This is a genomic window from Chromobacterium sp. Beijing, from assembly GCF_021496765.1.
Taxonomy (GTDB): Bacteria; Pseudomonadota; Gammaproteobacteria; order Burkholderiales; family Chromobacteriaceae; genus Chromobacterium.
Genome location: NZ_CP053750.1, coordinates 5,306,346 through 5,362,174, shown reverse-complemented (window position 1 = coordinate 5,362,174; position 55,829 = coordinate 5,306,346). Strand labels below are relative to the sequence as shown.

Annotated in this window: 54 protein-coding genes and 3 rRNA genes (1 of these 57 only partly in view); 7 read left to right on the top strand and 50 right to left on the bottom strand. The window is 64.1% G+C overall.

Annotated elements, in window-relative coordinates:
- The first annotated feature begins 197 nt into the window (after positions 1-197).
- Positions 198-629, top strand: coding sequence for an excinuclease ATPase subunit (locus tag HQN78_RS25165; RefSeq protein WP_235087116.1), 432 nt, complete (start codon positions 198-200; stop codon positions 627-629).
- 15 nt (positions 630-644) lie between these two features.
- Here HQN78_RS25165 and HQN78_RS25160 read toward each other — a convergent pair whose 3' ends face one another.
- The 29 genes from HQN78_RS25160 to hemE form a co-directional block, all read right to left on the bottom strand.
- Positions 645-1,868 carry a beta-ketoacyl synthase N-terminal-like domain-containing protein gene (locus HQN78_RS25160; RefSeq protein WP_235087114.1) on the bottom strand — a complete coding sequence of 408 codons (1,224 nt, stop codon included), beginning with the start codon at positions 1,866-1,868 and terminating at the stop codon, positions 645-647.
- A gap of 2 nt (positions 1,869-1,870) precedes the next feature.
- Positions 1,871-2,338, bottom strand: a complete 468-nt coding sequence (locus HQN78_RS25155; RefSeq protein ID WP_166451958.1) for a hypothetical protein — start codon at positions 2,336-2,338, stop codon at positions 1,871-1,873.
- Positions 2,339-2,357: 19 nt separating this feature from the next.
- Positions 2,358-3,581 carry a beta-ketoacyl-ACP synthase gene (locus tag HQN78_RS25150; protein WP_370646580.1) on the bottom strand — a complete coding sequence of 408 codons (1,224 nt, stop codon included), beginning with the start codon at positions 3,579-3,581 and terminating at the stop codon, positions 2,358-2,360.
- Complete coding sequence (locus HQN78_RS25145; RefSeq protein ID WP_235087110.1) at positions 3,581-4,306, bottom strand: 3-ketoacyl-ACP reductase FabG2; 726 nt, start codon at positions 4,304-4,306, stop codon at positions 3,581-3,583. Before HQN78_RS25145 ends, HQN78_RS25150 begins: the two co-directional genes overlap by 1 nt.
- Positions 4,303-4,761: a hypothetical protein gene (locus tag HQN78_RS25140; RefSeq protein ID WP_227104646.1), complete on the bottom strand. Its 459-nt coding sequence runs from the start codon at positions 4,759-4,761 to the stop codon at positions 4,303-4,305. The genes HQN78_RS25145 and HQN78_RS25140 overlap by 4 nt, the downstream gene beginning before the upstream one ends.
- The gene (locus HQN78_RS25135; RefSeq protein WP_235087108.1) at positions 4,758-5,939 is read right to left on the bottom strand and encodes a beta-ketoacyl-[acyl-carrier-protein] synthase family protein; all 1,182 of its coding nucleotides are present in this window, start codon (positions 5,937-5,939) and stop codon (positions 4,758-4,760) included. The genes HQN78_RS25140 and HQN78_RS25135 overlap by 4 nt, the downstream gene beginning before the upstream one ends.
- Complete coding sequence (locus tag HQN78_RS25130) at positions 5,936-6,487, bottom strand: DUF3261 domain-containing protein (protein ID WP_227104651.1); 552 nt, start codon at positions 6,485-6,487, stop codon at positions 5,936-5,938. Before HQN78_RS25130 ends, HQN78_RS25135 begins: the two co-directional genes overlap by 4 nt.
- Positions 6,481-8,826, bottom strand: coding sequence for an MMPL family transporter (locus tag HQN78_RS25125; protein WP_227104653.1), 2,346 nt, complete (start codon positions 8,824-8,826; stop codon positions 6,481-6,483). Before HQN78_RS25125 ends, HQN78_RS25130 begins: the two co-directional genes overlap by 7 nt.
- Complete coding sequence (locus tag HQN78_RS25120; protein WP_227104655.1) at positions 8,826-9,455, bottom strand: outer membrane lipoprotein carrier protein LolA; 630 nt, start codon at positions 9,453-9,455, stop codon at positions 8,826-8,828. The genes HQN78_RS25125 and HQN78_RS25120 overlap by 1 nt, the downstream gene beginning before the upstream one ends.
- A gap of 2 nt (positions 9,456-9,457) precedes the next feature.
- The gene (locus HQN78_RS25115) at positions 9,458-9,904 is read right to left on the bottom strand and encodes a thioesterase family protein (protein WP_235087106.1); all 447 of its coding nucleotides are present in this window, start codon (positions 9,902-9,904) and stop codon (positions 9,458-9,460) included.
- Complete coding sequence (gene hutH, locus HQN78_RS25110) at positions 9,904-11,442, bottom strand: histidine ammonia-lyase (RefSeq protein WP_227108604.1); 1,539 nt, start codon at positions 11,440-11,442, stop codon at positions 9,904-9,906. The genes HQN78_RS25115 and hutH overlap by 1 nt, the downstream gene beginning before the upstream one ends.
- A 49-nt stretch (positions 11,443-11,491) precedes the next feature.
- Entirely contained in the window at positions 11,492-12,400 is a 909-nt protein-coding gene (locus tag HQN78_RS25105) for an acyltransferase (protein WP_235087104.1), read from the bottom strand.
- A complete protein-coding gene (locus HQN78_RS25100; protein WP_235087101.1) occupies positions 12,397-13,146 on the bottom strand; it encodes a glycosyltransferase family 2 protein in 750 nt (249 codons plus the stop codon). The genes HQN78_RS25105 and HQN78_RS25100 overlap by 4 nt, the downstream gene beginning before the upstream one ends.
- A complete protein-coding gene (locus tag HQN78_RS25095; protein ID WP_235087099.1) occupies positions 13,143-13,502 on the bottom strand; it encodes a 3-hydroxyacyl-ACP dehydratase FabZ family protein in 360 nt (119 codons plus the stop codon). The genes HQN78_RS25100 and HQN78_RS25095 overlap by 4 nt, the downstream gene beginning before the upstream one ends.
- Before the next feature lie 19 nt (positions 13,503-13,521).
- The gene (locus HQN78_RS25090; protein ID WP_235087097.1) at positions 13,522-13,836 is read right to left on the bottom strand and encodes a hypothetical protein; all 315 of its coding nucleotides are present in this window, start codon (positions 13,834-13,836) and stop codon (positions 13,522-13,524) included.
- The gene (locus HQN78_RS25085; RefSeq protein ID WP_235087094.1) at positions 13,833-14,858 is read right to left on the bottom strand and encodes a class I adenylate-forming enzyme family protein; all 1,026 of its coding nucleotides are present in this window, start codon (positions 14,856-14,858) and stop codon (positions 13,833-13,835) included. The genes HQN78_RS25090 and HQN78_RS25085 overlap by 4 nt, the downstream gene beginning before the upstream one ends.
- Entirely contained in the window at positions 14,855-15,421 is a 567-nt protein-coding gene (locus HQN78_RS25080; protein WP_235087093.1) for a hypothetical protein, read from the bottom strand. Before HQN78_RS25080 ends, HQN78_RS25085 begins: the two co-directional genes overlap by 4 nt.
- Position 15,422: 1 nt before the next feature.
- A complete protein-coding gene (locus HQN78_RS25075; protein ID WP_166451946.1) occupies positions 15,423-15,668 on the bottom strand; it encodes an acyl carrier protein in 246 nt (81 codons plus the stop codon).
- A gap of 2 nt (positions 15,669-15,670) precedes the next feature.
- Positions 15,671-15,931, bottom strand: a complete 261-nt coding sequence (locus HQN78_RS25070; protein ID WP_166451945.1) for a phosphopantetheine-binding protein — start codon at positions 15,929-15,931, stop codon at positions 15,671-15,673.
- A complete protein-coding gene (locus HQN78_RS25065; protein WP_235087090.1) occupies positions 15,928-16,710 on the bottom strand; it encodes a 1-acyl-sn-glycerol-3-phosphate acyltransferase in 783 nt (260 codons plus the stop codon). Before HQN78_RS25065 ends, HQN78_RS25070 begins: the two co-directional genes overlap by 4 nt.
- Complete coding sequence (locus HQN78_RS25060) at positions 16,697-17,425, bottom strand: beta-ketoacyl synthase chain length factor (RefSeq protein WP_235087088.1); 729 nt, start codon at positions 17,423-17,425, stop codon at positions 16,697-16,699. Before HQN78_RS25060 ends, HQN78_RS25065 begins: the two co-directional genes overlap by 14 nt.
- A 141-nt stretch (positions 17,426-17,566) precedes the next feature.
- Positions 17,567-18,265 carry a class I SAM-dependent methyltransferase gene (locus HQN78_RS25055; RefSeq protein WP_235087086.1) on the bottom strand — a complete coding sequence of 233 codons (699 nt, stop codon included), beginning with the start codon at positions 18,263-18,265 and terminating at the stop codon, positions 17,567-17,569.
- 148 nt (positions 18,266-18,413) lie between these two features.
- Positions 18,414-19,418, bottom strand: a complete 1,005-nt coding sequence (locus HQN78_RS25050; protein WP_227104668.1) for an NAD(P)H-dependent glycerol-3-phosphate dehydrogenase — start codon at positions 19,416-19,418, stop codon at positions 18,414-18,416.
- Between the two features lie 9 nt (positions 19,419-19,427).
- Positions 19,428-19,871 (bottom strand): SH3 domain-containing protein, encoded by a 444-nt coding sequence (locus HQN78_RS25045; RefSeq protein ID WP_107800321.1) that lies wholly within the window; start codon positions 19,869-19,871, stop codon positions 19,428-19,430.
- 13 nt (positions 19,872-19,884) lie between these two features.
- Positions 19,885-20,337 (bottom strand): protein-export chaperone SecB, encoded by a 453-nt coding sequence (gene secB / locus HQN78_RS25040; protein ID WP_107800322.1) that lies wholly within the window; start codon positions 20,335-20,337, stop codon positions 19,885-19,887.
- Positions 20,338-20,469: 132 nt separating this feature from the next.
- A complete protein-coding gene (gene grxC, locus HQN78_RS25035; protein ID WP_107800323.1) occupies positions 20,470-20,727 on the bottom strand; it encodes a glutaredoxin 3 in 258 nt (85 codons plus the stop codon).
- A gap of 98 nt (positions 20,728-20,825) precedes the next feature.
- On the bottom strand, positions 20,826-22,217 hold the full coding sequence (gene dacB, locus HQN78_RS25030) for a D-alanyl-D-alanine carboxypeptidase/D-alanyl-D-alanine-endopeptidase (protein WP_235087084.1): 1,392 nt from the start codon (positions 22,215-22,217) through the stop codon (positions 20,826-20,828).
- A gap of 7 nt (positions 22,218-22,224) precedes the next feature.
- Positions 22,225-24,399 carry a primosomal protein N' gene (locus HQN78_RS25025; RefSeq protein WP_235087082.1) on the bottom strand — a complete coding sequence of 725 codons (2,175 nt, stop codon included), beginning with the start codon at positions 24,397-24,399 and terminating at the stop codon, positions 22,225-22,227.
- 567 nt (positions 24,400-24,966) lie between these two features.
- Positions 24,967-26,034, bottom strand: coding sequence for a uroporphyrinogen decarboxylase (gene hemE / locus HQN78_RS25020; RefSeq protein WP_235087079.1), 1,068 nt, complete (start codon positions 26,032-26,034; stop codon positions 24,967-24,969).
- 108 nt (positions 26,035-26,142) lie between these two features.
- On the opposite strand from hemE, the gene HQN78_RS25015 reads away from it, so the two are divergent.
- The gene (locus HQN78_RS25015) at positions 26,143-26,823 is read left to right on the top strand and encodes an adenine nucleotide alpha hydrolase (RefSeq protein ID WP_235087077.1); all 681 of its coding nucleotides are present in this window, start codon (positions 26,143-26,145) and stop codon (positions 26,821-26,823) included.
- On the opposite strand, the gene HQN78_RS25010 is transcribed toward HQN78_RS25015, so the two are convergent.
- The 4 genes from HQN78_RS25010 to HQN78_RS24995 all read right to left on the bottom strand — a co-directional run bounded on the left by HQN78_RS25010 (position 26,811) and on the right by HQN78_RS24995 (position 29,785).
- Positions 26,811-27,656: an ABC transporter substrate-binding protein gene (locus HQN78_RS25010; RefSeq protein WP_235087075.1), complete on the bottom strand. Its 846-nt coding sequence runs from the start codon at positions 27,654-27,656 to the stop codon at positions 26,811-26,813. The genes HQN78_RS25015 and HQN78_RS25010 overlap by 13 nt on opposite strands.
- Positions 27,657-27,741: 85 nt before the next feature.
- The gene (locus tag HQN78_RS25005; protein ID WP_227104672.1) at positions 27,742-28,257 is read right to left on the bottom strand and encodes a chromate transporter; all 516 of its coding nucleotides are present in this window, start codon (positions 28,255-28,257) and stop codon (positions 27,742-27,744) included.
- The gene (locus HQN78_RS25000) at positions 28,254-28,811 is read right to left on the bottom strand and encodes a chromate transporter (RefSeq protein ID WP_235087073.1); all 558 of its coding nucleotides are present in this window, start codon (positions 28,809-28,811) and stop codon (positions 28,254-28,256) included. The genes HQN78_RS25005 and HQN78_RS25000 overlap by 4 nt, the downstream gene beginning before the upstream one ends.
- Positions 28,812-28,906: 95 nt before the next feature.
- Entirely contained in the window at positions 28,907-29,785 is an 879-nt protein-coding gene (locus tag HQN78_RS24995) for a LysR family transcriptional regulator (protein ID WP_235087070.1), read from the bottom strand.
- A 106-nt stretch (positions 29,786-29,891) separates the two neighbouring features.
- Between HQN78_RS24995 and HQN78_RS24990 the strand changes: the two genes are divergently transcribed.
- Positions 29,892-30,491 (top strand): short chain dehydrogenase, encoded by a 600-nt coding sequence (locus HQN78_RS24990; protein ID WP_235087068.1) that lies wholly within the window; start codon positions 29,892-29,894, stop codon positions 30,489-30,491.
- Between the two features lie 64 nt (positions 30,492-30,555).
- On the opposite strand, the gene HQN78_RS24985 is transcribed toward HQN78_RS24990, so the two are convergent.
- From HQN78_RS24985 to HQN78_RS24975, 3 genes are all read right to left on the bottom strand, one after another.
- On the bottom strand, positions 30,556-31,272 hold the full coding sequence (locus tag HQN78_RS24985) for an ABC transporter substrate-binding protein (protein ID WP_235087065.1): 717 nt from the start codon (positions 31,270-31,272) through the stop codon (positions 30,556-30,558).
- A 117-nt stretch (positions 31,273-31,389) separates the two neighbouring features.
- A complete protein-coding gene (gene parE, locus HQN78_RS24980; RefSeq protein WP_107800332.1) occupies positions 31,390-33,354 on the bottom strand; it encodes a DNA topoisomerase IV subunit B in 1,965 nt (654 codons plus the stop codon).
- A gap of 131 nt (positions 33,355-33,485) precedes the next feature.
- Positions 33,486-34,013 carry an RNA pyrophosphohydrolase gene (locus HQN78_RS24975; RefSeq protein WP_019103838.1) on the bottom strand — a complete coding sequence of 176 codons (528 nt, stop codon included), beginning with the start codon at positions 34,011-34,013 and terminating at the stop codon, positions 33,486-33,488.
- Positions 34,014-34,211: 198 nt separating this feature from the next.
- Between HQN78_RS24975 and pssA the strand changes: the two genes are divergently transcribed.
- Both pssA and HQN78_RS24965 read left to right on the top strand, forming a co-directional pair.
- Positions 34,212-35,552 carry a CDP-diacylglycerol--serine O-phosphatidyltransferase gene (gene pssA / locus HQN78_RS24970; protein ID WP_235087063.1) on the top strand — a complete coding sequence of 447 codons (1,341 nt, stop codon included), beginning with the start codon at positions 34,212-34,214 and terminating at the stop codon, positions 35,550-35,552.
- A 94-nt stretch (positions 35,553-35,646) separates the two neighbouring features.
- Complete coding sequence (locus tag HQN78_RS24965; protein WP_235087061.1) at positions 35,647-37,434, top strand: ATP-binding protein; 1,788 nt, start codon at positions 35,647-35,649, stop codon at positions 37,432-37,434.
- Positions 37,435-37,552: 118 nt separating this feature from the next.
- Here HQN78_RS24965 and rrf read toward each other — a convergent pair.
- From rrf to HQN78_RS24895, 14 genes are all read right to left on the bottom strand, one after another.
- Positions 37,553-37,667: ribosomal RNA gene (gene rrf, locus HQN78_RS24960) — 5S ribosomal RNA — on the bottom strand.
- A 123-nt stretch (positions 37,668-37,790) separates the two neighbouring features.
- A 23S ribosomal RNA gene (locus tag HQN78_RS24955) occupies positions 37,791-40,679 on the bottom strand.
- 304 nt (positions 40,680-40,983) lie between these two features.
- Positions 40,984-42,519: ribosomal RNA gene (locus HQN78_RS24950) — 16S ribosomal RNA — on the bottom strand.
- Together the 16S, 23S and 5S rRNA genes form the textbook arrangement of a ribosomal RNA operon.
- Before the next feature lie 377 nt (positions 42,520-42,896).
- The gene (locus HQN78_RS24945; RefSeq protein ID WP_107800335.1) at positions 42,897-43,442 is read right to left on the bottom strand and encodes a glutathione peroxidase; all 546 of its coding nucleotides are present in this window, start codon (positions 43,440-43,442) and stop codon (positions 42,897-42,899) included.
- A 111-nt stretch (positions 43,443-43,553) separates the two neighbouring features.
- Positions 43,554-43,916 (bottom strand): thioredoxin, encoded by a 363-nt coding sequence (gene trxA, locus HQN78_RS24940; RefSeq protein WP_107800336.1) that lies wholly within the window; start codon positions 43,914-43,916, stop codon positions 43,554-43,556.
- Positions 43,917-44,053: 137 nt separating this feature from the next.
- Positions 44,054-45,256: a sodium/glutamate symporter gene (gene gltS / locus HQN78_RS24935; RefSeq protein ID WP_235087058.1), complete on the bottom strand. Its 1,203-nt coding sequence runs from the start codon at positions 45,254-45,256 to the stop codon at positions 44,054-44,056.
- Between the two features lie 147 nt (positions 45,257-45,403).
- Positions 45,404-46,348 (bottom strand): class I SAM-dependent methyltransferase, encoded by a 945-nt coding sequence (locus tag HQN78_RS24930; RefSeq protein WP_107800338.1) that lies wholly within the window; start codon positions 46,346-46,348, stop codon positions 45,404-45,406.
- 96 nt (positions 46,349-46,444) lie between these two features.
- A complete protein-coding gene (gene coaD, locus HQN78_RS24925; RefSeq protein WP_107800339.1) occupies positions 46,445-46,969 on the bottom strand; it encodes a pantetheine-phosphate adenylyltransferase in 525 nt (174 codons plus the stop codon).
- A 181-nt stretch (positions 46,970-47,150) separates the two neighbouring features.
- Entirely contained in the window at positions 47,151-48,122 is a 972-nt protein-coding gene (locus HQN78_RS24920) for a peptide ABC transporter ATP-binding protein (RefSeq protein ID WP_227104687.1), read from the bottom strand.
- Positions 48,119-49,093: an ABC transporter ATP-binding protein gene (locus tag HQN78_RS24915; RefSeq protein ID WP_107801933.1), complete on the bottom strand. Its 975-nt coding sequence runs from the start codon at positions 49,091-49,093 to the stop codon at positions 48,119-48,121. The genes HQN78_RS24920 and HQN78_RS24915 overlap by 4 nt, the downstream gene beginning before the upstream one ends.
- A 10-nt stretch (positions 49,094-49,103) precedes the next feature.
- Positions 49,104-50,018, bottom strand: a complete 915-nt coding sequence (locus HQN78_RS24910) for an ABC transporter permease subunit (protein ID WP_107800341.1) — start codon at positions 50,016-50,018, stop codon at positions 49,104-49,106.
- A gap of 18 nt (positions 50,019-50,036) precedes the next feature.
- Positions 50,037-51,065, bottom strand: a complete 1,029-nt coding sequence (locus HQN78_RS24905) for an ABC transporter permease subunit (protein WP_107800342.1) — start codon at positions 51,063-51,065, stop codon at positions 50,037-50,039.
- Positions 51,066-51,597: 532 nt separating this feature from the next.
- Positions 51,598-53,196, bottom strand: a complete 1,599-nt coding sequence (locus HQN78_RS24900; RefSeq protein ID WP_107800343.1) for an ABC transporter substrate-binding protein — start codon at positions 53,194-53,196, stop codon at positions 51,598-51,600.
- 160 nt (positions 53,197-53,356) lie between these two features.
- The gene (locus HQN78_RS24895; RefSeq protein ID WP_227104689.1) at positions 53,357-54,478 is read right to left on the bottom strand and encodes a beta-ketoacyl-ACP synthase III; all 1,122 of its coding nucleotides are present in this window, start codon (positions 54,476-54,478) and stop codon (positions 53,357-53,359) included.
- 451 nt (positions 54,479-54,929) lie between these two features.
- On the opposite strand from HQN78_RS24895, the gene iscR reads away from it, so the two are divergent.
- Both iscR and HQN78_RS24885 read left to right on the top strand, forming a co-directional pair.
- The gene (iscR, locus tag HQN78_RS24890) at positions 54,930-55,409 is read left to right on the top strand and encodes a Fe-S cluster assembly transcriptional regulator IscR (RefSeq protein ID WP_107800345.1); all 480 of its coding nucleotides are present in this window, start codon (positions 54,930-54,932) and stop codon (positions 55,407-55,409) included.
- A gap of 33 nt (positions 55,410-55,442) precedes the next feature.
- Positions 55,443-55,829: the 5' portion of an IscS subfamily cysteine desulfurase gene (locus tag HQN78_RS24885; protein ID WP_235087056.1), read on the top strand. Its footprint extends 831 nt past the window's final position; only the first 387 of its 1,218 coding nucleotides appear in the window; its start codon is at positions 55,443-55,445; its stop codon lies beyond the right edge, outside the window.

Sequence of the window (55,829 nt, the reverse complement as noted above, 5' to 3'; positions counted from 1 at the left end):
AGTGTCCGCGCAGGACTGACGCCGCGGCAGCCCGCGCGTAAGGTCACGTCCGGAAACGCGCCGTTTCAATGTTAATACTGTCTTTGGAATGGGCTGCGCGCGCGAGTACACTGCGGGGCCTCGATTCGACGCGGCGGCGCGGCAGACGCGCCGCCGGCGTCGTTCATCAGCCTCTTAACAGCCGAATCGCCAAACCCATGACTCTGCACAAACGAATCGCCTCTCTGCTGCTGGCCTGCGCGCTGGCGCTGCCCGCCGTCGCCCACGCCGCGGATGAAAAACTGATGCTGTCCATCGAAGACGCGCTGAACAGCGACCTGGCCAAGGAAAAGCTGGACCCTAACATCGCCTTCCGCTTTGCCCGCGGCGGCAAAGGCAAGGTGCTGGGCGAATGGGTGAGCAATAAAAAGACCAATAGCTTCGGCAAGGACAACGCCGCCGCCTGCCAGCGCGCCTTCATTTCCGCGCTGCTGGAGTTCCAGGAGCGCGCGCGCAAGGAAGGCGGCTCCGCCGTGGTCAATATCCGCAGTTATTACAAGTCTGAGGAGATCAGCAACGCCAAGGAATATATGTGCGGCAGCGGCTTCTTGATGGCGGGCGTGGCGCTGAAGGCGCAGGTGCTCAAGTAAGTCTGAAGCGGGGCCTCAAAGCCCCGCGCGGGAGAACACCAGACAGGCGTTGGCGCCGCCGAAACCAAAGCTGTTGCACAGCACGCTGCCCAACTGGGCCGGCCGAGCGTGCCGAACGAACGGCAGGCCGGCCAGGCAATCGTCCAGCTCGCCGTATTGCGGCGAGGCGGCGACAAAACCGTGGCGCATCATCTGCAAGCTGAAGATGGCTTCCATTGCGCCGGCCGCCGCGATCGCGTGGCCGGTCAGGCCCTTGGTGGAGGAGAAGGCGGGCACGGCCTCGGCGCCGAACACGGCCCGGACTGCCTCGATTTCGACGCGGTCCCCTTGCGGCGTGCCGGTGGCGTGGGTATTGATGTAGTCCACCCGTTCCAGACCGGCGTCCGCCAGCGCCAGCCGCATGCAGCGCTCTGCGCCCGCGCCGCTGGGCGCCACCATGCTGTGTCCGTCGCTGCAGGCGGCGTAACCGGACAGTTCCGCGATGATGGGGGCTTTGCGCGCCAGCGCGTGTTCCAGCGCCTCCAACACCAGCACGCCCGCGCCGCCGGCGATGACGAAGCCGTCGCGGTCCGCGTGATAAGGACGAGACGCGGTGTCCGGCGTCGACGCGTCGCCGTCGGCCAACACGCCCATCACGTCGAACAGCACCGCGGATTGCCAGCTCACTTCTTCCGCTCCGCCCGCCAGCATCACATCCTGTTTGCCGAACTGAATCTGTTCGAAAGCGTAGCCGATGGCGTGCGCGGAGGTGGCGCAGGCGGAGGTCACGCCCAGGCTGAGCCCCTGGACGCCCAGATGGGTGGCCAGATTGGCGGATACGGTGTTGCCCATGATCTGCGGCACGTAATAAGGTGTCAGCCGGTGAATGCCGCGGCTGGCCAGAATCGCCATCGCCTCGCTCAGCTTGGCCGTGGAGCCCACGCCGGAACCGACGACCAGGCCGGTGCGCGGGTGTTGCAGGACGGAAGCCGGCAGCCGCGCATGGGCAATCGCCTGCTGGGCGGCGTGCCAGCCGTACAGGGCCGCGTCCGCCATGAAGCGTTGCAGCTTGCGCGGCGGCAAGGCGATGTCGTCGCGGCGCGGCGCGCCGGCCGCCCGGCTGTTCATGCCGAGCTCGGCGAAATCCGGCCGCGCGGCGACGCCGCTGCGGCCGTTGCGCAAGGCCCTCAGCGCCGTTGCCTCATCGTTGCCGATGGGGCTGGCCAGACCATAGCCGCTGACGACGACGCGACGCTTCATGTTCAAGGCGCGATCTGGTTGGCCGACGCCTGGATCTCTTGCACCATGATGGAGACCCAGCGGTTGTAGTTGGGGTGGATCAGCACGGTGCCTACCGGCGCTTTTTCCGCGGCGCCGCTATAGTTTTTGTTCTCGCTCTTGGTTTCCACGTTCAGGTTGTTGGCGGACAGGTATTTGACGCTGTAGCGGTCCGCGCCGTAGCTGATGGCCACCTTGGCCTGGTGCTTGCCGCGCACGTCCAGGCTGGCCAGCAGCTTGCCTTCGCCGTCGGCCACCACCACCCAGCCCTTGCTGCCGGCGCCGGCGATGATGGCGCGACGCAACATGTCCGCGGTCATCGGCTTGCCGTCCATGCGCGCCACCAGTTGGTCGGTCACGTCGCGCACCGGCACGCTGGCCGGCGCGGCCTGCGCGGAAACGGCGGTCATCGCCAAAAGCAGGGCTGCAATATAAGCGCGTAGTTGACGCATGTTTTCTCTCCTGGCCGCTTTAACCGGCCTGTTTCAAAATCAGGGATGTGTTGATGCCGCCGAAGGCGAAGTTGTTGCTCATCGCGTATTCGACATCGGCCCGGCGGATGGCCCCGGTCAGGTAGTCCAGTTCGCCGCAAGCGGGGTCCACCCGGTCCAGGTTCAGCGTGGGCGCCAGCCAGCCTTCGCGCAGCATTTCCACCGTCAACCACACTTCCAGCGCGCCGCAAGCGCCCAGGGTGTGGCCGAAATAGCTTTTCAGCGAGCTGATCGGCGCCCGCCCCAGCACGGCGGCGGTGGCCTGGGTTTCCGCGATATCGCCGCGGTCGGTGGCGGTGCCGTGGGCGTTGACGTAGCCTATCGCGCCGGCGGACAGGCCGGCGTCGTCCAGCGCCAGCCGCATCGCGCGCGCCATGGTCGGCGCTTCCGGCTGGGTGATGTGGCTGCCGTCGGAATTGGTGCCAAAGCCGCAGATTTCGGCATAGATGGCGGCGCCGCGCGCCAGCGCGTGCTCGCGCTCCTCCAGCACCAGGGTGCAAGCGCCCTCGCCCACCACCAGGCCGTCTCGGTCGCGGTCGAAGGGCCGCGGCGTATGCGCCGGCTCGTCGTTGCGCTGGCTGGTGGCGTACAAGGTGTCGAACACCGCCGCGCCGCCGGCCGACATTTCCTCCGCGCCGCCGGCTATCATCATGTCGCAGCGGCCGAAACGTATGGTTTCGTAGGCGTAGCCCAAGGCCTGGCTGCCGGAAGTACAGGCGCTGGCGGTGGGAATCACCCGGCCGGTCAGACCAAAGTACAAGCCGATATTGACCGCGGCGGTGTGGCTCATCATCTGGATGTAGCTGGTGGAGGTGACGCCGGCCATGGAGCCGGTGGCCAACATCTGGCCGAAGGCCTGTATCGGCGCCACGCTGCCGGACGAGGAGCCGTAGGCCACGCCCATGCGGCCGTCCTTGATGCAGGGGTCTTGCAGCAGGCCGGCGTCCAGCAGGGCGCGTTCGGTGGCGCACACCGCCATTTGCGCCACTCGTCCCATCGCGCGGGACATCTTGCGCGGATAGTGGGCCGGCAGCGCGAAGTCGTCCACCGGGGCGCCCAGGCGGGTGTTCAAATCCGGAAAGCCGTCCCACTCCGGCATGGCGCGCACGCCGTTGCGGCCGGCCCGGATCTTGGCCGCGATGGCGGGCCAGTCATGGCCCAGGCTGGTAATGCCCGCCATGCCGGTGATCACGACGCGGCGCATCAGACGATGCCTCCGTTCACGCCTATCACCTGGCGGGTGATGTAGGCGGCGCCGTCGGACATCAGGAAGGCCACCAGAGCGGCCACTTCCTCCGGCCGCCCCACCCGGTTCATCGGCACCATTTTCAGGGCCTCGTCCACCGGAGCGCCTTCCAGGATATCAGTGTCGATCAGGCCCGGCGCCACGCAGTTCACCGTGATCTTGCGGCTGGCCAGTTCCACCGCCAGCGCCTTGGTGGCGCCGATCAGGCCCGCCTTGGCCGCGCTGTAATTCACTTGCCCGCGGTTGCCCATCACGCCGGAGACGGAGGACAGGGTGACGACGCGGCCGCCGCTGCGGGCGCGGACCATGGGCATGATCAGCGGATGGGTCACATTGTAGAAACCGGCCAGCGAGGTGTTCACCACCAGGTCCCAGTCTTCGCCCTCCAGCGCCGGGAAGGCGTTGTCGCGGGTCACGCCCGCGTTCAGCACCACGCCCCAGAACGCGCCGTTGGCGGCGATGTCCGCTTCGATGGCCGCGCGCGCGGCCTCGCGGTCGTTGACGTCGAATTGCATCAGCGTCGCCGCCGCGCCCTCCGCGCAGGCGGCCGCTGCCACGGCCTCCGCTTCTTCACGGCGGCTGCGACAGTGGATGGCCACGTCGAAGCCGTCTCTCGCCAGTTGCAAGGCCACTGCCCGGCCTATGCCCCGGCTGGATCCGGTGATCAGGATTCTTTTTTTCATTGTGCGCTGCTTTCCTGCAGAAATAAGGCGAAATCTTCCGGTTCGAACACATTGATGGTGGCCTCGGCCAGCCGGTCTTCGCCGCAGGCGATCTCGCACAGGAAGGACCCCATGCCGGACTCGTCGCGATAGACCGGGCTGGCGGTCACCCGCAGCGGCCGCCCGGCGGCGAACGCCGCGCAGGCCGGCTGGTAACGACGCGTGCCCAACAGCACGCCCTGCTTGACCGGCAGCCCCGCCTGGCGCGCCGTCAGGCCCACCCAGGCGGCCACCGCCTGGGCCATCAGTTCGATGCCGATGTAGGCCGGCATATCGCCGGCGGCGTCCGCGTACCATGCCGCCGCGTCCGGCGTGGCGCGCGCCTCCAGGCCTGCGCTGTCGTAGCGTTGCACCGCCTCCAGCAGCAACATGCCGCCGCGGTGCGGCAAGACTTCGGTGATAGCCGGTAACATCATGCGTGTTCGTTCTCGTCCGTCGCTGTTGCCGCCAGCAACAGCGACACGTTATTGCCGCCAAAGGCGTAAGAGTTGCTCATCACCAGCGGCCGCCCCGCGGGCAGCGCAGCGCCGGCTTGCGTCAGTTTCAGCGCCGGCAGGGCCGGGTCCGCCGCGCCGTCCCAGACATGCGGCGGCAGCCGGCGCCGGCTGTCGCTCAGCACCAGCCAGCCGAAGCCCAGCTCGGTGGCGCCGGCGGCCCCCAGCAGGTGGCCGACCAAGGGCTTGGTGGAACTGGCCGGCACGCCGTCGGGAAACACCCGCCGCATCGCCAGACTTTCCATTTCATCATTCTTGACGGTGGCCGTACCGTGCAGATTCACGTACCCCACCTGGGCCGCCTCCGCGCCGGCCATTCGCAAGGCCCGCCGCATCGCCTCCTCCGCGCCGCGGCCTTCCGGGTGCGGCGACGACATATGCCAGGCGTCGCTGCTTTCGCCGTAGCCCAGCAAGGCCACCGGGCCCGGCTCGCGGCTGGCGATGAACAAGGCGGCGCCCTCGCCGATATTGATGCCGCGGCGTCGCGCGCTCATCGGCTGGCACAAGACGGGACTGACGGACTCCAGGGCGGCGAAGCCCTGCCGGGTCAGCTGGCACAGGCTGTCCGCCCCGCCGCAAATCACCGCGTCGCACAGCCCTTGCGACAACAAGCGGGCGGCGGCGGCCACCGCCTTGGCGCTGGAAGAGCAAGCGGTGGAGACCACATAGGCGACGCCGTCCAGCCGCAACAGCTCGGCCAGGAACAAGGCCGGGCTGCCCATTTCCTGCTGTGCGTAATCGTAGCGCTCCGGCCGCGCCTGCCCGGCCGCCTCGGCGGCGACCGCCAGCTCCGTCTCCAGGATGCCCGAGGTGCTGGTGCCCAGCACCACACCGATCCGATGACGCCCGTAGCGCGCGACCAGCGCCTCCACGCGAGCGCACAAGGGCTCCAGCGCGGCCAGGAGCAGCCGGTTGTTTCGGCTGTCGTAGCGGGCCAGCTCCGCCGGGATCTCCGGCAGCGCGCCCGCCACCCGGCCCACCACCGCGCCGGCCTCCTCGCACATGCCGCCGCAGTCGCCGGCCAGCAAGCGCCGGTGGATCTCCGGCAGCTCGCGGCCCAGCGCGTTGATCATCGCCAATTCGTTCAGATAAACCGTCATTGAGCCTCCGCCTCCGGCGCCATCGCCGCCAAGGATTCGATCTCCAGCGTCATGCCCAGTTGCGGCAGCCGGACGCGCCGCCCCTTGGGCGTCGGCGCGTCGATCAGCAAGGTTTGGTCGCCGTTCATCAGCCGACGCTGGCCGTCCGCCGCGTGCAGCCACCAGGCGGGCGCGCGGCCGAAGCCGTCCAGAACGGCGGCCTCGGGCAGGTGCAGCCATTGCGCCAGGGCCAGCATCGCCGGCCCCTGGTCGCTGACCCGGCGGCCGAACGGCGAGCTCGCGCTCCAGCGTTGGCCGTCCCAGCCGGCGCTCAGCAAGGGCTGGCCCAACGGCGACAAGGCCGCCAGCGACAGCCGCTGCCCATCGGCCTCCAGCTGCAGCAAGGACAGTTCGCGAAAACCGCTGCCGCTCGCCGTCACCAACTGGCTGGCGTTATAAGTCTCGGCGGGTTGCCGCAGACAGTAGGCCGGGGTTTGCGGCAGGCGGACGCAATGGCCGCCGCCGGCGCAAGCGGCGAGCAAGAACAGCAGGGGCAGCAGTTTCAACATGGCTCGGCCCTTCCCGCGTCCCCGGTTTTGAACAGGGTCACCATAGGCGCCAGCAGCACCGCCAGGCCCACGCCTATCAATTGAGTCAAACCAAAGCTGCTGACCGCGGGGGTGGCGCTCGCGGCCAGCAAGCCGAAGGACAGCAAGGTGGTCAAGGCCGACAGCCCCACCGCCAGCAACGCCGCCTGCTGATGATGACGGCGGCCCTCTTCCACGAAGATCGCGTAGTCCACGCCCACGCCCAGCACCATCAGGAAGCCGAGCACGACGAAAAGATTGGCGCTCACGCCCAGCCAGCCCAGCGCGCCCAGGGTGAACAGCACCGCCAGGCTGACCGGAGCGGCCAAGAGCAGCGCGCGCCGCCAGCCGTAACGGCGCTGCATCAGCGCCACGATGGCCAGCAGCGACAGCGCGAACATCAGCGTGGAGGCTTCGCGAAACTGGCGGAACAGTTCGGACACGCTGGCGGCCTTGTCCACCAGCGTGACGCCGTCCAGCCCTTGCGCCGCTTGCCGCAAAGCGTCCAGCTTGCGGAAGTCGCCCGGCATCACCGCCATGCGCCAGGCTCCGTCGTGCCGCCCCAGCCACAGGTGGCGCAGCGGCGCGGCCAGCGGCTGAGCCAGCAGCGTTTCCGCCGTCAAGGACGGCCCCGGCCGCGCCAGGCCGGCCAGATAGCCGCCGGCGATCTCGTCGCGCACGCCGGCGTCCTGCAGCACTTGCCGGCCGGCGCGTCGCATCGCGTCTTGCAGCAGCGCATGGTCGGCCTGTTGCCGCTCCGGCGGCGGCAGCAAGCTGGACAAGGATTGATAGCCTTGCAGCTGACCGGCGCTCACCAAGGCGTCTAGGCGGCCGTCCAACTGCCGGCCCAGGCGCAGCAAGGCGGCTTCGCTGGGCGCTTCCAGCAGGAAGAACTGGCGGCTATTGCCCTGCCCCGCCAGCTCTCGAATCAAGTGTTCCTGCGCCAGCAGTTCAGCCGAGGGCCGAATCAACTGATGCACATCGTCGTCCGCCTGCAATCGGGCCAGCCCCGGCAGCGACAGCGCGCCCAGCGCCAGCAAGAGCGCGGCCAGGCGGCGGCCGCGCATGAATTGGCAGTAACGGTCGAAAGCGCGGCCTATCGGCGGCAGAATGCCCCGCGCCGACGCCGGCGCGGCCTGACGCACAAAGCAAGGCACGCACCACAGCACGGTCAGATAGGCGCCGACCAGGCCGGCGCTGGAGAAGAAGGCGATCTGGCGCAGCCCCGGAAACGGCAGCAGAGCCAGCGCGCCGTAGCCCAGCAAGGTGGTCAGCAGCCCCATGCGGATGGCCGGATGAATGGCGGCCAGCGCTCGCTCCACGTCCCAATCCGGCCCGTCTTGCAACTGGCTGGCGAACAGATGGGTCGAGTAGTCTATCGCCACGCCGATCAGGCTGGCGCCCATCACCAGGGTCAGCAAGTGCAACTGGCCGTACACCGCCAGGGTGGCGGCCACTGCCGTCAGCGTGCCCGCGGCGATCACCGCGCCGGACAAGGCCAGATGGCGCAGCCGGCGGAACACCAGCAACATCAGGCCGATGACGGCCGCCATCGACACGCTGCCTATCCTGTTCATTTCCGCTTCGGCGCCGCCGCGCGCCTCGCCGGCGAACAGCACCGCGCCGGTGGCGGCCAGCTGGCCGCCGCCGGCCTCCGCCAGCGTGCGCAGTTCCGCCACTTCGCGGCTCAGGACTTGCTGCAGCGCCGGATCGTAAGCGTCGCCGTTCAAGGGCGCGCTCAGCAAGCGCCAGGACACGCCGTCTCGCTCCGTCGCCAGCCAGCCGTCCTTGATCTGCAACGACGACTTGGCCATAGGCAGCGCGGCCAACACATTGCCGAACAGGCCGAAGGGATCCTCCGCCAGCGGCAGGCCGAAAGCGCCCTGTCCTGGCAGGCTCAAGCGACGCAGCAACAGGGTTTCCAGATACGCTTGCGGGTTTTGCCTCAGCCCCTCGCGGTCGGCGTCGGTCAACAGGCCGTGGCGGTAAGGGGCGTAAGGCCGCAACAGGCGCGCCGGGTCAAGGTCGCCTATTTTCCCTTGCACCGAGCGCAAGGCCGGCAGGGCGCGCAGCCGGGCGGCCGCCTGTTCCGCCAGGCGGCTGGCCTGGGCCGGATCGCGATGCCCCACCATCACCACCAGGCGCTCGCCCGCCTTGGCCGCCAGTTGCGCCAAGGCGCGCTCCACCTCGGGTTGGCGCGCGTCGTCCGGCAGCATCGCCAGCATATTGGTCTGCACCGGCAAGGGCCGCCCCAGATAGGGCAGCAGCGAGGCCAGGCACAGCAGCATCAGCGCCAGCCAACCATAAAAGCGCTTGCGCATCAACGCCCTCCCAGCAAGCGGCTTTCCTCGGCGCTCAGCGGGCTTTGCGCATCAATCCGGCTGAAGCGGATCTGCGTGCTGTCGCCGCCGGGCTCGGTCAGCGACACACGTTCCAGCTGCGCGGCGCCGGAAAGCTCCACCGCGCCCAGGCCTTTTTGCAAAGGCCCCGGCTTGGGCTTCAGCAACAGGGTCCAGGCGGCGGGACTGCCCTTGGCCTCCACCGCGAAGTGCTGTTGCAGCAAATTCCTGTCCCCGGCCAGCAAGCCGCGGAACAAGCCTTCCACCGAGCCGATGCCGGGGATGTCGCGGCTGGCCCGCTCGCGGCGGCTGCCGTCGGGCAGCAGTTCGCTCACGCCCTTGGGCGTCATCACATAGCCCAGTTGATACGGTTTGACGATGGACCAGATCACGCCGTTTTCACGCGACAACACCATGCGTCCGGACAACTGCAGCGGCTTTTTCAAGGCGGCCATCTGCCGGCTCTGCGCGAAATCCGCGTGCAAGACCGAGTTCGCCGCCAGCTTTCTGGAAATCTGGCTCAGCAAATCCTCGGCCTGCGCCAGCGGCGCAAGCCCGGCCAGCAAGAGCGCCAGCAAGCCGCCTGCGCGGCGCGTCCACGGTTTCAACATCGTCATTCCTCGCATGGGATGCCCAGTTTGTTCCACAACACCGCCGGCGTGACGAACTGCAGCGCCATGTCGTCGGCCAGGTCCAAGGCCACTTGCACGGTGTGGCCCTGGGTCAGTTTTTCGCCGCTGAGGGCGTCGCGCAGTTGGTAAACCACCTTGAGGCGGTTTTCGTATTCCGTCAGTTGCGCGCGCGCGATCACCCGCTGGCCGTAGCGGGCCGGGCGCACGTATTTCAGATAGCACTCGGTCACCGGCCAGGCGTAGCCGGAATCGCGCATCTGCGGGTAGTCGTAGTCGAAGCTGCGCAGCAGCGCGGTGCGCGCCAGTTCGAAGTACTTCACGTAATGGCCGTGCCAGGCCACGTGCAGCACGTCCACGTCGTGGAAGGGAATCTCGATTTCGATCTCCGCCGCCGGCAAGGACGCGGCCGCCTTGGCTTCCACCGCCATCAGTACAAGCTCCAGGCGCGTTGCTGAATCCGCTCTATCGCCAGGCGCAGTTCGCCGTCTTGGCGGCGGTCCTCGTCCAGGAAGGGGGACAGCGTCTCCAGTTCGGCCACGAAATCGCCCAGCGCCGGCGGCAGCCGGCTGATATCCAGCTCGCCGGATTGCCGCCGCAAGCGCACGCCCTGCGCCGCCGCCAGCGTCAGGCAGGCCGCCACTTGTTCGGTCAGCTGCAACACGCGCAGCGCGTCGCGCGCGGCGATGGTGCCCATGCTGACCTTGTCCTGGTTGTGGCATTCGGTGGAGCGGGAGAACACCGAGGCCGGCATGGTCAGCTTCAAGGCTTCCGCCGCGCAGGCCGAGGCAGTGATCTGCACCGCCTTGAAGCCGTGGTTGATCGCGGCCCGTTCGCCGCGCGATCCGGACAGATTCTGCGGCAGGCCGTGGTTGTAGCGGGTGTCCACCAGCAGCGCCAGTTGCCGGTCCATCAGGTCGGCCAGATTGGCCACCGCGTTCTTCATGCCGTCCATGGCGAAAGCGATATGGCCGCCGTAGAAATGGCCGCCGTGCAACACCCGCTCCAGGTCCGGATCGATGATGGGGTTGTCGTTGGCGCTGTTCAGTTCGTTCTCGATGTCGCGGCGCAGCCAGGGCAAGGCGTCGCGCAGCACGCCGATGACGTGCGGCGCGCAACGGATGGAGTAACGGTCTTGCAGGCGGATCTGTTCGCGCGCTTCGCCGCCGTCGTCCAGATCGGCGTAGATCCAGGCGGCCACCTGGTTCTGGCCTTCATGCGGCTTGACCGCGAACAGCTCCGGCGCGAAATGACCGCGATTGCCTTTCAAGGCCAGGCAGGACAGCGCGGTCAGCCGCGCGCTCAGCCGGGTCAGGTATTCGGCGCGGGCGAAGGCCAGGCAGGCCAGGCCGGTCATCACCGCCGTGCCGTTCATCAAGGCCAGCCCTTCTTTCGGCGCCAGCGTCAGCGGCGGCAGGTCCAGTTCGGCCAATACCGCCGCCGCCGGCCGCACTTGGCCCCGGTAGCGCACTTCGCGCTCGCCGCACAAGACGGCGGCCACATAGGACAGCGGCGTCAAATCGCCGCTGGCGCCCACCGAGCCCTCGGCCGGAATCAGCGGCAGCACATCGTGCCGCAGCAAGGCGGCCAGTCTTTGCAGCAATAGCCAGCGTACGCCGGACACGCCCTGGGACAGGGAATTGAGCCGGGCCAGCAGCACCGCGCGCGTGGACGCTTCATCCAGGTAGTCGCCCAGGCCGCAGCCGTGGTAGCGCGTCAGATGCAGCGGCAGCTCCGCCACCAGCGCGGCGGGAATCGTCACCGTGCAGTTGTCGCCGTAACCGGTGTTGACGCCGTAGACTTCGCCGCCCTCGGCCAGCAGGCCGGCCAGGAAGGCGGCGCCGCGTTCGATGCGTTCCGGAAACGCGCCGCCGGCCAACTCCACTTGCACTTGTCCCTGCGCCGCCGCGCACACGTCTTCAATCGTCAAACGTCCGGCGCCCACGCTGAGCGCCTCCTTGCTCTTCATCACTACGGACTCTTTCTCGCCGCGCCACGCGGCAGCTGTCGCTTCCGGCCTAAGCGCGCCAGAAATCGTAAAAATTGAACCATTGCAGCGGCGAGCGCCGCGCATGCCAGGCCAGGCGATCGGCGTAACGCTGAATCGTCCGCCGCAGGGCCTCGCCGCGCTCGTGGCGCGGCAGGCGGAGCCGTTCCTCGAACGGCTCCAGCGTAATGTGGTAACGCCGCTGCCGTTTGAGGCAGAACAGCAAATAGACCGGACACTCCAGCAGGCTGGCCAGAATCCACGGCCCTTCCGCGAAGGCGGCGGAGCCGCCCAGGAACTCGGCGCGCTGCACTCGTCCGTTGTCGCTGGCCGGGGTGCGGTCGCCGACGATCACCACCCACTCGCCGTTGTCTATCTTGTCCTTGAGCAGGATGGCGGTGTCCACGCCCATGTCCTGCACCTGGATCAGGTTGACGGCGTAGTCGCCGCTGGCCGTCGCCAGCAAACGGGAAAACCGCGCGGCGTGCCGGGTGTAGACCACGGCGTTGACCCGGCGCGCGCCGGCCGTGTGTCCCAGCGCCCGGCACATTTCCAGATTGCCCAGGTGCGAGCCCACCAGCAGCGCCCCGCGCCCGCTCGCCAACAGCGTCCGCATATCGTCGCTGCCCGAAGCCGCCACCGCCTCCGGCGGCAGGCCTCCGGCCCAGGCCGCCATTTTGTCGGCGGCGGCTTCGGCGAAGCTGTAGAGATGGCGGTAGACGTCCCGCGCGCGGACGGGCGACAGATCGCCGTCGGCGGCGCGCGCGCGCCGCAGAAAATCCCTCGAGGCGGCGCGCGCGGCGCGGCCGGTGAGAAAGAAATAGGCGACGATGGGATAGAGCAGCAGCCGCACCGAGCGCGCGCCCAGCAGGCGGTAGAAGCCCAGCAGGATTTTCATGCCCAGCAGCGAGCCGCGCTCCGCGGTGGCCGCCCAGCTCATGCGCGCGCCTCGCGCCAGCGACGGCGCAGCAAGCGCGGCGCGCGCGGCAGCATGCCCAAGGCCAGCCGGGTGTGCATCAGGCTGATGCGGGCATTGTCGCGCAGGGCGTCGAAATGGGAGAGGCCGCCGCTCGGATACGTCACCCTGGTCGGCAGGTTGAGCACCGGCGCGCCGGCCCAATGCAGACGCACGATGATCTCGATGTCGAAATCCATCCGCCGCGGAATGCGGGTTCGCCGCAGCAAAGCCTCCGTCGCCGCCAACGGGTAGCAGCGGAAGCCGCACATGGAATCGGCGATATCGAAGGACAGCGTTTCAATCCAGACCCAGAAATGGGTCAGATAGCGGCCGTATAGACGAGCTTTGGGCACGCTGGCGTCGTACAAGGGACGGCCGGCGATCACCGCGTCGGGCCGCTCCGCCGCCCGCGCCAAAAAACGCGGCACGTCGCTCAACGCGTGCTGACCGTCCGCGTCCACTTGCAAAGCATGGCTGTAGCCTTCTCGGTAAGCCAGCCGCATCGCATGCATGACCGCGGCGCCCTTGCCACCGTTGCGCGGCAAACGTAGCAGACGCACCCAGGGCTCCGCGCGCGCCAGCGCCTCCAGCGTCTGCCGGGTAGCTTCCTCGCTGCCATCGTCCACCACCCAGGCGGGCACGCCGTAAGGCCGCAGCCGCTCCAAGACTCCGCCCATGGTGGAGCCGTGGTTGTAGCAGGGAATGATCAGACAGGGACGGAAGCTCATTGCGCTTGCATCCGCAGCCGGCCGGAAGACATTTTCCGGCCCGCCACTTCATAGACGAAATTCAGGCGGCCATTGGCCGCGTCCAGTTGCAACACCAGTTCCAAGGCGTCGCCCGGCCGGACGATGCCGGTGAATTTGATCTGATCCATGCCGGCGAAAGCGCCGGCGCTGCCCAGGGTCCGGGCGGCGATGCGCGCCGCCCAATGCAGCTGCACCACGCCGGGCAGCACGGGGAAGCCGGGAAAATGGCCGTCAAAGCAGGCCGCGTCCGCCGCCAGCGGGATGGACACGCGGCAGGCGTCCTCCGTCTGTTCCAACACGGAATAAGAGGGCGTGAAAGCCTGCGAGGGGGTCATTGCGCCAATACCTTCCAATTCAAAACAATCCCGGCATCGCCGCTCGGTCCGGCTTGCCGCGTTCGGTCTGCGGCAGAACGTCGACAAAGCGCCAGCGACGCGGCAACAGCACCGGTTCGTACCAGGCCGCCAGATAGCGCCGCAGCACCTGCTGCGTCGCCAACTTGCCCAGGGCGGCGAGTTGCGCCCTCCCCTGCGCCGACAGCGCGACGACGGCGCATAGCGTGTCGCGCCGCGCCGGCAGCACCAGCAGCGCGGCGGCGTCCAGCCACGGATGATCGGCCAGTCTTTGTTCCTGCTCGCCCAGCGACAGCCTTTTTTCCGCCAGTTTCACCACGCGATCGCGCCGGCCTTGCAAGAGAAAGCGGCCGTCCGGCAAAAACTCGGCGGCGTCCGACGCCAGCCAGGGCGCGTCGTCGGGCAGGAAGGGCGACACGATCCGCAACGCGCCTTCCTCGCCGACGGAGCAGCGCACCGAGGGCAGCGGCGTCCAGGCGCGGTCGCCGTCGCTTTGACGGCGCCAGGCCACGCCGCCGGTCTCGGTGCTGCCGAAGATCTCCAGCGGCGCCTGGCCCCGGCCGCGGCCGCGGCAAACGCCGCGGCGGCGTCGGCCGGCAGCGGGCCGCCCGAAGACACGCACAGCCGCGTGCGGGACAGCAAGGCCGGCAGATCGATCAGCTCGGGCAGCCGCGACAGCTGCGCCGGGCTGCCGATCAGGGTCACCTCGCCCAAGCCCGCGGCGGCCTCCAGCAAATCCTCTGGCAGGAAATGCGGCGACACTTCGAAGACCCGGCCGGCGCTCAACGGCCACAGCAGACGGAACAGCAGCCCGTAAATATGATGATGCGGCACCGTCGCCAGCACGCAGGCATCTCCGGCTTGCGCGCCGAAACTGCGCTCCAGCACCGCCACCTCGGCCGAGAGCTGCCGCAGGCGCTTGACGATGGACTTGGGCTCGCCGGTGGAGCCGGAAGTGAACAAGGTCAGCCGGCAGCGCTCGCCGTCCAGCAGGCGCGCCGCTGCGGGCGCACCCGGCGAAGCCATCCGCGCCCGCAGCGCGGCGTCGTCCAGCGCCTCGTCGAAAGACTCCGCCAGCCCGCTCAAGGTGGCGGGCAAGGCGTTGTTGGGCACCATCGCCTCCGCGTCCGCGCGCCAAACCGCAAACAGCGCGACGGCGAACAGCCAGGCGTCCGCGGCGATCAGCGCATAACGCCGGCCGGGCTCCAGCGTGGCGGCCACGCCGGCCACCGCGTCGCTGAAGTCGCGCCACGTCAAGGGCCGCCCGTCGCGCAAAGCCGCCACCCTGTCCGGGTCGCGGCCGCCGATCAACACGCTCTCCAGAGCCAGCACGCTCATGCCCGCGCCTCGGGAAAGCGCCAGCGCCGATACAGCCATTCGACGGCGAACAAGGCGCCCATCAACAGATAGGACGCCAGGCCGTTGTACCAGAGCCAGAAGTCCTGCCCCGCCGGCAAGGCGGTGTACAGGGCCGCCGCGGCGTTGAAAACGAAAAACCCGCACCAGACGCGGGTCACGCGCCGGGTGTAGGCCACGCCTTCCGGCGGCAAGTCCGGCGTGATCTGACGGGCGAAGCGCTCAATCATCGTGGGCGGATGACGCAGCGAGTGGGCGAACACCCACAGCATGGACAGGCTGATGAACGCCGGCATCAAACGCAATAGCAAGGCGCTGCCGGTCAGGGCCACCAGGGCGGACAAGACGATCATGCCCAGCAAGGCGCCGCGCTGGGCCGCGGCCAGGTCTCGCCACAGCGCGCGGCTTTGCCGCCGGTAGCGCAGCAAGAACAGCAGCAGCAAGGCGGCGCCCACCGCGCGGGGCGGAAAATATTGCAGGCCCAGAAAAACGGCGAGCGGATAACAACAAGCGCCCAGCGCCGCCAACAGGCGCGTCGCCAGCATCTCAGGCGGCCAGCAGCTGCTCGACCGCGGTGATCACGTCATCCACGGTCCGCACCGTTTTGAAGCCATCCGGCTTGATGCGTTTGCCGGTCAGTTGCTGCAGCTTGATCGCCAGGTCCACTGCGTCGATCGAGTCCAGCTCCAGATCGACGAACAGATTGGCCTCCGCCGTCACGCGCTCCGGCTCGATTTCGAAAGTGTCCTGCAGAATGATCCTCAGTTCATTCAGAATTTGCTCACGGGTCATTCTCATGCTTCCTGTTGCGTTGCGACAAAGCGAGCCAGGCTGGCCACCGAGGCGAAATGCGCCTTGGTGGCGGGATCGTTGGCTTCCAGCTTCACCTTGTATGTCTTTTTCAATGCCACGCCCAATTCCAGCGCGTCGATGGAATCCAAGCCCAGTCCTTCGCCAAACAACGGCGCTTCGGCGTCGATATCCTCGGCGCCCATGTCTTCCAGTTCCAGGGCCGAAATGATCAACAACTTGATTTCATGTTCCAGCGCACTCATGTCCAGCTTTCCTTCCTTGCCAATGTTTGGCTGAAATAATCTTGCAAGGCCTCGCTCAAACGGCGGGAGGCCAGCGACGGCTGCGTCTCGGCCGGCAACAGTTCCGCCAGGGCCAGCGGCCGGCCGGTGTCCAGGCCGAAGTCGAAACGCCGCGGCGGGATCTGATGCCAACGCTTGTCCTTGGTCAGCGTGGACGGGCTGCAACTCAGCGTCACCGGCAGAATGGGAGCCTGAGCCGCCAGCGCGATATGGGCGGCGCCGCGTTGAAACTTGAGTTCGCGCCCGGGCACGGTGCGCGTTCCCTCCGGGAAGATGAGCAGATTGTCGCCTCGTCGCAGCGAGGCGGCGCAATCCGCGATCAAGCTCCCGGAATCGTCGTTGCGGATATAGCCGGCGGCGCGCACCACGCCGCCCAGAAAGGGGCTGTCCCACAGCGCGGCCTTGACCACGCAATTGGCGTTGGGCATGCGGGCGATGATCGCCACCACATCGATCAGCGTCGGATGATTGGCCAGCACCAGCGTGCCCCGCGCCTGTTCCAGCCGCCCCTCGCCGCTCATGCTCAGCCTCATGATGCCGCTGAGGCGCATGAAGCCGATGAACAAGGCGAAAGCGCGCTGGATGATGGCCCGCGCCAGCCGCTGGCGGCGGCCGTTGCGATTGGGCACCAGACGCAAAGCAGGAAACACCACCAGCGTCAGCAGCAAAGCGCCCTCGCTGAACAAGGAGAAGGCCAAGGCCGTCATCAGCAAGCGCCAGCCGTAACTAAGCCCCCTCACGGCTCAGCCTCCAGCCGTTCAGTTCCAGCTGCGCCCGTCCGCCGGCCAGTCCGTGCGCCAGCCAGGCCGGCTGCGGCCAGCCTTCCGGCGCGCGCGCGCGCGCGTCCTGCCGCAAACTCCAGCGCGGCGCGCCGGCCCGCAGCAGCAAGGCCAAGCCCTGGGGTTGGTCCAGTGCGTCGTCGGCGCCTTGATAGAACGGAAGCAGGGGCAGATCCGCGAACAGCAGCAGCACCGGTTGCGCGGGGTCTTCCGCCGCCGTCAGCGCCGCCTCCAGCAGGCCGTAGCCCAATGTACGTTCTCCGGCGGCCACCGCCGTCGCCGCCGACTCGTCGCGCCGCAACAAGGACAGCGTGCCGGCAATCGCGTTATGCACGGAAAGCCCGAACACCGTGGGGGAAACCGGAGAGTCCGCCGCGATGTCTTCCAGCATCAAATGCGTGCGGTTGACCTCGCCGTGGCGAGAGGCGAACACCAGCTTCGCCGCCGGCGCGTCCGCCGCGCACGCTTGGGCCAAATGCAGACAGATGCGCGCCAGCGGACTCAAGCGCCGCCGCTGCGCCGCGTCGACGAAACGGCAGTCCGGATACGCAATGGGCGCCTCGGCCGCCTGCAACGGCCGTTGCGCCCAGTCGGCGGCCGACTCGCGGCCCGGCATCCAAGCCGCCCAACGCTGTATCGCCAACGTCGGTTCGCCGCTCATTGTCACTTCCGCCATCCACAAGCCTGTCAATCAAAAAAAGGAGCGTATTCTAAATTGTTCACACTCAGCCAACAAGCAAACAAGCATACGGCATTAAACAATGGTTACGAATCCGTCCCATTTTGTCGCAAGCGCAACAAAAACGCACCCGCGGGATTAAACGGCCGGTTTGATCGCCACCGCGTTGACCAGCGTTTCCTCGCGCTTCTGCGGCACTTTGAAGCCAAACCACTCCAGCGCCCCCAAGTCCGGCCGGCTCCACCACAGATAGGGCATGGACACGCGCGCGGCCGGCAGCTCGAAACCGGCTCCGCGCAACAAACCCAGGTATTCGTCCGCGGTTTTCTGGATGTCCATCGGATGGCGGAACAACAGGCGGATAGGCAGCGAGTGGATGTAGCGCTTGGTCGATTCGGCGAACAGCAGCACCCCGCCCGGCTTCAGTACCCGGAAAAACTCCCGCATCGCCGCCTCCTGCTCCACCAGATGATGGAAGCTTTGATGGCAATACACCATGTCGAAGCTCTCGTCGGCGTACTCCATACGCGAAGCGTTGCCGAAGGCCAGCGTCACTGCGCTCGAGCAACGATCGGCGGCCGGACGCGCCCGCTTCTCGATGTCCGGGTCCGCGTCCAGCGCCACGATCTCGTCCGGCGCGAATCTGCGGGCCAGTTCGTCAAAGGAATGTCCAAACCCGCACCCCACGTCCAGCACCCGGGCAAACGCGCGCCGCGGCGGCATCATCCGCTCCAGATCGTTCAGCGCGCGCCGCAGCACATGCACTTTCCAGGTGGCCGTATTCAGGAACCAATTGCCAAAACGCGTTTCTTCAACAAACGGAAAAGTATTCTGCATTCTCAGATTCAAGCCAGGTATCCAACAAAAGCAGCCAGCCTCTCGCCCCAGGCCCCATCGACTCGGGCCAAAGGAAGGGCGCGCTCGCCGCAAAGACAAAAAACAGCCGCCAAGGCGGCTGTTGTCGCACTCAATCAAACCGGGGGAACTACTGCAACAAGTCGCCCGCCTCCGACTTGGGCGAACGGCTCAGCAATTCCTGCACCACCCGCTGCGGATCATGCCCCTGGTAGAGCAGGCCGCAGACCGCGGCGGTGATCGGCATGTCCACTTCCAGCCGCTCCGCCATGGTCAGCACTTCGCGGGCGGTGGCCACGCCTTCGGCGACATGGCCCAGCTCCTGCAGCGCTTGCTGCAAGGGCTTGCCCTCGGCCAGCTTCAGGCCCACCTGGCGGTTGCGCGACAGCGCGCCGGTGCAGGTGAGTATCAAATCTCCCATGCCGGCCAGGCCCATCATGGTGTGCTGGCTGGCGCCCAGCGCGGTGGCCAGGCGGGTGATTTCCGCCAGCCCGCGGGTGATCAGCGCGGCGCGGGCGTTCATGCCGTATTCCAGGCCGTCGGCCACGCCGGTGGCGATGGCCATCACGTTCTTGACCGCACCGCCCACTTCCACCCCCACCAGATCGGCGTTGGCGTACAGACGCAGCAAGGGGCTGTGCAGATCGCGCGCCACTTGCCGGGCGAAGGCTTCGTCGTCGGAGGCGACGGCCGCCGCCGCCGGCAAGCCCTGGGCCACTTCGCGGGCGAAGCTGGGGCCGGACAGCACGCCACAGCGGTGGTTGGCCGGCAGTTCCTCGGCCACCACCTGGTGCGGCAGCAGGCTGGAGCCGGCCTCGAAGCCCTTGCAGGCCCACAGCAGCGGCGGCAGTTGCGAAGACAGCGCGGTCAGCGCCCGCAAGGTGGGCCGCAAACCGGCCATCGGCGTGACGATGAGGATGAGTTCGGCGTCGTGGATGGCGCGCGGCAGTTCCGCGGACAGCTTGAGCGCGTCCGGAAACGGGCAATCGGGAAGATAGCGCTGATTGACGCGCTTGGCGGCCAGTTCGGCCACCTGGTTGGCGTCGCGCGCCCAGAGCGTGACTTGATGGTGACGGGCGAAGGCGATGGCCAGGGCGGTGCCCCATGCGCCAGCGCCCAGGATGGCCAGTTTCATGCGTAGCCCTTACAAGCCCCAGAGGTCGGTAATACGAGCATAGCCGATGCTGCCGTCGCGGTGGCGCACTTTGACCCAGCCGCCCTTGGGCGGCTCTTGCAGCTCCACCACGCCGTCCTTGGGCACGGTGTAGGCCAGCGGGCCGTCGTTGGCCGGCGCGGCGCGCACTTCCGCCTTGTCGGCGGTGATCAGCAACCAGCGCTGCTTGGACAGCGCGGCGGCCGGAATCCAGGCGATGCCGCCGGTGGCGTCGCGCACCCGCGACCATTCCTTCTGGCTGCTCAGCACTTCCACCGGGTAATAGCGGCTCACCACGAACAGTTTCTTCGAGGTGAGCGTCGGCGCCTCGTACAGCGCCACGCCGGTTTCCTTCACCGAGCGAAACTCAAGTGCGGCGGCGCCGTGGGACAGCAGGCCCAGGCTCAGCGCCAGCGGATATACGAGGCGTTTCATTGCTTGCGTCGCCTCAGGCGTTGCCGGCTTCGGCCTGTTGCGCGCGTTGCTGCATGTACAGGGCTTCGAAGTTGATCGGGGACAACAGCACCGGCGGGAAGCCTGCGCGGTTCACTACGCTGGACACGGCTTCGCGCGCGTAGGGGAACAGGATGTTGGGGCAAGCCACGCCCAGGATGGGGTCGATGTCTTCGGCCGGCACGTTGCGGATCTGGAAGATGCCGGACTGGCCCACTTCGCACAGGAACATGGTTTTTTCCGGCAGCTTGGCGGTCACGGTCACGGTCAGGGTCACTTCGTAGAAACCGTCGTCCAGCTGTTTGCCTTCGCTGGCCAGCTGCATGTCGATTTCCGGCTGTTCTTGTTCCAGGAACACCTGCGGCGCGCTAGGCACTTCCAGGGACATGTCCTTCACATAAATTTTCTCGATGGAAAACGCCGGCTGCAGCTCTTGTTGTTCGCTCATCTCTTTGTCTCACACGGAGGCCGCTCGCAAGCGGCCGGTTTTGGAATGGTTAAAACAGGCCTGCATCATCGCACGAAAGCGGTTCAGGGCCAACCGCCCGCAAGCGCGCGGTTTGATCGCGGGCAAGCCGGCTCAATCGGCCAGCAGCAGGTCCAGCTTGCCGGCCTGGTTCAGCGCCACCAGGTCGTCGCAGCCGCCGACGTGGGCGTCGCCGATGAAGATCTGCGGCACGGTGCGGCGGCCGGTCAGATCCATCATCTTGTCGCGCTCGACCGGGTCCAGATCGATGCGGATTTCCTTGATCTCGGCCACGCCTTTGGCGGAGAGGATTTGCTTGGCGCGGATGCAATAGGGGCACACCGCGGTGGTATACATGGTTACGGGTTTCATCGATGGCTCTCGCGGAATCGGGCGCTCCGGCGAGGAGCGCGCAAAACCCGATAGTATACTCCCGCCGCGCGCGCCGAAACCGTCAATCCGCCATGTTCTTACTTGGACGCCTCGAAGCGGTCGATCAGATCGGCGACGATCTGGTCCATCGCCTTGCCCATCTCCGGCGCGCGCGGGCTGTTGACGATCACCGCCAGCGCCAGCCGGCGGCCGTCCGCGCCCAGCCAGTAGCCGGCCAGCGCCTTGACGTCCTTGAGGGTGCCGGTCTTCATCCGCAGCCGCGGCCCTTGCTCGGCGAAGCGCTTGCGCAAGGTGCCGTCCTCGCCGGCGATGGGCAGGCTGGCCAGGAATTCGCTGGCGTAGGGGCCGCGCGCGGCGTTGAGCAGCACTTGCCCCATCAGGCGCGCGCTCACCCGCTCCCGCCGCGACAGGCCGGAGCCGTTTTCCAGCACCAGGGTTTCATCGGAAATGGCGTTGGCCGCCAGCAGACGCCGCACCGCGTGCTCGGCGTTGGCGCGGGTGTCCTCTCCGCCGCCGCCCTCCTTGCCCAAGGTCAGGAACAAGGTGCGCGCCATGGTGTTGTTGCTGTATTTGTTGATGTCGCTGATCGCCACGGTCAGCGGCTGGGAATCGTGACCGGCCAGTTCGCGCGCGCCGGCCGGCACCCGCCCCAGCCCCGCGCCCTTGGGCCCGGCGCCGCCCAGCGCCTGCCACAGGGCGGCGAAATCCTGACTGGCGAAGGCGTCGTGGTCCAACACGTTGACGAAGGTCTTGGCGCCGTCGCAACTGGGCGGCAAGGTGCCGCTGACGGTGACCGAGCGCACGTCGTTGGCGATGCTGACGTAGCGGCGCACGTCGGAGCAATCGTTCGCGCCGCCCTGGCCGCCGGCCTGCAGCTTGGCGTTGACGCTGACGCCGGCCAGCGGCGGGTCCAGCGCCATGCGCGCGCCGTCGGCGTCGACGTAGAAATTGAGCCAGGCCACTTTCAGATTGGTCAGATGGCTGTCCGGCTCCACGGTGAAGGCGCGGCCGGCGTCTTCGTCGAAGTCGCGGGCGCTGGACACGCCCTTGAAAGCGCTCTTGTCCAACACCAGCTTGCCGTCTATCCGTTGCACGCCGCGCAGCCGCAGGCCGTACAGCAGATTGAGCAGGCTATCGTTGTTGAAGCGCGGGTCGCCGGCGCCCAGCCAGTAAAGATCGCCTTGCAGCGCGCCGTCTCGCAGCGGAGCGGCGGACCACAACCCGGTATGCCAGCGATAACCGGGCTTGAGCAGATTCAGCGCGCTCCAGCTGGTGATCAGCTTCATGGTGGAGGCCGGATTGACCGCGCTGTCGGCGCGGTGGCCGGCCAGCGTCTTGCCGCTTTCCACCGGCGCGGCCCAGACGGCCACCTCCTCCGGCTTGAGGCCGTGCAGGTCCAGCGCGCAGGCCGGCCATGCCGACAGCAGCAGGCAAGCCGCCGTCAGGGTTTGTTTCGTTTTTGCTTTCATTGGGCGATCACATGTCTTGCGGATCCACATCCAGCGACCAACGCAGGCCGCGTCCATGGCGTTTGGCCGCCGCTTCCACCTGCGGCAGCAATGGGTTCAAAAAAGCGTGCAGCGCCTGCCGTTGCGGCGCTTCCAGCACCAGCTGGGCGCGTTCGCGATTGGCCAGCCGCGCCATCAGCGCCGGCGCCGGGCCGGCGATCAGCACCTCCGCCGCCAGCGGCTCGGCCAGCCGGCGCACTTCGGCCAGGAAGGCGGTGGCCAGTTCCAGACTGGGACTGTCGGCGCGCAACAGCGCTTGATAGGCGCAGGGCGGGAAGCCGGCGATGCGTCTCTCGTCCAGCAGGGTCTTGGCGTAGCCGTCGAAATCGTGGCGCGTCAGCGCTTGGTATAGCTCATGATCCGGCCACTGAGTCTGGATCAGCACTTCGCCGGGAGCGTCGGCGCGGCCGGCGCGGCCCGCCACTTGCATCAGCTGCGCGAACAAGCGCTCGGAGGCGCGGAAGTCCGCGGAGTACAGACCGCCGTCCGCGCCCAGCGCCACCACCAGCGACAAGGTGCCGAAGTCGTGCCCCTTGGCCAGCATCTGGGTGCCCACCAGCATGTCCACCTCGCCGGCATGGACCTTGCGATAGATTTCGTCCCAGGCTTCCTTGCGGCTGGTGGTGTCGCGGTCTATGCGCAGGATGCGCGCCTCGGGAAACAAGCGCGTCAGCGCGGACTCCAGCCGCTGGGTGCCTTCGCCCAAGGGTTTGATGTCGGGATTGCCGCAATCCGGGCAGGCGCGCGGCACCGCCTCTTCCCAACCGCAATGGTGGCAGCGCAGCTTGCGCTCCAACAGATGAACCACCAGCTTGGCGGAGCAGCGCGGACAGCCGCTGGTCCAGCCGCAATCGGTGCAGGCCACCACCGGCGCGAAGCCGCGGCGGTTGATGAACACCAGGCTCATCTCGCCGCGCGCCAGGCGTTGGCGCAGCGCCTGGATCACCGGTTCGGACAGGCCTTCGGCCAGCTTTTGCCTGCGCACGTCGACCAGTTTCACCTCCGGCAGCCGCGCCGCGCCGTGAGCGCGCCGGCTCAGGGACAGCCGGCGATAGCGGCCGGCCTCGACATTGGCCATGGTTTCCAGGCTGGGAGTGGCCGAGCCCAGCAGGATGGGCACGCCGGCCTGGCGCGCGCGCCAGATCGCCAGATCGCGCGCATGGTAGCGCAAGCCGTCCTGCTGCTTGAAGGAGCCGTCGTGCTCCTCGTCCACCACGATCAAGCCCAGGCGCGGCAGCGGCGTGAATACCGACAAGCGGGTGCCTATCATCACGTCGGCGCGCCCCTGCCAGCCGTCCAGCCAGCCCCTCAGACGCTCGCCGTCGGCCAGATGGCTGTGCTGCACCGCGATGCGGCTGTCCGGAAAGCGCTGGGTGAAGCGCGTGATCAGCTGCGGGGTCAGATTGATTTCCGGCACCAGCACCAGCACTTGGCGGCCGGCGGCCAGCTGGTCGGCGATCAGCCGCAGATAGACTTCGGTCTTGCCGCTGCCGGTAATGCCGTGCAGCAGCCAGGGCTGGTAGCCGGCCTGGCCGCGCAAGGCGTCCAGCGCGGCCTGTTGTTCTTCGTTCAGTTCGGGACTGTCCGCCACCCGCAAGGGCGTGGCTTCCGGCTCCACGCGGCGGACCTTCTTGTCCGCCAGCCAGTCCGCCAGCACCTTGCCCGCCTGCGGCGTCACCGCCTTGGCGGCGGCCAGCGTCAACGCGCCGTCCTGCAGCGCCTGCCACAGCGCCAAGCGGGCGCGCTGGCGGGCCGGCGGCGCTTCCGCCTCGCCTTGCGGCGTCAGCGCGTACGGCCGTTCATCCGGCAAGGCGATGTCCCGGGGCTCGCGCAGACCGGTGGGCAAGGCGGTGAACAGCGCCTGCCCCAGCGGATGGTGGTAGTAATCGGCGGCGAAGCGGACCAGGGCCATAAAGTCCGCCGGCAGCGGCGGCAGTCCGCTCAGCACGCACTCCAGCGGCTTGAGCTTGGCCGGGTCGATACCCTGCTGAGGTATATCCGTGACAACCACGCCACACAGCCGGCGCGGCCCGAAGGAAACCGCCACTCTTTGCCCGGCCATGACAGACAACTGGGTCAGGTAACTGAACGTACCTGGCAGCGGCACGTCCACGGCCACTTGCACGATGCTTTGCTGCCCCATCCGGCGCGCCCCCGAAGACAAATGCTGTTGTGACAAGGCTTTGCGGCCACTGTACACAGATGCTGTGGATAACTTTGTGAACAAGCTGTCGCCTTGAGGTCGAAACGGCCCCAGATCAACATTTCCGTTAGATTGCGCAAAAATTAATCAATTATTTTTCTCTTTATTTTCAAAGACTTAAATTGATCAAAAAAACATGAGCAATCGGCTTGACAAGAACCTGAACTCTGACTAGCAAATGTGCATAACTCCGAGAACGACTACGGTTCGCCTTGTCAATATCCTTGTTCATCCCAGTGTAAAAATACAATCCGGCCGCAGGAGAACCATTGGCCGGACAGGTAAGGATACCCCGACGACGCGCGGACGGCCTCAGGGGAAAAGTTAAATTTTCTGTTGAAAAAACAAATCCTTTTCCGCCGGCCGCGCTAACAGCAGCTTGATGCCGGATTTAGACACTGATAAAGCCGGCTTTAATGCCCGCCGGCCCGCGCCAACTTGGTGCGCCCGCCGGGGGGTATCACGCCGGAACGGCAAAAACATGCCGCCGGCTTGGAAAGCGGTTTTTCAGCCCGCGGCATGGTAGGAGCGCGACAAGCGGTGCACCGCGTCCACCAAGGCTCCGGCATGCTCCGGTTTGACGTGCTGGGAGATGCCGTGGCCCAGATTGAAGACATGGCCGCTGCCGGCGCCGTAGCTGGCCAGGATGCGCGCCACTTCGCGCTCGATGGCGGCGGGCTCGGCGAACAGCGCGTTGGGATCGAAGTTGCCCTGCAAGGCCACCTTGTCGCCCACCCGGGCGCGCGCGGCGCCCAGATCCGTGGTCCAGTCCAGGCCCACGCAGTCGGCGCCGATGGCCGCGATCTCTTCCAGCCACTGTCCGCCGCCCTTGGTGAACACGATCACCGGCACGCGGCGGCCGTCGGCCTCGCGCTTCAGTCCGGCGATGATCTGACGCATATAGGCCAGCGAGAACTCTCGATAAGCCGCCTGGGTCAGCGCCCCGCCCCAGGTGTCGAAAATCTGCACCGCCTGCGCGCCGGCGTCGATCTGGGCGTTCAGATAGTCGATCACGGTGCGGGCGTTCACGTCCAGGATATGGTGCAGCAGTTCCGGACGGCTGTAGAGCATGGCCTTGACGTGGCGGAAATCGTCGGAACCGCCGCCTTCTATCATGTAGCAGGCCAGGGTGAACGGGCTGCCGGAGAAGCCGATCAGCGGCACGCGGCCGTCCAGCGCCTTGCGGATGCTGGACACCGCGTCGAAGACGTAGCCCAGCTTGTCCAGCGCCGGCACCGTCAGCGCGCGGACGGCGGCTTCATCGCGCAAAGGACGCTCGAACTTGGGGCCCTCGCCTTCGGCGAAGTACAGGCCCAGGCCCATGGCGTCCGGCACGGTCAGGATGTCGGAAAACAGAATGGCGGCGTCCAGCGGGAAACGCTCCAGCGGCTGCAGGGTGACTTCGGTGGCGTAGTCGGGACTGGTGCACAAACCCATGAAGCTGCCGGCCCGGCTGCGGGTGGCGCGGTACTCCGGCAAATAGCGGCCGGCCTGGCGCATCATCCAGATCGGGGTGTATTCGACGGGCTGGCCAAGCAGCGCGCGCAGGAAGGTATCGTTCTTGAGCTGGGTCATGCGGCAATCAGTCCTGAATGACGAAAAAATAGAGCGTCATTATACCCGAGTCCCCCGGCCCAGTCCCCCCGCTTGGCGGCGCGCCTCCGCACGGCTAAGCTGTGCGCCATGAAGAAAACCGTACTCTTGTCCTGGAGCAGCGGCAAGGACAGCGCCTGGGCCTTGCATGTGCTGCGCCAAGATCCCGACGTCGAAGTCGTCGGCCTGTTCACCACCGTCAATCAGGCTTTCCAGCGCGTGGCCATGCACGCGGTGCGGGTGGAACTGCTGCAGGCGCAGGCCGCGGCGCTGGGTCTGCCGCTGCGCCAGCTGGCCATCCCCTACCCTTGCGGCAACGAGGATTACGCCAGCCGGATGGCCGACTTCGTCAACGCCTGCCGCGCAGACGGCGTCAGCCATATGGCCTTTGGCGATCTGTTCCTGGAGGACGTGCGCGCCTACCGCGAGCAGAACCTGGCCGGCAGCGGCATCGCGCCGCTCTTCCCGCTATGGGGCCTGTCCACCGCCGAGTTGGCGCAAACCATGCTGCGCAGCGGGCTCAAGGCCAGGCTGACCTGCCTGGACCCGCGCAAGCTGCCGCGCGAACTGGCCGGCCGCGAGTTCGGCCAGGCCTTGCTGGACGCGCTGCCGCCCGACGCCGACCCTTGCGGCGAATACGGCGAATTCCACTCCTTCGCCTGGGACGGCCCGATGTTCCTGCGTCCGGTGCCGCACGCGGTGGGCGAGACGGTGGAGCGGGATGGATTTGTATTCACGGACTTGCTGCCGCTGGACCCTCAACGCGGATAGAACCACAGCTCCTTGCGCTGCAGCGGCGTCTCCTTGGGCAGCAGGGGGTTGGGCAGCTCGATGATGCGCCGCTGCGCCAGGTTCAAGGCGCGCAGGCGCGGACCGTTGAAGCGCAGGAACAGCTTGTCGAAGCTGCCGTCCTTGATTGCGGCTTCCAGGCCCTGAGTCAGCGCACGGGCCAACTCCGGCCGGCGCGGCGACACGAAGAAATAAAAAGCCGCCGGATAGTGCAACACAATGTAAGGGTCCAATACCAGGCCCTTGGCGGCGTCGGACTCCAGCTCCTGGCCCACCTCGATCACGCTGCGCGGGAAATAGTCGAAACGCCCCTGACGCAGCATGGCGAACAGCGACAGGTACAAGGGGCTGGCCACCACCGGCAAACCGGCGGCGCGCAGAATCTGCGTATCCGGCCAATCCTGCCCTTGCCCGGCGCTCAGCGTCTTCAAATCCGCCAGCGTGAACGCCTTTTCAAACAGCCGGGCGCGCTTTTGCGACACCAGCGGCACGCGCCAGCCGATCAAGCCCTTGTACAGGGGAATCCGCACCGGCAGGGCCTTCTGTTCGCGCTCGCGGCTGCTCATGCCCCAGAACAGATCCACGCCGGCGTCGCCGTGCGCCATCTGCTCCAGCGCCCGCCCCTGATTCATGTCCAGCGCGCTGCTCAGCTCGCAACTGAGTTTGGCCTCGCTGCACGCCAGTTGCAGCAAAGCCTGCATATAGGGCAGATGCGGGTCTTGCTCTCCGGACACCAGCGCGTAGCGGATAGACAAAGTTTGCCCCTGCGCCGGCAGCGCCAGTACGCACAGCAGCAGCATCAAGATTCGCGTCAATGCGCGCCCTCCCGAGAAAACCCTGTTCATTATGGCCGCCGCTTAGACGCTGTTCAAAGTCAGCCGCGCTTCATTGAGCCGCTGCTTAGAGCCAGCCCAAGCCGCCCAGCAAAGCGCCGGCCGACAATAGCCACAAGGGATTGATCGCAGTGCGCCACGCCGTCAGCGCCACCGCGCCGCACAGCAGCCAAGCGCCCGCGTCGGCATTGGCCGCCTGGCTCAACAGCCAGGCGCTGGCCGCCACCAGCCCTATGGTCAGCGGCGCCAGTCCCCGTTGGATTGCCCGGGTCAGCGGCGCCTGCTGATAACGCTGCCACCAGCGCGCCACGTAATAACTCAACACCGACGACGGGCCGCAAATGCCGAGCATGCTGACCAGAGCGCCCGGCACCCCGGCCACCTGCCAGCCTATCAGACTGACCACCAGCACATTGGGGCCGGGCGCGGCCTGGGCGATGGCGAACAGCGCGGCGAACTCGCGCGCGTTCATCCAGCCCTGCTCCACCACCAGGCGTTGCAGCTCGGGTATCAGCACATTGGCGCCGCCCACAGCCATCAGCGACAACAAGGAAAACTGCCATAGCAGCGTCAGCAGTATCACGCGCCCTCCTTCGGCCGGTCGCGCCAGGCCAAGCCGATGGCGACGGGCGCCAGCAAGGCCAGCGACCACAGCAAGGGCAGTTGCAAGACGCCCAAGGCGCAGAAAGTCAGCGCCGCCACCAGCGCGCACCACAACTTGCGCTCGATGCGCGCCAGCAGCCGCAGCCCCATCGCCGCGATCAAGCCGGCGGCGGCGGAGGCCAGGCCGTGCAACACATTCTGCACCAGCGGCAGTTGCCGATAATGGCCGTAGAAGGACGCCAGCAGCAGCACGATGACCATGGGCGCCAGCAACAGGCCGGCGATGGCGGCCAAGGCTCCGCTCACGCCGTGAAAGCGGCTGCCCACCGCCACCGCGACATTGACGATATTGGGGCCCGGCAGCACTTGCCCCAGGCCCAGCACCACGGCGAAATCCGCCTCGCTCAACCAACGACGGCGCAGCACCATCATCCGGTGCGCCTGCGGCAACACGCCGCCGAAACCGGTCAGCCCGATCGAGAAAAAGCCGGCGAACAAATCACGCCGGCTGGGCGTCCGCACATCCGCTTCCATGCCCTTTCCTCTCGTCAAATCAGCCATGCGTCCACGCTACGCCGATGCGCGCCGCAGCTCAAACGAAAATCGCTGACAGGCCCTGTCAATAAAACTCACAGCGCGCCCAGGCGCTCCAGAATGAAGTCTATGAACACTCGCAGCTTGGGCAAAGGCCGGCGGTCCTGCAGATAAATCAAATGCATGGGCTTGGGCGGCGGCAAACAGCCCGGCAGCACCTCCACCAGCCGACCGGCGGCCACATCGTCGCCCAGCAAGGCCTCGGCTTGCAGCACGATGCCGCCGCCGGCCAGCGCCACCATGCGCAGCGCCTGGCCGTGATTGGACTGAAAGCGGCTGGCGCGCGCCCACTCGCCTGCGCCCAGCAATTCCCAGCCGTCGTCCTTGCGCCACAGTGAGAAACCCAGGCAATCATGCGCGGCCAGATCCGCCGGCGTGCGCGGCACGCCCTTGCGCGCCAGATAGGCGGGCGCCGCCGCCACCATCATCCGATAGGGCTGCAAGGGCCGCGCCACCAGGCCGGAGTCCGGCAGCCGGCCGATGCGAAAAGCGACGTCGTAGCCGTCGGCCACCAAGTCGACCAGCTCGTCGGACAAACTCAGGTCCACGGTGATGTCCGGATAGGTTTGCATGAACTCGGCCAGCAGGCCGGCCAGGCGCAGAGAGCCGAAAGTCACCGAGGCGTTGACACGCAGCACGCCGCGCGGCGCGCCGCTGATCAGTTCGGCCCCGCTTTCCGCCGCGCGGATTTCCGCCAGAATGGACTGGCAGCGCTGGAAATAGTGCGAGCCCAGTTCGGTCAGTTGCTGACGGCGGGTGGTGCGCGCCAGCAGCCGGCCGCCCAGCCGCTGCTCCAGGCTGGCGATATGCTTGCCCACCATAGGCTGGGACAAACCATGCGCCTCCGCCGCCGCGGTGAAGCTGCCGCGTTCCACCACCGCCACGAACAGCTCCATGCTCAATAGGCGATCCATGCCATTCATAACTCACAGTTTTCAATCTTGTTCATCTTAGCGGATTAATCAAGACGCCGCGCGGGCGCAGAATGGCCGGGTCTTGTACTTGTCCGGGAGATCCCCCATGAAAAAGATTCTCATCGTCGGCGCCCACGGCACGCTGGGCCAGGCCGTCAGCCAGGCGCTGTCCCATCATCAGCTGATCAAGGCCGGCAGCCGCCGCGGCGACGCGCTGGTGAACCTGACCGACGGCGACAGCATTCGCGCGCTGTTCGAACGCATAGGCAAGGTGGACGCCATCATCAGCGCCACCGGCAAACTGCATTTCGGCCCCCTGGCGGAAATGAGCGCCGAGCAGTTCCGCGTCGGCCTCAAGGACAAGCTGATGGGCCAGGTGGAACTGGCCTTGATCGGCCAGCACTATCTGAACGCCGGCGGCTCCATCACGCTGACCAGCGGCATCGTCAGCGAGCAGCCCATCCGCTTCGGCAGCAACGCCAGCGCGGTGAACTCGGCGCTGGAGGGCTTTGTCCGCGGCGCGGCGGCGGAACTGGACGGCGGGCGTCGCATCAATGTGGTCAGCCCCAATGTGCTGCAAGAATCCTGGGAGCAGTACCGGGACTTCTTCCCCGGCTTCGAGGCGGTGCCGGCGGCGCGCGCGGCGCTGGCCTATGTGCGCAGCGTGGAGGGCGTGCAGACCGGTCAGACGTTGCGCGTCTGGTAAGCCCGGCGCCTTAGAAACCGTTCAATGTCGGTAGCGCGTCTGCGCTACGGCCTTGAACAGCGCCTTAGTCGTAAATCGTCAGCAATTCGGCCATTTCGCGCCTGCCGGCGGCGGACAGACAGGCGGCCTTCAGTTTGCCCAGCATCGCGGCGTCGCGCGCCAGCTCGCTGCGCTTGGACACGTAGAGCGCCATCGGTTCGTCGCCATGCGCGTATTCGGTCAGATTGGGCAGGCTGCCGCCCATCTGCCGCAGCGCGTGGCCGCAGCCGGGACGCACGCACATCATCGCGTCCAGCCGGCCGGCTTGCAGCATGCGAAAACCCTGCGGCATGTCCGACACCTCCACCGGCGCTGCGCCGCTTTGGGCGATAAAGCCGTCCAGGGTATGAGTGCCGCGCAGGACGCCCAGGCTGCGCTGGCGGAACCAAGACGGGCCGATGGGCGTCACCAGGCCGCGGCGATGATAGAGCACGGAGATGCGGATAGACGCCGGCCGGCACAACTCCACGGCGAAACGCGAACGCTCCGGCGAGGCGGTCACCAGCGCCAAGGCGTTGCGGCCCTGTTTCAGTTCTTCTATCACCCGCGGCAGAGGCCGAACGTCTTGGGTCAGCGCCAGCCCCGCCTGCCGCGCGACGAAGCGGATGAAACGCGGCGCCAGGCCGTCCTGGCTCGCGCCGTCGCCCCAGGGGCCGATGTCCTGGCTGGAAGAGTGGTAGCCGGCCGCCAGCGCGGGCAACGCCAGCCAGCCCGCCAACAGTCCCCGCCATTGCTTGGCCATGCCTTTCCCCTTGAGTTGAGACGCCGCGCCTAGCCTCACTATAGCCCGCAATGAAAAAGCCCCCGCAAGCAAGGCTCGCAGGGGCTTTCCTTCAAGCGGAAGCGCCGACGCGGCCGCTCAGATGTCGGCCTCGACCGCGTTGCCGTTGGCCTCCATCCAGCTGCGGCGGCTGGACGCCTCGCCCTTGCCCATCAGCATGACGAAAGTGGACAGGGTCTGCTCCAGTTCGCCTACGCGCACCCGCACCTGCGACAGCCGGCGGGTGTCCGGATTCATCGTGGTGTCCTTCAACTGCTCCGGGTTCATCTCGCCCAGGCCCTTGAAGCGGGAAATGCTCCAGGCGTTTTCTCGCACGCCTTCGCTGCGCAGCCGGTCCAGAATGGCCGTCATCTCGCCTTCGTCCAGCGCGTACAGCTTGCGCGGAGGACGATGCTTGCCCTGCCCCGGCACGTCCACGCGGAACAGCGGCGGCTGGGCCACGTAGATGTTGCCGTTTTCGATCAAGCGCGGGAAATGGCGGAAGAACAGCGTCAGCAACAGCACCTGGATGTGAGAACCGTCCACGTCGGCGTCGGACAGGATGGCGATCTTGCCGTAACGCTGGCCGGACAGGTCAGGACGGTCGTTAGGGCCATGCGGATCCACGCCGATGGCCACCGAGATGTCGTGAATCTCGGCATTGGAAAACAGCTGATCCTTGTCGGTTTCCCAGCTGTTGAGCACCTTGCCGCGCAAGGGCAGGATGGCCTGGTATTCCTTGTCGCGCGCCAACTTGGCGGAACCGCCGGCGGAATCGCCCTCCACCAGGAACAGCTCGTTGCGATCGATGTCCTCGCTCTCGCAATCGGTCAGCTTGCCGGGCAGCACCGCCACGCCGGAGCCTTTTTTCTTTTCCACCTTCTTCACCGACTTCAAGCGCGACTGCGCCTGGCGTATCGCCAGCTCGGCGATTTTCTTGCCGGACTCCACGTTCTGGTTCAGCCACAACTCCACCGGATCGCGCGCCAGGCCGGAAATCAGCTTCAAGGCGTCGCGGCTGGTCAGCTTGTCCTTGGTCTGCCCCTGAAACTGCGGGTCCAGCACGCGGGCGGACAATACGAAGCGCACGCGGCTCCACACATCCTCGGCCATCAGCTTGACGCCGCGCGGCAACAGATTGTGGTGGTCGATGAAGCTCTTCACCGCGTCGAACACGCCGGCGCGCAAGCCGGCCTCGTGAGTGCCGCCCACCGGGGTCGGAATCAGGTTGACGTAGCTTTCGCCGCTGGCGCCGTCTTCGAACCAGGCCATGGCCCACTGCGCGCCTTCGCCCTTGGCGAACTGCTCGTGATCGTCGCCGATATAGGCTTCGCCGGCGAACAAGGGCGCCACCGGCTCGTCGCCGTTGCACAGTTCCGCCAGATAGCTCTTCAAGCCCTCCGGGTACTGCCAAACCTTGACTTCGTCGCCGCTGGGGCGCTCCACCACCAGGGTGACCGCCACGCCGGGCAGCAACACCGCCTTGGCGCGCAGCAGACGCTCCAACTCCGGCAAGGAGTAGCGCGGGCTTTCAAAATACTTGCCGTCCGGCCACACCCTGACCCGGGTGCCGCTGGTGCGCGGGCCGCAATCCGCCACCCGAGCCAGCGGCTCGATGACGTCGCCGCCGGAAAACACCAGGCGGTGCACGCCGCCCTCGCGCTTGACCTCCACCTCCAGCCGGGTGGACAGCGCATTGGTCACCGATACGCCGACGCCGTGCAAACCGCCGGAGAAGGCGTAGGCGCCGCCGTCCTTCTTGTTGAATTTGCCGCCGGCGTGCAAGCGGGTGAACACCAGTTCCAGCACCGGCACGCCTTCTTGCGGATGCAGGCCGACCGGAATGCCGCGGCCGTCGTCTTCCACCGACAGCGAGCCGTCCTGATGCACCGTCACCGCGATCTTGCGCGCAAAGCCGCCCAGCGCCTCGTCGGCGGCGTTGTCTATCACTTCCTGGCAAATATGGGTGGGGTCGGTGGTGCGGGTATACATCCCCGGCCGTTCCTTGACCGGCTCCAAGCCTTTCAGCACCCGTACCGACGACTCATCGTATTGTTGCGTCATGTTTGAATCTTGTTGCTCAGCAAATTACGCCAAACGCCGCGGCCAAGGCCACGGCGCAAAAAAAGACAGCGGGCCAGGCCCGCCGTGTCGCTTCGAGGCCGCGCGCGCAGACGCCGCCGCCCGGCGGCGCGTCAATGCGGCTCCTGGGCGCGGCCAAGCCGGGCCAGATAGGCCTCCCGACTCTCCACCCCGCGCAGGAAGCGCGACAACTCGGCCAGCGCGCGCTCGTACACCTCGCGCTTGAACTCGATCACCGCGTCCACCGGCGCCCAGTATTCGTTCCAGCGCCAGCCGTCAAACTCCGGGTGGCTGCTGGCGCGCAGGCAGACATCGCACTCGCGCCCCACCAGCTTCAGCAGAAACCAAATCTGCTTCTGCCCCTTGTAACTGCCGCGCCACTCCCGACGCACCCAATTGGTGGGCACCTCGTAGCGCATCCAGTCGCGGGTGCGTCCCAGTATTTTCACATGTTGCGGCAGCAAACCCACCTCTTCCAGCAGCTCGCGATACATCGCGGCTTCCGGACTTTCGCCTGGCTTGATTCCGCCTTGCGGAAACTGCCAGGAATGCTCTCGCACTCGCTTGCCCCAGAACACCTCATTTTTGCCGTTGATGAGGATGATTCCGACATTGGGGCGGTATCCGTCCCGGTCCAGCATTGGAAAACCTGCAATTCATCTAGTTGAACGAATTTTTGCACATTTCGCCCCGCCTTGCCATGGACTCTATCGCCGGCCCGGCAAAGGCCCGACTTCGTCCGGAACTGCGCTGGCGCAAGGATTGCGCAGGCGCGGACTCCCCCAAGAGGCGAAAACGATGCTACGATTCCACGATTAAACGTCAAACCCAACGCTTACATGGCATTTCTGCTAAAAAGATCGTTGCTGGCCCAGCTGCCCAAGCTTCGCCTGCAAGCCGACGCCATCACCACCCTGCACCAGACCGCAGACTTCCGTCTTAGCCTGCTGGAAGCGATCGCGCAGGCCCGGCACCGCATTTATATCGCCGCGCTCTATCTGGAGCACGACGAGGCCGGTCAGGAAGTGCTGGACGCGCTGTTCGCCGCCAAACAACGCCAGCCCCAGCTGGACATCCGCGTGATGGTGGACTGGCACCGCGCCCAGCGCGGGCGCATCGGCGAGAGCCAGGACAGCTGCAACGCCGCCTGGTATCGGGCCCAGGCGCTGCGGCACAGCGTTGACGTGCCCGTCTACGGCATTCCGGTGCAAACCCGCGAATTGTTCGGCGTGCTGCACCTCAAAGGCCTGATTGTCGACGACCAGGTGCTGTACAGCGGCGCCAGCATCAACAACGTCTACTTGCACAAGCTGGACAAATACCGTTTCGACCGCTACCACCTGATCCGCAACCAGGCGCTGGCGGACGTCATGGCCGACTATATGCACGAGCAGTTCTTCAACGACCCCGCCGTCTTCCGGCTCGACAAGCCGGCGCCGGCCACCCGCAGCATCCGCAAGGAAATCCGCGTCTTCCGCGACAAGATCAGCCATAGCCAATACCGGATTGAAAACCAGGTCGGCGCGGAAGACGAGCTCAGCGTCAGCCCGATTGTCGGCATCGGCAAGGGCAACGCGCTCAACCGGGTGATTCTGGAACTGATTGCCAACACCCGCAGCTCGCTGTTCATCTGCACCCCCTATTTCAACTTTCCGCGGCCGGTGGTGCTCGCCATCAGCAAGGCGCTGCGCCGCGGCGTACAGATCGACATCGTCGTCGGCGACAAGACCGCCAACGACTTCTACATTCCGCCCAGCGAGCCCTTCCGCGTCATCGGCGCGCTGCCCTATCTCTACGAAATGAATTTGCGCCGCTTCGCCAAGCGCCAACGCCATTACATCGGCACCGGCCAGTTGCGCGTGCACCAGTGGAAGGACGGGGACAACACCTATCACCTCAAAGGCATGTTCAGCGACCAGCGCCACATGCTGCTGACCGGCAACAACCTCAATCCGCGCGCCTTCCGCCTGGACATGGAAAACGCCTTGCTGATCAGCGACCCCAAGGCCGAACTCAAGCACCAGAACCAACAGGAACAGGAAAACATCCTGCGCCACAGCCGGCAGCTGCTGCACTACCGCGAACTGGAAGACGTGCGCACCTATCCCGAGCAAATCAAGAAGCTGCTGACCCGCCTGAGCCGCGTGCGCATCGACCGCATGCTCAACCTGATGCTGTAAACGGTTCAAGGCGCGCTAAAACGCCGCCGTTCCCCGCCGGCATCGGCCCATATGCTAAAAAGATGAAAACGCTTAGCAAAACATGGAGCCCCCGATGCCGGCCATCAAGATCGACACCCAAAACCTGAGCATCAGCCGCGATCTGTCGGAAAAGTGGCAGCAGGTGCTGGATCTGCTGGCCAAAATCGTCGACATCCCCGCCGCGCTGATCATGCAAAAGCAGGCTCCTCGCATCAAGGTCCTCCTCTCCAGCCATAGCCAGGGCAACCCCTACGAAGAAGACGAGCTGGCCGACCTCGACACCGGCCTGTATTGCGAGACCGTGATGAGCAGCCGCAGGGATCTGCTGGTGCCCAACGCCTTGAAAGACCCGGACTGGGATCACAATCCCGACATCAAGCTGGGCATGATCTCCTACCTGGGCATGCCGCTGATCTGGCCCAATCAGGACGTGTTCGGCACCATTTGCGTGCTCGACCGGGCCGAAAACCCCTATAGCCAGACCCACAAACAATTGCTCGGCCAATTCCGCGCCATGGTGGAGCGCGATCTGCACCAGGTGTATCACGATCAGGCCAGGGAACAGGAAGACGCCATCCTGCGCGCGGACGAGGCCGAGCGGGTCAGGCGGGAGTTCGAATCTTTGCGAGCCGGGGAGCAAAAAGCGCTGCAGGCGCTGCGTGAAAGCGAGGAGCGCTGGCATTTCGCGCTGGAAGGCGCCGGCGACGGCGTCTGGGACTGGAATATCGCCGGCGACACCGTCTTTCTGTCCTCCCGCTGCCGACAACTGCTGGGACTGGACGAGCGGGACAGCGAGGCGTTCAAGCTGTGGCAAACCGGCATTCACCCCGACGACCTGCCCGAGGTCGAGGCCGCGATCAAGCGCTACCTGCGCCAGCCGGAAGGGTCTTTCACCTCGGAACACCGTTTCCGCGCGCAAGACGGCTGGATATGGCTGCTGAGCCGCGGCATGGTGGTGGGCCGCGACGAGCAGGGACGGCCCTCGCGCATGATAGGCACCTACTCCGACATCAGCCGGCGCAAACAGGCGGAATCCGAGCTGCAGCAACTCAACAGCCACCTGGAAGAACGCGTCGCCAAGCGCAGCGCCGAGCTCAAGCAAGCCATGCAGCAAATCAGCATCGCGGAAAAACAGACGGCGCTCGCCCGCATGGTCGCCGGCATGGCGCACGAATTGAACACCCCGATAGGAAATATCCTGCTCAGCGCCTCGGTCTTGCACGCAGACCTCAGGTCCATCATTCAAGCCGATGAAGCCAAACAGCTCTCGCGCGGCAATCTGCAAGATTTTCTGCGCAAGACAGTCGAAACCAGCGAACTGCTACAAAGAAACAGCGAGCTGGCCGGCGACCTGATCGGCCGCTTCAAGCTGATCGCCTCCGATCAACTCGCGCAGCCCAAGCGCGCCTTCAAGCCCGCTCAAACCCTCGCCCAACTAACGCGAGCCTTACTGCCGCCGGAGCACTATCCGGACATCCGACTGACGCTGGAAGCGCCGCAAGACCTACAAATCGAGAATTATCCAGGCGCTTTGGAGCAACTCTTGTCCCACTTGATCGCCAATAGCCTCGCCCACGGCTTTGACGGGCATGATCGCGGCCATATCGACATCCGGCTGCAAGCGCAGGAAGATGCCCTGCTGCTCTGCTATTCAGACAACGGCAAGGGCATCGAGCCGGAGCTGCAACACAAGGTGTTCGACCCCTTCTTCACCACGCAAATGGGACAAAGCGGCTTGGGACTGGGGCTGGCCATGGTGCACAACATCGTGCACACCATCCTGAAAGGCGACATCCGGCTGGACAGCGCGCGAGGACAAGGCGCTAGCTTCACCATCCGCTTCCCGCCCAACCAACGCTGAGGCCACCAGGCGAAAATCCATAAAAAAAGCCTCCCCTTGGGGGAGGCTTGCTTCTAGTTCCGTCCGGCAGCGCAATGCATAAAGCCCAGCTCGTGTGAGCTGGGCTTTGCAATGGGGCGTCTGGCGGTGTCCTACTTTCACATGGCGAATGCCACACTATCATCGGCGCTAAGGCGTTTCACGGTCCTGTTCGGGATGGGAAGGCGTGGGACCACCTCGCTATGGCCACCAGACATAAACTGGTACAAACTTGAAGAAGCCTAGGTCGATCCTGGATCAACCCACATATATTCGGTATTCAATTGTGTCGCACAACCACTATCTCGTCACTCGGTTTCCCAAGCCACTCAAATGATAGGATCAAGCCTCACGAGCAATTAGTATCGGTTAGCTTAACGCCTCACAGCGCTTCCACACCCGACCTATCAACGTCCTGGTCTCGAACGACTCTTCAGGAGGGTCAAGCCCTCAGGGAAGTCTCATCTTCAGGCGAGTTTCCCGCTTAGATGCTTTCAGCGGTTATCTCTTCCGCACTTAGCTACCCGGCAATGCGACTGGCGTCACAACCGGTACACCAGAGGTGCGTCCACTCCGGTCCTCTCGTACTAGGAGCAGCCCCCGTCAAACTTCCAACGCCCACTGCAGATAGGGACCAAACTGTCTCACGACGTTTTGAACCCAGCTCACGTACCACTTTAAATGGCGAACAGCCATACCCTTGGGACCGGCTACAGCCCCAGGATGTGATGAGCCGACATCGAGGTGCCAAACACCGCCGTCGATGTGAACTCTTGGGCGGTATCAGCCTGTTATCCCCGGAGTACCTTTTATCCGTTGAGCGATGGCCCTTCCATTCAGAACCACCGGATCACTATGTCCTGCTTTCGCACCTGCTCGACTTGTCGGTCTCGCAGTTAAGCTACCTTTTGCCATTGCACTATCAGCACGATTTCCGACCGTACCTAGGTAACCTTCGAACTCCTCCGTTACACTTTGGGAGGAGACCGCCCCAGTCAAACTGCCTACCATGCACTGTCCCCAATCCGGATCACGGACCAAGGTTAGAACCTCAAACACACCAGGGTGGTATTTCAAGGACGGCTCCATGAGAACTAGCGTTCCCACTTCATAGCCTCCCACCTATCCTACACAAGTCTGTTCAAAGTCCAATGCAAAGCTACAGTAAAGGTTCACGGGGTCTTTCCGTCTAGCAGCGGGGAGATTGCATCTTCACAAACACTTCAACTTCGCTGAGTCTCAGGAGGAGACAGTGTGGCCATCGTTACGCCATTCGTGCGGGTCGGAACTTACCCGACAAGGAATTTCGCTACCTTAGGACCGTTATAGTTACGGCCGCCGTTTACTGGGGCTTCGATCAAGAGCTTGCACCCCATCACTTAACCTTCCAGCACCGGGCAGGCGTCACACCGTATACGTCCACTTTCGTGTTGGCACAGTGCTGTGTTTTTGTTAAACAGTCGCAGCCACCGATTCTCTGCGACCTCTCAAAGCTCCTCCCGCAGGGGATTCACTCTAAGAGGCATACCTTCTCCCGAAGTTACGGTATCAATTTGCCGAGTTCCTTCTCCTGAGTTCTCTCAAGCGCCTTAGAATTCTCATCCTGCCCACCTGTGTCGGTTTGCGGTACGGTTCTTATGCAGCTGAAGCTTAGTGGCTTTTCCTGGAAGCGTGGTATCAGTCACTTCAGGTCCGTAGACCCTCGTCATCACGTCTCGGCCTTAAGGGAAGGCGGATTTGCCTACCTCCCCAGCCTACCGGCTTAAACAGACTATTCCAACAGTCTGATGACCTAACCTTCTCCGTCCCCACATCGCACTGCATAAAAGTACGGGAATTTTAACCCGTTTCCCATCGACTACGCTTTTCAGCCTCGCCTTAGGGGCCGACTCACCCTACGCCGATGAACGTTGCGTAGGAAACCTTGGGCTTTCGGCGAGCGGGCTTTTCACCCGCTTTATCGCTACTCATGTCAGCATTCGCACTTCTGATATCTCCAGCATCCCTTACGAGACACCTTCACAGACCTACAGAACGCTCCCCTACCATCTGCACTTACGTGCAAATCCGCAGCTTCGGTTATCAGTTTGAGCCCCGTTACATCTTCCGCGCAGGACGACTCGACCAGTGAGCTATTACGCTTTCTTTAAATGATGGCTGCTTCTAAGCCAACATCCTGGCTGTCTATGCCTTCCCACCTCGTTTACCACTTAACTGATCATTTGGGACCTTAGCTGGCGGTCTGGGTTGTTTCCCTCTTGACGATGGACGTTAGCACCCACCGTCTGTCTCCCATGCTCGCACTTTCCGGTATTCAGAGTTTGCCATGGTTTGGTAAATCGCAATGACCCCCTAGCCATAACAGTGCTTTACCCCCGGAAGTGATACATGAGGCACTACCTAAATAGTTTTCGGGGAGAACCAGCTATCTCCGAGTTTGTTTAGCCTTTCACCCCTATCCACAGCTCATCCCCTAGTTTTGCAACACTAGTGGGTTCGGACCTCCAGTGCGTGTTACCGCACCTTCATCCTGGCCATGGATAGATCACTCGGTTTCGGGTCTACGCCCAGCAACTAAATCGCCCTATTCGGACTCGGTTTCCCTACGCCTCCCCTATTCGGTTAAGCTCGCTACTGAACGTAAGTCGCTGACCCATTATACAAAAGGTACGCAGTCACGGAACAAGTCCGCTCCCACTGTTTGTATGCATCCGGTTTCAGGTTCTATTTCACTCCCCTCCCGGGGTTCTTTTCGCCTTTCCCTCACGGTACTGGTTCACTATCGGTCGATCATGAGTATTTAGCCTTGGAGGATGGTCCCCCCATCTTCAGACAGGATTTCTCGTGTCCCGCCCTACTTATCGTACGCCTAGTCCTTGGAATGCGTTTTCGTGTACGGGGCTATCACCCACTATGGCGGTCCTTTCCATGAACCTTCCACTAACACAATCCATAACACGTACAGGCTCTTCCGCGTTCGCTCGCCACTACTAACGGAATCTCGGTTGATTTCTTTTCCTGCAGCTACTTAGATGTTTCAGTTCGCTGCGTTCGCCTCCTCAGACCTATGGATTCAGTCTGGGATCTCCTTGCGGAGGGGTTTCCCCATTCGGACATCGCGGGATCAAAGCTCTATTGCCAGCTCCCCCGCGCTTTTCGCAGGCTTACACGTCCTTCTTCGCCTATGATCGCCAAGGCATCCACCAGATGCACTTAGTCGCTTGACCCTATCATTTCAGTAACCTAGATCACCAAAACAACAAGTGTGTTTGTGCGACGACTACACCGCCCCTTTTGATATGGCGACGTAGCCTAGATACAATCAAATACCCAAGATGACGATCCGTCCGCGTAAAGAGTTAACTCTACGCTTCCTTCTCGCCGTCTTTATATATTCGGCTTCTTCAGTTTGTTAAAGATCAGTGCGTTCAAACAACGCGATCACAGTACTCATCCAAGCACTCTGATCGCGAGACTCAAACTCGCGAATAACCGATAGGCTGTAAGTACTCGATCAACAACCTTCTCTAGAAAGGAGGTGATCCAGCCGCAGGTTCCCCTACGGCTACCTTGTTACGACTTCACCCCAGTCATGAATCCCACCGTGGTAAGCGGCCTCCTTACGGTTAGCCTACCCACTTCTGGTGAAACTCACTCCCATGGTGTGACGGGCGGTGTGTACAAGACCCGGGAACGTATTCACCGCAGCATGCTGATCTGCGATTACTAGCGATTCCGACTTCACGCACTCGAGTTGCAGAGTGCGATCCGGACTACGATCGGTTTTATGAGATTGGCTCCACCTCGCGGCTTCGCGACCCTCTGTACCGACCATTGTATGACGTGTGAAGCCCTGGTCATAAGGGCCATGAGGACTTGACGTCATCCCCACCTTCCTCCGGTTTGTCACCGGCAGTCCCATTAGAGTGCCCAACTTAATGATGGCAACTAATGGCAAGGGTTGCGCTCGTTGCGGGACTTAACCCAACATCTCACGACACGAGCTGACGACAGCCATGCAGCACCTGTGTTAACGCTCCCTTTCGGGCACCACCACATCTCTGCGGCGTTCGTTACATGTCAAGACCAGGTAAGGTTTTTCGCGTTGCATCGAATTAATCCACATCATCCACCGCTTGTGCGGGTCCCCGTCAATTCCTTTGAGTTTTAACCTTGCGGCCGTACTCCCCAGGCGGTCAACTTCTCGCGTTAGCTACGCTACCAAGGATTCAAACCCCCAACAGCTAGTTGACATCGTTTAGGGCGTGGACTACCAGGGTATCTAATCCTGTTTGCTCCCCACGCTTTCGTGCATGAGCGTCAGTGTCATCCCAGGGGGCTGCCTTCGCCATCGGTATTCCTCCGCATCTCTACGCATTTCACTGCTACACGCGGAATTCTACCCCCCTCTGACGCACTCTAGTCGTGCAGTCTCCAATGCCGTTCCCAGGTTAAGCCCGGGGCTTTCACATCAGACTTGCACAACCGCCTGCGCACGCTTTACGCCCAGTAATTCCGATTAACGCTTGCACCCTACGTATTACCGCGGCTGCTGGCACGTAGTTAGCCGGTGCTTATTCTTCCGGTACTCTCAGACCCAGCGGTTATTAACCACTAGGATTTGCTCCCGGACAAAAGTCCTTTACAACCCGAAGGCCTTCTTCAGACACGCGGCATGGCTGGATCAGGCTTGCGCCCATTGTCCAAAATTCCCCACTGCTGCCTCCCGTAGGAGTCTGGGCCGTGTCTCAGTCCCAGTGTGGCGGATCATCCTCTCAGACCCGCTACTGATCGACGCCTTGGTGAGCCTTTACCTCACCAACTAGCTAATCAGACATCGGCTGCTCGTATAACGTGAGGCCTTACGGTCCCCCACTTTCCCCCTCAGGGCGTATGCGGTATTAATCCGGCTTTCGCCGAGCTATCCCCCATTACACGGTACATTCCGATGCATTACTCACCCGTTCGCCACTCGTCAGCGGTGCAAGCACCCTGTTACCGTTCGACTTGCATGTGTAAAGCATGCCGCCAGCGTTCAATCTGAGCCAGGATCAAACTCTTCAGTTCAATTCCAAGCAAATTTTCTGGCACGCAAGATCAAAGAAACATCGAGACATTTCTCGTCTTGCAGTGCAAGTGTTTGGTCATCGACCGAGCACTTACACCTATCGGTTATTCGTTCTGTTAAAGATCGGTGCAGGTCGCTGCGCTTCGTTTCCGCCGCTGCGTTGTCTGCTGAGGAGGCGAACTATACGTCAGCCCCCTAAACCCGTCAACACCTTTTGCGAGAAAAACCTCAACAAAAGCGGGCCTCACAGGCCAAACCCTTGACGCAACAAGCAATATCCGAAAGGGGTATTTGCCAACACCCCCTCCCGACCCCGCCGAACCATGAAAAACGGGCCGGCGCTTCGCCGGCCCGTTGCGGGATGCGCGCAAATCTTCTAGTTTTTCACGCTCTCCGCCGGCTTCAGATAAGGCAGGAAGGCGTTGACGACTTCCGGATCGTCCGGCTTGGTGCGCGTGCCTATGCTGACCACCTTGCTGGCGCCGGGCAGGATCAGGTATTTGTGGAAGTTCCATACCGGAGCGTCGTCGGTGGCCTTGATCAAGGCTTTGAAGAACGGCTGCGCATCGGCGCCGCGCACATGCCCTTTTCCGGCCATCGGGAAGGTCACGCCGTAATTGGCTTCGCAGAAGGCGCCGATCTCCTTATCGCTCTCCAGTTCCTGAAAGAAATCATTGCTGGGAAAGCCGACCACCATCAGCCCCCTCTGCCCATAGGTCTGATACAACGATTGCAGTTGCTTGAACTGCGGCGTGAAGCCGCAGTGGCTCGCGGTATTGACCACCAGCAGCGGCCGGTCCGCGTATTGGCATAGATTGATCTGGCCGCCCATCAAGCCCGGCACCGTGTAGTTCAATAAAGCCGGGCAAGCCGCCATCACCGCCTGACTGCAAAAAATCAGCATTGCGCCCCATCGTTTCATTCGCGTCTCCTCGCTGCGCCATACCTATATAGATGGCAGACAAAATAATAAGGCAATGCCTGAAGCATTGCCTTATCTATTGTCCTGAGCGCCGCGCCTCGGCGCCAGCTGTCATTCCTGCTGGCTGGCGATGTCGGCCCGCACCTTGTCCATGTCCAGTTCGCGCAGCCCCTGGATCAGTTGTTCGAATTGCGCCGCCATCATCGCGCCGGCCTGGTTGAACACCATGATGCCGTCCTTGATGGCGATCAGCGTCGGAATGGAGCGGATATTGAAGTGAGCGGCCAGGTCGCGTTCGTCTTCGGTATTGATCTTGCCGAACACGATGTCGGCGTGTTTTTCCGACGCGGCTTCGAAAGTGGGGCCGAACATTTTGCACGGACCGCACCACGGCGCCCAGAAGTCGAGGATGACCAGGCCTTCCTCTTTCATATGGGTGTTGAAGTTGTCGGCGTTGAGATTGATGTAAGCCATGGGGATGTCTTTCGCTGTCTGAAGCGCCCGCCAGCGGCGGGCTGTTGCAGCAAAGATAGGTACGCGGCCACGGCATTGCAAGGCTATCGCCTGGTTGAATTTATCAATCCGGGCGATAGCCTCCGCTGCCGCAAGGCTTAGCCGATGAAGGGCAGCGCCAGGTAGAGCTTGATCACAATGGCGTTGACGATGTCGATGAAGAAGGCGCCCACCATGGGCACCACCAGAAAGGCCAGATGCGAAGGGCCGAAGCGCTCGGTCACCGCCTGCATATTGGCGATGGCGGTGGGGGTGGCGCCCAGGCCGAAGCCGCAATGGCCGGCGGCCAGCACCGCCGCGTCGTAATTGCGGCCCATCACCCGGAAGGTAACGAAGATCGCGTACATCGCCATCGCCGCGGTTTGCGCCAGCAGCAGCACGAAGATGGGCAGCGCCAACGCCGCCAAATCCCACAAGCGCAGCGACATCAGCGCCAGGGCCAGAAACAGCGACAGGCTGACATTGCCGAGCACCGACACTTCGCGCTCGAAGATCTGATACCAACCCAAAGCCGCCAAGCCGTTGCTGATCAGCACGCCGACGAACAATACGCAGACGAAGGTGGGCAGTTCCAGCGGCGTGCCTTTGAGCAGGCCGCCGAGAAAGGTGCCGCCCAGCAAGCAGACGGCGATCAGCGCCAGGGTCTCGATGAAGGAATGCGGCGTGATCAGACGCTGGGCGTCCGGTTGTTCGAAGGCCAGCGGCGGATCGTCGGCATTGTGCTCGGCGCCCGGGGTTTGGACTTTCTTGACCAGGAAGCGCGCCACCGGGCCGCCGATCAGGCCGCCCAGCACCAGACCGAAGGTGGCGCAGGCCAGCGCCAGTTCCGAGGCCGAGGCCAATCCGTATTTGGAGGCGAAGGTGCCGCCCCAGGCGGCGCCGGTGCCGTGACCGCCGGACAAGGTGATGGAGCCGGCCAGCAAGCCCATCAATGGGTCCAGGCCCAGCAGGCTGGCCAAGGCGATGCCCAAGGTGTTCTGCACCAGCAGCAGGCCGACCACCACGGCCAGGAAGATGCCGACGGTCTTGCCGCCCTGTTTCAGGCTTTTCAAATTGGCGTTGAGGCCGATGGAAGCGAAGAAGGCCAGCATCAGCGGGGTTTGCAGCGAAGCGTCGAAGCGGACTTCGCTGCCGGTGACTTGGCGGAACAGCAGCAGCAAGGCGGCGATCAGCAAGCCGCCGACCACCGGCTCGGGGATGTTGTAGGTGCGCAGCGCGCCGACATGCGCCACCAGTTTGCGCCCGAGCAGCAAAACCAGCGACGCGGCCACCAGGGTGCCGTAGAAATCGAGTTGAATCATCGAGTCTCCTTATTGTGATGAGCGAAAGCGCGCATGATTCAGACTAGCAGCTGTCGGAATGTTGTCGCGCCATGCAATACGATAGGAAACCCGGCGATAAAGTTCGGCCTCTAATTAACCGGAACCTTATATAGAAGACTCAAACCGCTAGTCGCGGCGTATCTGCCAGCACTGATGGATGGCTCGGTTGCGGAAGTCTTCCGGCACCGATTGCGCGCTGATGTCGCGGATGACGTAATCCTCGGCCAGTCTCTCGTCCAGCTTGAAGCTGCGCAGATTATTGGAGAAGTACAAGGTGCCGCCCGGCGCCAGCAGCGCCATCGCGTAGTCGATCAGCCAGACGTGATCGCGCTGCACGTCCAGGATGTCGCGCATTTTCTTGGAGTTGGAGAAGGTGGGCGGGTCCATCACGATCAGGTCGAACTGCTTGCCGCCGTCCACCGCCTCTTCCAGATACTGGAACACGTCGGCCCTCACCAGCTGATGCCGGGCCAGATCCAGGCCGTTGAGCTCGAAATTGCGGCGCGACCAATCCTGATAGGTATTGGACATGTCCACGGTTTCGGAACTGATCGCCCCGCCGCAGCCGGCATAGACGGTGAAGCTGCCGGTATAGGCGAACAGATTGAGGAAACGCTTGCCGGCGGCCTCTTCCCTCACCCGCTTGCGGGTGTTGCGGTGGTCCAGGAACAGGCCGGTGTCCAGGTAGGCGTCCAGGTTGACGATGAAACGCTGGCCGAACTCATCAATGATGAAGTCGTCGCCCGACTGTCCCACTTTCTCATACTGGCTGACGCCCTTTTGACGGCGGCGGTTCTTCAGCGTCACCGCGCCGGGCGCAAGGCCGGTGACCGCGCACAGGCTGTCCACCACCGCGTTGATCCAGTCGCGATAGGCCTCGTCCTCCATCTCCCAACCGGTGTCGTACTCCTGCAGATGGACGCGCTCGCCGTACAGGTCCACCGCGAACGGGAACTGCGGCACGTCCTTGTCGTAAACGCGCCAGGCGTCCAGCCCCTGGCGGCGCGCCCATTTGGCGTGGTGCTTGAAATTCTTGGCCAAGCGATTGGCGAATGGGCTGACGTCCAGCATGAGTCCTCGATATGGGCGATGGGCAAAACACAAAACAAACGCGCCGCTGACTGCAGGCGGCGCGTGAACGGATATCCAATTCTATTACAGCCGCGGCTATTCGGACGAATACATCTCGATCAGCTTGCGGTAGACCGGCTCCGGCAGATATTGGCGAATCACGCTTTCCCAGCCGCGCGGCCCCACCAGGCCTTTGACCATCGTCGACGACACCTCGGCGTATTCGCGCGGCGGCAGCAGGAAGATGGTGGTGATGTCCGGGTGCAAATCGGAGTTGATGTAGCGCATGGTGCGCTCGTACTCATAGTCGCTGGCGGTGCGGATGCCGCGGATGATGTAGTTGGCGCCTATGCTTTGCGCGTAATTGACCAGGAACTGGTTCTCGAACACATCCACCCGCAACTTGCTGAAGCCGCCGGTGACGGCGCGCAGCAAAGCCACTCGTTCCTCGACACTGAAGGTACAGTGTTTTTCCGGGTTCACTCCGACCGCTACGATCAATTCGTCAAACAGTTCCACCGCTTCGCGAATCATCCATAGGTGACCGTTGGTCACCGGGTCGAAGCTGCCCGCGTACACGGCTCGCTTCAATTCTCGTTTTCCTTTGACTGTGTGTGCCATGGCGAATGTATCGTGGTCGTTGGGGGCGGGTAAAGCAATTTTTGTGCATTGCGCAAAATGTTTCGCTTCCAGCTGGACTATCCGCAGCAGAATCTGTCCATTTTCCTCATTATCGACAAAGCGCGGCCAAAAAAAAGCGGGCCGCGCATGGCGGCCCCGCTGACGATAGGACAATACGCGCTCAGACGTTGATGTCTTCGGCGCGATGGCAGGCGATCATGCGCTGATCCAGCTCGCGCAATTCCGGCACCTCTTCCCCGCAACGCTGGTTCGCGTGCGGGCAGCGCTTGTGGAAGGCGCAGCCCGACGGCGGCTTCAAGGGGCTGGGCAGTTCGCCTTCGATCTTGATCTTGATGCGGCGCTGCTCAGGATGGATGGACGGCGTCGCCGACAACAAGGCCTGGGTATAGGGGTGCAGCGGCCGTTCGTAAACGCGGTTCTTTTCTCCCACCTCCACCGCCCGCCCCAGGTACATCACCATCAGGTCGTCGGCCACATGCTCAACCACCGACAGATTGTGGGAGATGAACACATAGGCGGTCTTGAACTCGTCCTGCAAATCCATGAACAGATTGAGCACCTGGGCCTGGATGGACACGTCCAGCGCCGAGGTGGGCTCGTCCGCCACCACGATCTTGGGGTTCAGCATCATTGCGCGCGCGATGGCGATGCGCTGACGCTGGCCGCCGGAGAACATATGCGGATAGCGGAAGAAGTGCTCCGGTCGCAGACCGACCCGCTGCATCATGCCACGCACCTTGTCTTCGCGCTCCTTGGCGTTCAGCGAGGTGTTGATCAGCAGCGGCTCGGCCAGCTGGCTGCCGATTTTCTGACGCGGATTCAAGGACGCGTACGGGTTTTGGAACACCATCTGCACCTTGGTGCGCATGGCTTTCAAGTCGGCCTTGCCGGCCTGGGCCGCGTCCTTGCCGTCCAGCAGCAAAGAACCGGAGGTCGGCGCTTCGATCAGCGTCAGTTGCCGGGCCAGCGTGCTCTTGCCGCAGCCGGATTCGCCCACCACCGCCAGCGTCTTGCCGGCCTGCAGTTCGAAGGAGACGCCGTTGAGCGCCTTGACCTGCGCCGAGGGCTTGAGGAAGCCCTGGGACACGTCGTAATAGCGGGTCAGATCCCGCGCTTGCAATACGGTGCTCATTTCGCCTCCTTGTCCAGCAACGGGTAGTGGCAGCGCACGGCGCCGCCTTCCACCGGGGTCAGCCCCGGACGCTGGGTCCGGCAGTTGTCCTTGACATAGGGGCAACGCGGCGACAACAGGCAGCCGCTGGGACGGTCGTACTGCCCCGGCACGATGCCGGGCAAGGTGTTCAGCCGATGCGCGCCTTTGCTGTGCTCCGGAATCGACGACAGCAGCGCCTCGGTGTACGGGTGGGTCGGGTGGTTGAACACGCCGGGCACCGCGCCCATCTCCGCCACTTGGCCGGCGTACATCACCGCCAGCCGGTGGGCCACCTCGGCCACCACCGCCAGATCGTGAGTGATCATGATCAGCGCCATGTTCTGGCTTTTCTGCAGGCTGACCAGCAACTCCATGATCTGCGCCTGAATGGTCACGTCCAGCGCCGTGGTCGGCTCGTCGGCGATCAAGAGCTTGGGATTACAGGCGATGGCCATCGCGATCACCACGCGCTGGCTCATGCCGCCGGACAGCTGGTGCGGATAGGCGTTGAGCCGCGAGGCCGGCGCCGGAATCTCCACCAGTTCCATCAGTTCCAGCGCGCGCCGCTTCAGCGCCGCTCCGCGCAGACCCTGATGCAGCTTCAGCACTTCCATGATCTGGTAACCGACGGTGTAGCTGGGGTTCAGCGAGGTCATCGGGTCCTGGAAGATCATCGCGATGTCCTTGCCGACGATCTTGCGGCGCTCGCGCGAGGAAATGGTCAGCAGGTTCTTGCCGTCGAAGCTCAGTTCGTCGGCCACGATGCGACCCTGGCCTTCCAACAGCCCCATCATCGCCATCATGGTCACCGACTTGCCGGAGCCGGATTCGCCGACGATGCCGACGATCTCGCCCTGATTGACCTCTAAGTCCAGCCCCTCCACCGCGCGGAAGGGATTTTTTTCCGAACCAAACTCCACCGAGAGGTTCTTGATTTGCAACAAACTCATGTCCATCCCCTCAAGCGGCGCGCTTCAGTTTCGGGTCCAGCGCGTCGCGCAGGCCGTCGCCCATCAAGTTGATGGCGAGCACCGACAGCAAAATGGTCAGGCCGGGCAGCGTCACCACCCACCAGGCGCTTTCAATGTAATCGCGGGCCGAGGCCAGCATGGTGCCCCACTCCGGGGTGGGCGGCTGCACGCCCAGGCCGAGGAAGCCCAGCGCGGCGATCTCCAGAATGGCCGAGGAAAAGCTCATGGTCGCGTGCACGATCAAGGGCGCCATGCAGTTGGGCAGCACGGTGACGAACATCAGCCGCGGCAGGCCCGCGCCGGCCACGCGCGAGGCGGTGACGTAGTCGCGGTTCAGCTCGGTCATCGCCGACGCGCGGGTCAGGCGCACATAGGCGGGCAAGGACACGGTGGCGATGGCGATCATCGCGTTCATCAGCCCCGGTCCGAGAATGGCCATGATGGCCACCGCCAGCAACAGCGAGGGCAAGGCCATCATGATGTCCATCAGCCGCATGATCGCGCCACCGAGGGCCTTGGGAAAGAAGGCGGCCAACAGGCCGAGCACCACGCCCGGCAGCAAGGCCATCAGCACCGAGCACAGGCCGATGAACAGCGACAGCCGCGCGCCGTGAATCAGCCGCGACAGGATGTCGCGCCCCAATTCGTCGGTGCCGAACAGGAACTGCGCCGAACCGCCGTCCACCCAGGCCGGCGGGGTCAGCAAATGATCGCGGTACTGCTCGATGGGGCTGTAGGGCGCCACCAGCGGCGCCAACAGCGCACAGGAGGTGACGATCAGCATGAAGATCAGGCCGGCCACCGCGCCCTTGTTGTGGGAAAAGCCCTGCCAGAACTCCTTCAGCGGCGAGGGATAGGCCAGCGCCAGGTCCGGCCCGGCGTTGACTTGCGTAGTCTGAGTCATAAGTCCACCTACTGGCTGTTACTTGGCGTGACGGATGCGCGGATTGGCGATGCCGTACAGGATGTCGACGATGAAGTTGGTGACGATCACCAGCGTCGCCACCATCAGGATGCCGTTCTGCACCACCGGATAATCGCGGCGGCTGATGGCGTCGATCAGCCATTTGCCTATGCCCGGCCAGGAGAAGATGGTTTCGGTCAGCACCGCGCCGCCCATCAGCGTGCCCACTTGCAGACCGATCACGGTCAACACCGGGATCAGCGCGTTGCGCAGGGTGTGGATGAAGATCACTCGCGCCGGCGACAGGCCCTTGGCGCGCGCGGTGCGCACATAGTCTTCGCGCAGCACTTCCAGCATCGACGAGCGCGTCATCCGCGCGATCACCGCCAGCGGAATGGTGCCCAGCACGATGGCGGGCAGGATCAGGTGCATCAAAGCGTTCTTGAAGGCGCCGGCGTTCACTTCCGGATCCGCGACCTCCGCCATCCAAGAGTCGATCAGCATGAAGCCGGTGTGCGGCGCGATGTCGAAGGTCAGGTCGACGCGGCCGGACACCGGGGTCCAGCCCAGCTTGACCGAGAAGAACATGATCAGGATCAGGCCCCACCAGAAGATGGGCATGGAGAAGCCGGTCAGCGAGATGCCCATCACGCCGTGGTCGAACAGCGAGCCGCGCTTGATGGCGGCGATGACGCCGGCCAGCAGACCCAACACGGTGGCGAAGATCAAGGCGGAGATCGCCAATTCCAGCGTGGCGGGGAACAGGGTTTTGAACTCGGTCCACACCCCGGTCTTGGTCACCAGGGACTCGCCCAGGTCGCCATGCAGCAGATTGACCACGTAGTCGAAATACTGAGCGTACAGCGGCTTGTCCAGACCCAGGCGATGCAAGGCTTCGGCGTGCATTTGCGGATCGAGCGCGCGCTCGCCCACCATCACCTCCACCGGATCGCCCGGAATCATGCGGATCAGGCCGAAGGTCAGCAGCGTGATGCCGAAGAAGGTTGGCACCAATAAACCCAACCTTCGCAGAATAAAGGAAAACATGAGGACTTCTCCCTTGCGCCGGCCCCGCTGGGCGACTGGGCGCAATACTCAAATGAGACCCAGAGCGACGACGCCTTGCATGGCAAACGGCGAACGACGGCTCTATTACGTTTTGGGGAGACGTTACCGGAATCGGACGGAGAAGAAGCAAGGAAAACAGCAAGAAGAGCGCCGAAGCGATGGCATGCAACTGAACCACCCACCCACATCAGCTGCGCCACCGCCACGGCAAGTGCAAGATAGCACCCCTCGCCGCAGACGAGCTTGACCCAGGTCAAGCCGGACGCACAGCCTCTCCACGCTGTGACTGACTACCCTCTGAAAACCACCCAGTAGACGTTCCGCCGCCATCGGGCCCGCCGCCTCTGCGTGCGACTGGAAACCCAAGGCTTGTAGTGGCCAATAGCGCTCCGCTTCAGCGTCGGTCCCGGCCGCAACGCGGACAGGCCGGCATCAGCAGCGCCATTCGCCGAACTTAGCCAAAACATCGGGGCCAGGCCCCCGATGTCGCCGTGTTTTTATTATTTCAGGCTTACTTGACGCTGACGCCGTAGAAGGAGTTCAGGCCGAAGGGGCTGACCTTGAAGCCCTGCACCGATTTCAGCATCGGCTGATTGACGGTGGAGTGGGCGATGGTGGTCATCGGCACTTGCTGTTTGACGATTTCCTGAGCCTTCATGTACAGCTTGGTGCGCTCGGCCACGTTGGCAGTGCGCTTCCCCTTCTGGATCAGGTCTTCAAACGGCTTGTAGCACCACTTGGAGAAGTTGTTGCCGTTCATCGCGTCGCAGCCGAACAGCACGCCCAGCCAGTTGTCCGGATCGCCGTTGTCGCCGGTCCAGCCGATCAACATGGTGTCATGCTCGCCGGCCTTGGCGCGCTTGATGTACTCGCCCCATTCGTAGGAAGTGATCTTGGCCTTGACGCCGATCTTGGCCCAGTCCGACTGCACCATTTCCGCCATCAGTTTGGCGTTGGGGTTGTACGGACGCTGTACCGGCATCGCCCACAAGCTCAGTTCAAAGCCGTTGGGGTAGCCGGCCTTGGCCAGCAGCGCCTTGGCCTTGGCCACATCGTAAGGCGCGTCTTTCAGGCTCTTGTTGTAGGACCACTGGGTCGGCGGCATCGGATTGGTGGCCGGCTGGCCGGCGCCCTGGTACACCGCGTCGATGATGGCTTTCTTATTGATCGCCATGTCCAGCGCCTGACGCACTTCCAGCTTCTCCAGCGGCTTGTGCTTGACGTTGTAAGCCAGGTAGCCCAGGTTGAAGCCCGGCTGCGCGGTCACCGACAGCTTGGAATCGGCCTTCATCGCGGCCAGATCGGTCGGACGCGGGTTGACGGTGATCTGGCACTCGCCGGCTTTCAGCTTCTGGTAGCGCACGGAAGCGTCGGTGGTGATGGCGAACACCAGATTGTCCACTTTCGGGCCGTCGGCCTTGTTCCAGTATTCCTTGTTGGCGGCGAAGCGGATCTGCGCGTCTTTCTGGTAACGCTTGAAGATGAACGGGCCGGTGCCCACCGGCTGCTGATTGATCAGCTGCGGCTTGCCGGCCTTGAGCAGCTTGTCCGCGTACTCGGCGGACTGCACCGAGGCGAAGCTCATCGCCAGGTTCTGCAGGAAGGCCGCGTCCAGGCTCTTCAGAGTGAACTTGACGGTATTGGCGTCAATTTTCTCGACCTTGACGATATTGGTGTCCAGGCCCATATCGGTGAAATACGGGAATTCGGTCGGATAGGCTTTGCGGAACGGATGGTTTTTGTCGACCATGCGGCTGAAGGTGAACACCACATCGTCGGCGTTGAATTCGCGGGTCGGCTTGAAGTAGTCGGTGGTCTGGAACTTCACGCCCTTGCGCAGATGGAAGGTGTAGCTCAGGCCGTCGGCGGCCACATCCCATTTCTCTGCCAGCGCCGGCACCACCTTGGTGCCGCCGCGTTGGAACTGCACCAGGCGGTTGAACACGGTTTCGGCGGAAGCGTCGAAATCGGTGCCGGTAGTGTATTGACCAGGGTCGAAACCCGCCGGGCTGCCTTCGGAGCAGTACACCAGGGTGCCGGCGGCCTGGGCGGCCATCGCGGTCCCGGCGATCAGGCCGGCTGCCAACAGCGCTTTCTTGACAGTTTGCATCTTTATTTCCTTTCCCTTGTACAGACTCATCGGTCTTTCTTGTCAGCGGGATCCAAGCCCGCCATGGGGGATACATTATGCAGAGAGGACGCTTTTGACAAGCGTCCTCTGCTTTTTTCTGCCAAGGGCCCTTCGCGCTAGGACTATTTTTTCCGGCTTATCAGATTTTCCTCAGCACAACGCTGCCCACCGAATAGCCCGCGCCAAAAGATGAAATGACGCCGACATCCCCACTCCGCAGGTCATCCGAATGCAGATGGAATGCAATCACGGAGCCGGCGGAACTGGTGTTGGCGTAACGGTCCAGAATCACCGGCGCCTCTTGATCGCCGGCCTCGCGGCCCAGCACGCGCCGGGAGATCAGCTGGTTCATCGCCAGATTGGCCTGGTGCAGCCAGAAGCGCGCCACCTCGGCCGGCGCGATGCCCAGGCCTTCCAGATGCGCGGCGATGTGATCGCCCACCATCGGGCAGACTTCCTTGAACACCTTGCGGCCTTGCTGCACAAAAAGCTTGTCCGGCTGGCCTATCCCCGCCTCGTCGCAACGATTGAGGAAGCCGAAGTTGTTGCGGATATTATTGGAGAACACCGTGGCCAGCTTGCTGCCCAGCACCTCGTAACGCTGCGCCGAGCTCGCCGCCTCGGCGCGCTCCAGCACCACCGCGGTGCAAGCGTCGCCAAAGATGAAGTGGCTGTCGCGGTCGCGGAAGTTCAAATGGGCGGAACAGATTTCCGGATTCACCATCAGCACCGCGCGCGCCTGGCCGCAAGCGACGGCGTTGACCGCGGTCTGAATGCCGAAGGTGGCGGACGAGCAGGCCACGTTCATATCGAAGGCGTAGCCCTGGATGCCGAGCGCCTGCTGCACTTCGATGGACACCGCCGGGTACGGACGCTGCATATTGGAGCAGGCGACGATGACCATGTCGATGTCCGCGGCGCTGCGGCCGGCGCGTTCCAGCGCCTGGCGCGCCGCGGCCACCGCCATCTCCGCCTGCACCGACAACTCGTCGTTGCCGCGCTCCGGCAAACGCGGCGCCATTCTGGCCGGATCCAGCACCCCGCTCTTGTCCATCAGGAAACGTTGCTTGATGCCGGAGGCTTTCTCAATGAATTCGGAACTGGACTCGGCCAGCGCTTCCATTTCTCCGGCGGCGATCCGGTCCGCGTGCTGCTGATTGTGAGCGTGTACAAAGGCATTGAAAGCCGCGACCAGTTCCTGGTTGCTGACCGCGTGCGGCGGCGTGAACAAGCCGGTTCCGCTAATGACGACCTTGTGCATGAATTGTCCTTTTAGCCCCCCGTGACCCGGGTAAGTGTAGATTTTTGTTGCGGCGACGACAGTCCTCGCTGCGCCGCCCGAGCGGAAATGCCCGCCCCGTTTCGGCCCGTCCGCGGACGATCCTTATCCGTCGCCGGATTCTACACCAAGCCCTTCATCTGAAAGTAATAAAACCGCAAACGCGGCCGCGGCGCGGCTCGCGGCCCTTCCCGCCTCTGCGCGGCCGGCTCGCGCCGCCCTGCCGACGCCCGATTCCGGCCTGCGGCCTGCCGCGAATCCCGTAGGCAAAACTACCCCTCGAACTAAAAACCGAGTAAAATGATCGGCTTTGCGCAGCCGCATCCTCTTGCCTCCGCCGATAATAGTTGACTAAAACAGTCGGATATTAGGTATAATCGTCTGCATCAGGAATTCATCCTCCTCCAAATACCCACTCTTGGAGACCAGAGACATGCGTTTAACCACTAAAGGGCGTTTTGCCGTCACCGCGATGCTGGATCTGGCATTGCGCGAGAGCGGCGGCCCGGTCACGCTGGCCGGCATCAGCGAGCGTCAAGGCATCTCGCTCTCCTACTTGGAACAACTCTTCGGCAAGCTGCGGCGCGCCGAACTGGTGGACAGCGTGCGCGGCCCCGGCGGCGGCTACACCCTGGCCAAGACTCCGATCGACATCTCCGTGGCCGACATCATCACCGCCGTGGACGAGCCGGTGGACGCCACCCAGTGCGGCGGCCGCGAGAACTGTCGCGGCAATCAGCGCTGCATGACCCACGATTTGTGGACCAATCTGAACGTCACCATTTTCGACTACCTGTCCAAGGTCAGCCTCGCCAGCCTGGTTGAGCAGCAAAAGACCAAGGAAAACACTGTATTGCAGGATAAGCGCGAATGCAGCGTGGTTCACGCTTCTGCCGCCTCCGGCGCCCTGTGAGGCGCGGACCCATCTTCTGTGGAGAGAATATAAATGAGCCAGCTCAAGCATCCGATCTACCTCGACTACTCGGCCACCACGCCGGTAGACCCGCGCGTTGCCGACAAGATGATTCCCTATCTTTACGAAAAGTTCGGCAACCCGGCCTCCCGCAGCCACAGCTTCGGCTGGGACGCGGAGGAAGCGGTGGAGAACGCGCGCGCTGAAGTGGCCAAGCTGATCAACGCCGACTCCAAGGAAATCGTCTGGACCTCCGGCGCCACCGAGTCCGACAACCTGGCGATCAAGGGCGCCGCCCACTTCTACAAGAGCAAGGGCAAGCACCTGATCACCGTCAAGACCGAACACAAGGCGGTGCTGGACACCATGCGCGAGCTGGAGCGCCAGGGCTTTGAAGTGACCTATCTGGGCGTGCAGGAC

Coding starts and splice junctions, on each gene's coding strand:
- HQN78_RS25165 (WP_235087116.1), top strand. CDS start 198: ATGACTCTGCACAAACGAATCGCCTCTCTGCTGCTGGCCTGCGCGCTG.
- HQN78_RS25160 (WP_235087114.1), bottom strand. CDS start 1,868: ATGAAGCGTCGCGTCGTCGTCAGCGGCTATGGTCTGGCCAGCCCCATC.
- HQN78_RS25155 (WP_166451958.1), bottom strand. CDS start 2,338: ATGCGTCAACTACGCGCTTATATTGCAGCCCTGCTTTTGGCGATGACC.
- HQN78_RS25150 (WP_370646580.1), bottom strand. CDS start 3,581: ATGCGCCGCGTCGTGATCACCGGCATGGCGGGCATTACCAGCCTGGGC.
- HQN78_RS25145 (WP_235087110.1), bottom strand. CDS start 4,306: ATGAAAAAAAGAATCCTGATCACCGGATCCAGCCGGGGCATAGGCCGG.
- HQN78_RS25140 (WP_227104646.1), bottom strand. CDS start 4,761: ATGATGTTACCGGCTATCACCGAAGTCTTGCCGCACCGCGGCGGCATG.
- HQN78_RS25135 (WP_235087108.1), bottom strand. CDS start 5,939: ATGACGGTTTATCTGAACGAATTGGCGATGATCAACGCGCTGGGCCGC.
- HQN78_RS25130 (WP_227104651.1), bottom strand. CDS start 6,487: ATGTTGAAACTGCTGCCCCTGCTGTTCTTGCTCGCCGCTTGCGCCGGC.
- HQN78_RS25125 (WP_227104653.1), bottom strand. CDS start 8,826: ATGCGCAAGCGCTTTTATGGTTGGCTGGCGCTGATGCTGCTGTGCCTG.
- HQN78_RS25120 (WP_227104655.1), bottom strand. CDS start 9,455: ATGTTGAAACCGTGGACGCGCCGCGCAGGCGGCTTGCTGGCGCTCTTG.
- HQN78_RS25115 (WP_235087106.1), bottom strand. CDS start 9,904: ATGGCGGTGGAAGCCAAGGCGGCCGCGTCCTTGCCGGCGGCGGAGATC.
- hutH (WP_227108604.1), bottom strand. CDS start 11,442: ATGAAGAGCAAGGAGGCGCTCAGCGTGGGCGCCGGACGTTTGACGATT.
- HQN78_RS25105 (WP_235087104.1), bottom strand. CDS start 12,400: ATGAGCTGGGCGGCCACCGCGGAGCGCGGCTCGCTGCTGGGCATGAAA.
- HQN78_RS25100 (WP_235087101.1), bottom strand. CDS start 13,146: ATGAGCTTCCGTCCCTGTCTGATCATTCCCTGCTACAACCACGGCTCC.
- HQN78_RS25095 (WP_235087099.1), bottom strand. CDS start 13,502: ATGACCCCCTCGCAGGCTTTCACGCCCTCTTATTCCGTGTTGGAACAG.
- HQN78_RS25085 (WP_235087094.1), bottom strand. CDS start 14,858: ATGAGCGTGCTGGCTCTGGAGAGCGTGTTGATCGGCGGCCGCGACCCG.
- HQN78_RS25080 (WP_235087093.1), bottom strand. CDS start 15,421: ATGCTGGCGACGCGCCTGTTGGCGGCGCTGGGCGCTTGTTGTTATCCG.
- HQN78_RS25075 (WP_166451946.1), bottom strand. CDS start 15,668: ATGACCCGTGAGCAAATTCTGAATGAACTGAGGATCATTCTGCAGGAC.
- HQN78_RS25070 (WP_166451945.1), bottom strand. CDS start 15,931: ATGAGTGCGCTGGAACATGAAATCAAGTTGTTGATCATTTCGGCCCTG.
- HQN78_RS25060 (WP_235087088.1), bottom strand. CDS start 17,425: ATGGCGGAAGTGACAATGAGCGGCGAACCGACGTTGGCGATACAGCGT.
- HQN78_RS25055 (WP_235087086.1), bottom strand. CDS start 18,265: ATGCAGAATACTTTTCCGTTTGTTGAAGAAACGCGTTTTGGCAATTGG.
- HQN78_RS25050 (WP_227104668.1), bottom strand. CDS start 19,418: ATGAAACTGGCCATCCTGGGCGCTGGCGCATGGGGCACCGCCCTGGCC.
- HQN78_RS25045 (WP_107800321.1), bottom strand. CDS start 19,871: ATGAAACGCCTCGTATATCCGCTGGCGCTGAGCCTGGGCCTGCTGTCC.
- secB (WP_107800322.1), bottom strand. CDS start 20,337: ATGAGCGAACAACAAGAGCTGCAGCCGGCGTTTTCCATCGAGAAAATT.
- grxC (WP_107800323.1), bottom strand. CDS start 20,727: ATGAAACCCGTAACCATGTATACCACCGCGGTGTGCCCCTATTGCATC.
- dacB (WP_235087084.1), bottom strand. CDS start 22,217: ATGAAAGCAAAAACGAAACAAACCCTGACGGCGGCTTGCCTGCTGCTG.
- HQN78_RS25025 (WP_235087082.1), bottom strand. CDS start 24,399: ATGGGGCAGCAAAGCATCGTGCAAGTGGCCGTGGACGTGCCGCTGCCA.
- hemE (WP_235087079.1), bottom strand. CDS start 26,034: ATGACCCAGCTCAAGAACGATACCTTCCTGCGCGCGCTGCTTGGCCAG.
- HQN78_RS25015 (WP_235087077.1), top strand. CDS start 26,143: ATGAAGAAAACCGTACTCTTGTCCTGGAGCAGCGGCAAGGACAGCGCC.
- HQN78_RS25000 (WP_235087073.1), bottom strand. CDS start 28,811: ATGGAAGCGGATGTGCGGACGCCCAGCCGGCGTGATTTGTTCGCCGGC.
- HQN78_RS24995 (WP_235087070.1), bottom strand. CDS start 29,785: ATGGATCGCCTATTGAGCATGGAGCTGTTCGTGGCGGTGGTGGAACGC.
- HQN78_RS24990 (WP_235087068.1), top strand. CDS start 29,892: ATGAAAAAGATTCTCATCGTCGGCGCCCACGGCACGCTGGGCCAGGCC.
- HQN78_RS24985 (WP_235087065.1), bottom strand. CDS start 31,272: ATGGCCAAGCAATGGCGGGGACTGTTGGCGGGCTGGCTGGCGTTGCCC.
- parE (WP_107800332.1), bottom strand. CDS start 33,354: ATGACGCAACAATACGATGAGTCGTCGGTACGGGTGCTGAAAGGCTTG.
- HQN78_RS24975 (WP_019103838.1), bottom strand. CDS start 34,013: ATGCTGGACCGGGACGGATACCGCCCCAATGTCGGAATCATCCTCATC.
- pssA (WP_235087063.1), top strand. CDS start 34,212: ATGGCATTTCTGCTAAAAAGATCGTTGCTGGCCCAGCTGCCCAAGCTT.
- HQN78_RS24965 (WP_235087061.1), top strand. CDS start 35,647: ATGCCGGCCATCAAGATCGACACCCAAAACCTGAGCATCAGCCGCGAT.
- HQN78_RS24945 (WP_107800335.1), bottom strand. CDS start 43,442: ATGAAACGATGGGGCGCAATGCTGATTTTTTGCAGTCAGGCGGTGATG.
- trxA (WP_107800336.1), bottom strand. CDS start 43,916: ATGGCTTACATCAATCTCAACGCCGACAACTTCAACACCCATATGAAA.
- gltS (WP_235087058.1), bottom strand. CDS start 45,256: ATGATTCAACTCGATTTCTACGGCACCCTGGTGGCCGCGTCGCTGGTT.
- HQN78_RS24930 (WP_107800338.1), bottom strand. CDS start 46,348: ATGCTGGACGTCAGCCCATTCGCCAATCGCTTGGCCAAGAATTTCAAG.
- coaD (WP_107800339.1), bottom strand. CDS start 46,969: ATGGCACACACAGTCAAAGGAAAACGAGAATTGAAGCGAGCCGTGTAC.
- HQN78_RS24920 (WP_227104687.1), bottom strand. CDS start 48,122: ATGAGCACCGTATTGCAAGCGCGGGATCTGACCCGCTATTACGACGTG.
- HQN78_RS24915 (WP_107801933.1), bottom strand. CDS start 49,093: ATGAGTTTGTTGCAAATCAAGAACCTCTCGGTGGAGTTTGGTTCGGAA.
- HQN78_RS24910 (WP_107800341.1), bottom strand. CDS start 50,018: ATGACTCAGACTACGCAAGTCAACGCCGGGCCGGACCTGGCGCTGGCC.
- HQN78_RS24905 (WP_107800342.1), bottom strand. CDS start 51,065: ATGTTTTCCTTTATTCTGCGAAGGTTGGGTTTATTGGTGCCAACCTTC.
- HQN78_RS24900 (WP_107800343.1), bottom strand. CDS start 53,196: ATGCAAACTGTCAAGAAAGCGCTGTTGGCAGCCGGCCTGATCGCCGGG.
- HQN78_RS24895 (WP_227104689.1), bottom strand. CDS start 54,478: ATGCACAAGGTCGTCATTAGCGGAACCGGCTTGTTCACGCCGCCGCAC.
- iscR (WP_107800345.1), top strand. CDS start 54,930: ATGCGTTTAACCACTAAAGGGCGTTTTGCCGTCACCGCGATGCTGGAT.